At 63.7% G+C, this 54554-nt stretch carries 58 protein-coding genes and 1 pseudogene (2 of these 59 cut by a window edge); 24 read left to right on the top strand and 35 right to left on the bottom strand.

Annotated elements, in window-relative coordinates:
• From DN388_RS16960 to DN388_RS16915, 10 genes are all read right to left on the bottom strand, one after another.
• On the bottom strand, positions 1–480 hold the 5' portion of the coding sequence (locus DN388_RS16960; RefSeq protein ID WP_255001285.1) for a DMT family transporter. 426 nt of this gene lie to the left of the window's left edge; the window shows 480 of its 906 coding nt (coding positions 1–480); the start codon lies at positions 478–480; the stop codon falls past the left edge of the window.
• Positions 481–538: 58 nt separating this feature from the next.
• Entirely contained in the window at positions 539–1768 is a 1230-nt protein-coding gene (locus DN388_RS16955; protein WP_255001283.1) for an MFS transporter, read from the bottom strand.
• Positions 1765–2850 (bottom strand): alcohol dehydrogenase, encoded by a 1086-nt coding sequence (locus tag DN388_RS16950; RefSeq protein WP_255001281.1) that lies wholly within the window; start codon positions 2848–2850, stop codon positions 1765–1767. Before DN388_RS16950 ends, DN388_RS16955 begins: the two co-directional genes overlap by 4 nt.
• Before the next feature lie 79 nt (positions 2851–2929).
• Entirely contained in the window at positions 2930–3682 is a 753-nt protein-coding gene (locus tag DN388_RS16945; RefSeq protein ID WP_255001279.1) for an SDR family oxidoreductase, read from the bottom strand.
• Between the two features lies 1 nt (position 3683).
• Positions 3684–4844, bottom strand: a complete 1161-nt coding sequence (locus DN388_RS16940) for an FAD-dependent oxidoreductase (RefSeq protein ID WP_255001277.1) — start codon at positions 4842–4844, stop codon at positions 3684–3686.
• Entirely contained in the window at positions 4841–5509 is a 669-nt protein-coding gene (locus DN388_RS16935) for a cupin domain-containing protein (protein WP_255001275.1), read from the bottom strand. Before DN388_RS16935 ends, DN388_RS16940 begins: the two co-directional genes overlap by 4 nt.
• Before the next feature lie 72 nt (positions 5510–5581).
• Positions 5582–5926 (bottom strand): carboxymuconolactone decarboxylase family protein, encoded by a 345-nt coding sequence (locus tag DN388_RS16930; protein ID WP_255001323.1) that lies wholly within the window; start codon positions 5924–5926, stop codon positions 5582–5584.
• Between the two features lie 110 nt (positions 5927–6036).
• Entirely contained in the window at positions 6037–6594 is a 558-nt protein-coding gene (locus DN388_RS16925) for an OsmC family protein (RefSeq protein WP_054915417.1), read from the bottom strand.
• A 10-nt stretch (positions 6595–6604) separates the two neighbouring features.
• Entirely contained in the window at positions 6605–6886 is a 282-nt protein-coding gene (locus tag DN388_RS16920; protein WP_255001272.1) for a hypothetical protein, read from the bottom strand.
• Between the two features lie 73 nt (positions 6887–6959).
• Positions 6960–7733 (bottom strand): SDR family NAD(P)-dependent oxidoreductase, encoded by a 774-nt coding sequence (locus DN388_RS16915; protein ID WP_054915415.1) that lies wholly within the window; start codon positions 7731–7733, stop codon positions 6960–6962.
• A 302-nt stretch (positions 7734–8035) separates the two neighbouring features.
• Here DN388_RS16915 and gcvA point away from each other — a divergent pair, with 302 nt between their 5' ends.
• The gene (gcvA, locus tag DN388_RS16910; RefSeq protein WP_054915414.1) at positions 8036–8950 is read left to right on the top strand and encodes a transcriptional regulator GcvA; all 915 of its coding nucleotides are present in this window, start codon (positions 8036–8038) and stop codon (positions 8948–8950) included.
• Positions 8951–9101: 151 nt separating this feature from the next.
• On the opposite strand, the gene DN388_RS16905 is transcribed toward gcvA, so the two are convergent.
• Positions 9102–10106 carry a sensor domain-containing diguanylate cyclase gene (locus tag DN388_RS16905; protein ID WP_255001270.1) on the bottom strand — a complete coding sequence of 335 codons (1005 nt, stop codon included), beginning with the start codon at positions 10104–10106 and terminating at the stop codon, positions 9102–9104.
• 136 nt (positions 10107–10242) lie between these two features.
• Positions 10243–11142, bottom strand: coding sequence for a transcriptional regulator CynR (cynR, locus tag DN388_RS16900; protein ID WP_116054324.1), 900 nt, complete (start codon positions 11140–11142; stop codon positions 10243–10245).
• A 111-nt stretch (positions 11143–11253) separates the two neighbouring features.
• Between cynR and DN388_RS16895 the strand changes: the two genes are divergently transcribed.
• The 4 genes from DN388_RS16895 (at position 11254) to DN388_RS16880 (ending at position 13997) form a co-directional block, all read left to right on the top strand.
• Entirely contained in the window at positions 11254–11895 is a 642-nt protein-coding gene (locus tag DN388_RS16895; protein ID WP_054914637.1) for a carbonic anhydrase, read from the top strand.
• Positions 11896–11924: 29 nt separating this feature from the next.
• A complete protein-coding gene (gene cynS / locus DN388_RS16890; protein ID WP_255001266.1) occupies positions 11925–12395 on the top strand; it encodes a cyanase in 471 nt (156 codons plus the stop codon).
• A 77-nt stretch (positions 12396–12472) separates the two neighbouring features.
• Positions 12473–12712, top strand: a complete 240-nt coding sequence (locus DN388_RS16885; RefSeq protein WP_116054323.1) for a DUF2790 domain-containing protein — start codon at positions 12473–12475, stop codon at positions 12710–12712.
• Positions 12713–12773: 61 nt separating this feature from the next.
• Entirely contained in the window at positions 12774–13997 is a 1224-nt protein-coding gene (locus tag DN388_RS16880; protein WP_054914635.1) for an amidohydrolase family protein, read from the top strand.
• A 173-nt stretch (positions 13998–14170) separates the two neighbouring features.
• Here DN388_RS16880 and DN388_RS16875 read toward each other — a convergent pair whose 3' ends face one another.
• Complete coding sequence (locus DN388_RS16875) at positions 14171–16618, bottom strand: TonB-dependent receptor (protein WP_255001262.1); 2448 nt, start codon at positions 16616–16618, stop codon at positions 14171–14173.
• 187 nt (positions 16619–16805) lie between these two features.
• Here DN388_RS16875 and DN388_RS16870 point away from each other — a divergent pair, with 187 nt between their 5' ends.
• On the top strand, positions 16806–17321 hold the full coding sequence (locus DN388_RS16870; protein ID WP_054914633.1) for a sigma-70 family RNA polymerase sigma factor: 516 nt from the start codon (positions 16806–16808) through the stop codon (positions 17319–17321).
• Positions 17318–18265, top strand: a complete 948-nt coding sequence (locus tag DN388_RS16865) for a FecR domain-containing protein (RefSeq protein ID WP_116055385.1) — start codon at positions 17318–17320, stop codon at positions 18263–18265. Before DN388_RS16870 ends, DN388_RS16865 begins: the two co-directional genes overlap by 4 nt.
• Before the next feature lie 124 nt (positions 18266–18389).
• Here the strand turns inward: DN388_RS16865 and DN388_RS16860 are convergent, their stop codons facing one another.
• On the bottom strand, positions 18390–19259 hold the full coding sequence (locus DN388_RS16860; RefSeq protein WP_229589495.1) for a GyrI-like domain-containing protein: 870 nt from the start codon (positions 19257–19259) through the stop codon (positions 18390–18392).
• A 95-nt stretch (positions 19260–19354) separates the two neighbouring features.
• Positions 19355–20752, bottom strand: coding sequence for a PLP-dependent aminotransferase family protein (locus tag DN388_RS16855; protein WP_058540087.1), 1398 nt, complete (start codon positions 20750–20752; stop codon positions 19355–19357).
• An 89-nt stretch (positions 20753–20841) separates the two neighbouring features.
• Here DN388_RS16855 and DN388_RS16850 point away from each other — a divergent pair, with 89 nt between their 5' ends.
• The 3 genes from DN388_RS16850 to DN388_RS16840 are packed head-to-tail and all read left to right on the top strand — an operon-like array spanning position 20842 to position 22364.
• A complete protein-coding gene (locus DN388_RS16850; protein WP_255001257.1) occupies positions 20842–21288 on the top strand; it encodes a GNAT family N-acetyltransferase in 447 nt (148 codons plus the stop codon).
• Positions 21285–21905 carry an FMN-dependent NADH-azoreductase gene (locus DN388_RS16845; RefSeq protein ID WP_255001255.1) on the top strand — a complete coding sequence of 207 codons (621 nt, stop codon included), beginning with the start codon at positions 21285–21287 and terminating at the stop codon, positions 21903–21905. Before DN388_RS16850 ends, DN388_RS16845 begins: the two co-directional genes overlap by 4 nt.
• Before the next feature lie 27 nt (positions 21906–21932).
• Positions 21933–22364 (top strand): carboxymuconolactone decarboxylase family protein, encoded by a 432-nt coding sequence (locus tag DN388_RS16840; protein WP_043861401.1) that lies wholly within the window; start codon positions 21933–21935, stop codon positions 22362–22364.
• A 54-nt stretch (positions 22365–22418) separates the two neighbouring features.
• Here the strand turns inward: DN388_RS16840 and DN388_RS16835 are convergent, their stop codons facing one another.
• Positions 22419–23930, bottom strand: coding sequence for an MFS transporter (locus tag DN388_RS16835; RefSeq protein ID WP_255001253.1), 1512 nt, complete (start codon positions 23928–23930; stop codon positions 22419–22421).
• Between the two features lie 116 nt (positions 23931–24046).
• On the opposite strand from DN388_RS16835, the gene DN388_RS16830 reads away from it, so the two are divergent.
• Entirely contained in the window at positions 24047–24685 is a 639-nt protein-coding gene (locus DN388_RS16830) for a TetR/AcrR family transcriptional regulator (protein ID WP_255001251.1), read from the top strand.
• 2 nt (positions 24686–24687) lie between these two features.
• Here DN388_RS16830 and DN388_RS16825 read toward each other — a convergent pair whose 3' ends face one another.
• The 5 genes from DN388_RS16825 to DN388_RS16805 are packed head-to-tail and all read right to left on the bottom strand — an operon-like array spanning position 24688 to position 31297.
• Positions 24688–26016, bottom strand: a complete 1329-nt coding sequence (locus DN388_RS16825; RefSeq protein ID WP_255001249.1) for an LLM class flavin-dependent oxidoreductase — start codon at positions 26014–26016, stop codon at positions 24688–24690.
• The gene (locus DN388_RS16820; protein ID WP_255001247.1) at positions 26009–26815 is read right to left on the bottom strand and encodes an ABC transporter ATP-binding protein; all 807 of its coding nucleotides are present in this window, start codon (positions 26813–26815) and stop codon (positions 26009–26011) included. Before DN388_RS16820 ends, DN388_RS16825 begins: the two co-directional genes overlap by 8 nt.
• The gene (locus DN388_RS16815) at positions 26812–27882 is read right to left on the bottom strand and encodes an iron ABC transporter permease (protein ID WP_255001245.1); all 1071 of its coding nucleotides are present in this window, start codon (positions 27880–27882) and stop codon (positions 26812–26814) included. Before DN388_RS16815 ends, DN388_RS16820 begins: the two co-directional genes overlap by 4 nt.
• Complete coding sequence (locus DN388_RS16810) at positions 27879–29036, bottom strand: ABC transporter substrate-binding protein (protein ID WP_255001243.1); 1158 nt, start codon at positions 29034–29036, stop codon at positions 27879–27881. Before DN388_RS16810 ends, DN388_RS16815 begins: the two co-directional genes overlap by 4 nt.
• A gap of 5 nt (positions 29037–29041) precedes the next feature.
• Positions 29042–31297 (bottom strand): TonB-dependent siderophore receptor, encoded by a 2256-nt coding sequence (locus DN388_RS16805; RefSeq protein ID WP_255001241.1) that lies wholly within the window; start codon positions 31295–31297, stop codon positions 29042–29044.
• A 282-nt stretch (positions 31298–31579) separates the two neighbouring features.
• On the opposite strand from DN388_RS16805, the gene DN388_RS16800 reads away from it, so the two are divergent.
• The 6 genes from DN388_RS16800 to DN388_RS16775 all read left to right on the top strand — a co-directional run bounded on the left by DN388_RS16800 (position 31580) and on the right by DN388_RS16775 (position 35947).
• A complete protein-coding gene (locus tag DN388_RS16800; RefSeq protein ID WP_043861398.1) occupies positions 31580–32194 on the top strand; it encodes a hypothetical protein in 615 nt (204 codons plus the stop codon).
• The gene (locus DN388_RS16795; RefSeq protein WP_255001238.1) at positions 32187–32987 is read left to right on the top strand and encodes an aminoglycoside phosphotransferase family protein; all 801 of its coding nucleotides are present in this window, start codon (positions 32187–32189) and stop codon (positions 32985–32987) included. The genes DN388_RS16800 and DN388_RS16795 overlap by 8 nt, the downstream gene beginning before the upstream one ends.
• A 108-nt stretch (positions 32988–33095) precedes the next feature.
• Positions 33096–33713 (top strand): helix-turn-helix domain-containing protein, encoded by a 618-nt coding sequence (locus DN388_RS16790; RefSeq protein ID WP_043861396.1) that lies wholly within the window; start codon positions 33096–33098, stop codon positions 33711–33713.
• Between the two features lie 25 nt (positions 33714–33738).
• Positions 33739–34557 carry a zinc-ribbon domain-containing protein gene (locus tag DN388_RS16785; RefSeq protein ID WP_255001236.1) on the top strand — a complete coding sequence of 273 codons (819 nt, stop codon included), beginning with the start codon at positions 33739–33741 and terminating at the stop codon, positions 34555–34557.
• Positions 34554–34697: a hypothetical protein gene (locus tag DN388_RS16780; RefSeq protein ID WP_167400193.1), complete on the top strand. Its 144-nt coding sequence runs from the start codon at positions 34554–34556 to the stop codon at positions 34695–34697. The genes DN388_RS16785 and DN388_RS16780 overlap by 4 nt, the downstream gene beginning before the upstream one ends.
• A 29-nt stretch (positions 34698–34726) precedes the next feature.
• A complete protein-coding gene (locus DN388_RS16775; RefSeq protein WP_255001235.1) occupies positions 34727–35947 on the top strand; it encodes a hypothetical protein in 1221 nt (406 codons plus the stop codon).
• On the opposite strand, the gene DN388_RS16770 is transcribed toward DN388_RS16775, so the two are convergent.
• Both DN388_RS16770 and soxR read right to left on the bottom strand, forming a co-directional pair.
• Complete coding sequence (locus tag DN388_RS16770; RefSeq protein ID WP_255001234.1) at positions 35931–36080, bottom strand: hypothetical protein; 150 nt, start codon at positions 36078–36080, stop codon at positions 35931–35933. The genes DN388_RS16775 and DN388_RS16770 overlap by 17 nt on opposite strands.
• Before the next feature lie 287 nt (positions 36081–36367).
• Positions 36368–36820: a redox-sensitive transcriptional activator SoxR gene (gene soxR / locus DN388_RS16765; protein WP_054914623.1), complete on the bottom strand. Its 453-nt coding sequence runs from the start codon at positions 36818–36820 to the stop codon at positions 36368–36370.
• A gap of 215 nt (positions 36821–37035) precedes the next feature.
• On the opposite strand from soxR, the gene DN388_RS16760 reads away from it, so the two are divergent.
• The 4 genes from DN388_RS16760 to DN388_RS16745 are packed head-to-tail and all read left to right on the top strand — an operon-like array spanning position 37036 to position 43103.
• Positions 37036–38073, top strand: coding sequence for an efflux RND transporter periplasmic adaptor subunit (locus DN388_RS16760; RefSeq protein ID WP_303627140.1), 1038 nt, complete (start codon positions 37036–37038; stop codon positions 38071–38073).
• Positions 38070–41171: a MexW/MexI family multidrug efflux RND transporter permease subunit gene (locus DN388_RS16755; protein ID WP_255001232.1), complete on the top strand. Its 3102-nt coding sequence runs from the start codon at positions 38070–38072 to the stop codon at positions 41169–41171. Before DN388_RS16760 ends, DN388_RS16755 begins: the two co-directional genes overlap by 4 nt.
• Positions 41168–42604 carry an efflux transporter outer membrane subunit gene (locus DN388_RS16750; RefSeq protein ID WP_123752551.1) on the top strand — a complete coding sequence of 479 codons (1437 nt, stop codon included), beginning with the start codon at positions 41168–41170 and terminating at the stop codon, positions 42602–42604. The genes DN388_RS16755 and DN388_RS16750 overlap by 4 nt, the downstream gene beginning before the upstream one ends.
• Before the next feature lie 13 nt (positions 42605–42617).
• On the top strand, positions 42618–43103 hold the full coding sequence (locus DN388_RS16745; protein WP_123752552.1) for a DUF2165 family protein: 486 nt from the start codon (positions 42618–42620) through the stop codon (positions 43101–43103).
• 48 nt (positions 43104–43151) lie between these two features.
• Here DN388_RS16745 and DN388_RS16740 read toward each other — a convergent pair whose 3' ends face one another.
• Positions 43152–43739 (bottom strand): TetR/AcrR family transcriptional regulator, encoded by a 588-nt coding sequence (locus tag DN388_RS16740; RefSeq protein WP_054914619.1) that lies wholly within the window; start codon positions 43737–43739, stop codon positions 43152–43154.
• Between the two features lie 137 nt (positions 43740–43876).
• Here DN388_RS16740 and DN388_RS16735 point away from each other — a divergent pair, with 137 nt between their 5' ends.
• A complete protein-coding gene (locus DN388_RS16735) occupies positions 43877–45082 on the top strand; it encodes an MFS transporter (RefSeq protein WP_255001231.1) in 1206 nt (401 codons plus the stop codon).
• A 1-nt stretch (position 45083) separates the two neighbouring features.
• Here DN388_RS16735 and DN388_RS16730 read toward each other — a convergent pair whose 3' ends face one another.
• The 7 genes and pseudogenes from DN388_RS16730 to DN388_RS16700 all read right to left on the bottom strand — a co-directional run.
• A complete protein-coding gene (locus DN388_RS16730) occupies positions 45084–45608 on the bottom strand; it encodes a D-alanyl-D-alanine carboxypeptidase family protein (RefSeq protein WP_255001229.1) in 525 nt (174 codons plus the stop codon).
• Between the two features lie 97 nt (positions 45609–45705).
• Positions 45706–46002 carry a hypothetical protein gene (locus tag DN388_RS16725; RefSeq protein ID WP_088514983.1) on the bottom strand — a complete coding sequence of 99 codons (297 nt, stop codon included), beginning with the start codon at positions 46000–46002 and terminating at the stop codon, positions 45706–45708.
• A 174-nt stretch (positions 46003–46176) separates the two neighbouring features.
• Positions 46177–46758, bottom strand: a complete 582-nt coding sequence (locus tag DN388_RS16720; protein WP_255001226.1) for a hypothetical protein — start codon at positions 46756–46758, stop codon at positions 46177–46179.
• Between the two features lie 100 nt (positions 46759–46858).
• Positions 46859–47377 (bottom strand): GrpB family protein, encoded by a 519-nt coding sequence (locus DN388_RS16715; protein ID WP_255001224.1) that lies wholly within the window; start codon positions 47375–47377, stop codon positions 46859–46861.
• Between the two features lie 19 nt (positions 47378–47396).
• Entirely contained in the window at positions 47397–48020 is a 624-nt protein-coding gene (locus tag DN388_RS16710; protein WP_054914615.1) for an SMI1/KNR4 family protein, read from the bottom strand.
• Positions 48021–48110: 90 nt separating this feature from the next.
• A complete protein-coding gene (locus DN388_RS16705) occupies positions 48111–48410 on the bottom strand; it encodes a DUF4440 domain-containing protein (protein WP_255001320.1) in 300 nt (99 codons plus the stop codon).
• An 81-nt stretch (positions 48411–48491) separates the two neighbouring features.
• Positions 48492–49022: pseudogene (locus tag DN388_RS16700) on the bottom strand (GNAT family N-acetyltransferase); the annotation flags it as partial.
• A 184-nt stretch (positions 49023–49206) separates the two neighbouring features.
• Between DN388_RS16700 and DN388_RS16695 the strand changes: the two are divergent.
• Positions 49207–49806, top strand: a complete 600-nt coding sequence (locus DN388_RS16695) for a DMP19 family protein (protein WP_255001222.1) — start codon at positions 49207–49209, stop codon at positions 49804–49806.
• A gap of 35 nt (positions 49807–49841) precedes the next feature.
• On the opposite strand, the gene DN388_RS16690 is transcribed toward DN388_RS16695, so the two are convergent.
• The 3 genes from DN388_RS16690 to DN388_RS16680 form a co-directional block, all read right to left on the bottom strand.
• A complete protein-coding gene (locus DN388_RS16690) occupies positions 49842–50363 on the bottom strand; it encodes a GNAT family N-acetyltransferase (protein ID WP_255001221.1) in 522 nt (173 codons plus the stop codon).
• Between the two features lie 31 nt (positions 50364–50394).
• Positions 50395–51573: a GGDEF domain-containing protein gene (locus DN388_RS16685; protein WP_255001219.1), complete on the bottom strand. Its 1179-nt coding sequence runs from the start codon at positions 51571–51573 to the stop codon at positions 50395–50397.
• Between the two features lie 137 nt (positions 51574–51710).
• On the bottom strand, positions 51711–52112 hold the full coding sequence (locus DN388_RS16680) for a GFA family protein (RefSeq protein ID WP_255001217.1): 402 nt from the start codon (positions 52110–52112) through the stop codon (positions 51711–51713).
• A gap of 106 nt (positions 52113–52218) precedes the next feature.
• Here DN388_RS16680 and DN388_RS16675 point away from each other — a divergent pair, with 106 nt between their 5' ends.
• Positions 52219–53451: a M20/M25/M40 family metallo-hydrolase gene (locus DN388_RS16675; protein WP_255001216.1), complete on the top strand. Its 1233-nt coding sequence runs from the start codon at positions 52219–52221 to the stop codon at positions 53449–53451.
• Positions 53452–53491: 40 nt separating this feature from the next.
• Here the strand turns inward: DN388_RS16675 and DN388_RS16670 are convergent, their stop codons facing one another.
• On the bottom strand, positions 53492–54554 hold the 3' portion of the coding sequence (locus DN388_RS16670; RefSeq protein ID WP_054914613.1) for an MFS transporter. Its footprint extends 614 nt past the window's final position; only the last 1063 of its 1677 coding nucleotides appear in the window; its start codon lies off the right edge, out of view — the gene reads right to left on this strand; the stop codon is at positions 53492–53494.

The raw sequence follows: 54554 nt of genomic DNA, 5'->3' as shown, positions 1-54554 counted from the left end.
TCCAGCCACGGCCATCAGCGCAGCGGCTGATAACGATGGCGCCGAGGCGGTGGGTGCAAGAAAGGCTGCAATCCCGCCTAGAGCAATCAGGACACCCAATAAACTTGTTCGCTCCCCTTTGCAGTATCCGTAGGAGATCATCAGCAACTGAGCCGAGGCGAACAGCACCAACGCGCCTGCGCCGGTGCTGATATCACGGTAAGCGAAGGAGAACGCTGCTACGTAGGTAAATAGCAAGACAGCTGACCACCAGCCTGTTCGACTGGGCTTCAGCTTTGCGCCCTGCAGCATCGCTATGACCAACAGGGTCAGCGCACCAGAAATCACCCGGATGGCTGTGAACGATGTAGCGTCGATAGCGGTGGTCTGGAATGCCGCTCGCGTCAGCAGTGAGTTGGCTGAAAACGCCACCATGGCCAAGCTAGTCATGGCGACAACAAGCATTAGCCCTTCATCATGACTGCTCTTCTTCGCATCCATACACCTACCTCTTCTTATTGATGAATTCGTCAATGTGTTCAAGCTGGTGACGCTGTCTCTAAATGACTTTCTCGGGCTTACGCACCGTCGCAGCGAGTGCCACCGATGCCAGTGCAAGCGGCACCAATGAGAACCAGAGAACAACGGCCCAACCGAACGACGCCAGCAGGCCCCCAGAGGCAAACGATCCAATCGCCATAGATCCGAACACGATGAAGTCATTGAGCGATTGCACACGCGTTTTCTCTTCCGGGCGGTGGCACTCCATGACGAGTGAGGACGCTCCCAGGAATCCGAAATTCCAGCCCAGTCCGAGCAGGATCAGAGACCAATGGAAGTGCATGACCTCGATGCCGCTCAAACCAACGGCGGCAGACAGCCCCGTCAACGCCAAGCCGAACGTCGCGACCCGTATGGCACCGAAGCGAGTAATCAGCTGGCCAGTGAAGAAGCTGGGGGCATACATGGCGATGACGTGCCACTGCAGCCCCAGGTTGGCCGAGGCCTGGGAGAGCCCGCAGTGATGCATCGCCAATGGCGCTGCCGTCATCAGGAAGTTCATCAAAAAGTACGAGACAGAGCCGCAAATGACCGCCGCGATGAAGCGTGGCTGCCGAGCAATCGCGCTGAGTGAACGGCCTCCCTCAAGCTCGGCAGCGGTCGGCATGGGCAACTTCACTCCGAGCAGTATCAAGGCTGATAGTGCAGCGACAACGGCCTGTATCAGGAAGGTGGCAGCGAATAGATGAGGCGACCAGAAATCCATTGTCCAAATCACCAACTGCGGGCCAACCACGCCAGCGGCCACACCTCCTGCCATCACCAGAGAGAGCGCGCGAGCCCGTCGCTCTGGTGCCACACCGTCAGCTGCAGCGAAGCGAAATGACAGAACTACTGCCGCGTAGCTGCCACCCAGGAATGTCGCCAGGCAGAACAGCCAGAACGATCCGAGGATGACCGCGAGCATGGCCGCCAGCCCAGTGAGCACTCCAGCTCCCGTACCTGTCAGGAACCCAGCACGCCGGCCATAGCGGCGAGCCAAGGCGCCCATCGGGAAAATGCAGGCAGCCATACCCACCACGAAAATCGAAATTGGCAGCGTCGCGAGTGCAGGCGACGGAGCAAGTATGTCGCCCACGATGGCTCCGGTGGCATAGATCACCACCGCATTGGCACCGGCCAGCGCCTGGGCGATGGATAGCCGCCAGATGTTCCCGCTTTGCTCGCTGTCAGAAAGCAGCAAGGAGTCGTTGTGTTGCAGGGCGATATTGGAACTGGTGTTGGTCATGGGTGCAGTGTGCTCTTCTCTTGCTCACTGCCTGCATCCGGGATGGATGAGCTGTTGTATTTCCGGTCGACGGTCAAGACCATGCGGAATTTGACGTCACCTGACTTCATCCGCTGATAGGCCTTATTGGCTCGCTCGAAAGGCATCACCTCAATCCTTGGACGCACGCCAGCCAGCACACTGAAATCCAGCGTTTTCTCGTTCTCGTAAGGCGTGCCGGTGATCGAGCCCAGCAAGCTGCGCTCGCCGACGACCAGATGGCCGGTGGATACAGGCAGCGGATCTTTGCCGGCACCCAGGAGTACCAAACGGCCTTGCGGTGCCAGGCCTGGCATGAGCGCAGAGACGGCTGCAGGGACACCGATGGTCGTGACGATGGCATGGGCTCCGCCCATGTTCTTCAGCGTCTCGACTGCATCCTCTTTGCTGGAGTCGATGTAGACATGAGCGCCGAGATCCATCGCATCCTGCGCGATATCGCTGCCGTGGCCAACGGCGACCACACGAAAGCCCATACGACGTGCGTACTGCAGCGCCATGTGACCCAGACCACCGATACCAAGAATGGCGACGGTATCGCCGGCCTGAGCCCCGGACTTCTTCAGCGCGTTGAACGTGGCAATACCCGCGCAAAGAATTGGCGCGGCTTCCTCTGCATTCAACTCATCTGGAATCGACACGAGCCCTGAGGCACGGGCAATCATCATTTCGGCATAGCCACCATCGCAGGAGGCACCAACGAAGGACTGGTTCTGGCAGAGCTGAAAGTTTCCCTGCCGGCATTGGCTGCACTCATTGCAATGCCCGCCCAGGCGCCCGATGCCCACCCGTTGACCGACCCGCCAGATCGAAGGGACGTGTTCACCCAGCGCAGCAATTCGACCAACTACCTCGTGGCCAGGTACACGCGGAGGCTGCAGCGTTGGATCGGCGCCCTCGATGTCGCCGGCATCAGCGCCACAAATGCCACAGGCCTCGACCTCGATTAGTACCTGCCCAATGCCGGGAGTTGGCGTTACACGTTCTACCAGCTCGAGAACCCCTGGACGGCTAACTTGCATGGCGCGGTAGGTGGTTGTCATGGTCATCGCTCCTTCAGTGGATAACGGGGAAGACATCCAACTAAGACGCATGCGTCTTAGCTGGCACAGGGCAGGGTGGTCAGAGCTGTGCGAAGCCACCATCCACAGCAATTTCGGCGCCCAATATGTAGTGCGACTCGTCGCTGGCCAGGAACAGAACGGCTTGAGCAACTTCGAGCGGCTCCCCCATGCGGCGCGCAGGGATCCGTAACGACATTTGTCGCTTGGTCTCGGCCAGTTGCTCAGGGGTGGCGCCTTCCAACTCGAAAATCGGGGTATCGATAGCGTCGGGGCTGACGGCGTTAACGCGGATCTTGCGATCCATCAGCTCGCACGACCATGAGCGTGCGAAGGAGCGCACCGCAGACTTGCTGGCTGCCAGCGCTGAGAAGCCACCCATGCCAACGGCGTTGAGCCAGGCCGAGTTCAAAATCACCGAGGCCCCTTCACGAAGCACGGAGGTGATTGCCTGCATGGAGAAGAACAGGCCTTTCACATTGACGGCCATCAGCTCGTCAAAGCGAGCCTCGTCGGTGCTTAGCAGCGGCGTCGAATATGCCACACCGGCATTGCCGAAAAAGATGTCCAGGCCGCCGTTGCCAAATGCATCGGACACCTCTTGAGCCATGCGCTGCATGTCCTCGCAAACTCGGACATCGGCCTGGATGGTGATGACATCGCCACCCAGGGAGGCGCGAGCTTGGGCAAGCTTCGCGGCGTCACGCCCGGTGATGGCGACACGCGCACCTTCACGTAGAAAGAGTTCGGCGGTTACCAGGCCGATGCCACTGGCGCCGCCGGTGATCAATGCGTTTTTACCTTGCAATCTCATATCAGCTCCTCGATGGATTTAGCGTGGTTGCAGTGGTAAGGGCATTCAGCGCCTGAACACCAAGGCGGGCCGCTTCTACGGCGCCGGCGAGATATCCAGGAAACTGTAACGACCACTCACTGGCGATACCCGTCAGGCATCCATGCCAGGGCCCGGAAGAGGTACTGGTGGAGGGAGCAGCTGCATGCTGGGAAATCGCATGGACATCTGCACTGGTGGCTGTGTAAGGGTCATGTGCCCAGTCTTTTATGAATTCGGCCTTCGGCGTCGCAGCTGCGGGGCCGAACATTCTTGCCAGCTGTTCACGGCAGAGCTCTCGCAGCACCTCGCCAGGGATCTTGCTGCGTGTGCTTGCTGGCACGCCGATGAAGCCGAACAGGGCTGGGCTACCTCCAGGCATGGAGGCATCGTGGATTTCTCCAAGAGGGCGTCGCATGCTGCGTGCCTCGCCGGAAAGTCCCTGGTCTCGCCAGAAAGGCGTGTCATAGGTCGCGATGTACTTGGCGTGAGGGGCCATCCATGTCGCGGTCGCTTTCCACTGCCTGGCAAGTTCGGCTGGCAGGGCAGGCTCAAAGTCGATGGTGCTTTCGAGCAGGCGTGGCGGTAATGCCAGCATCACGTGCTCGGCCCGCCAACTCGTCACCACGCCGTTAGCGGCATGGCTTTCAACTTCGACATGAGCGCCATGCTTGCGAAGCCAGCGCACGGCATGGCCGTAAACTATTTTCTGTGGATTCACCCTGCGAAGCAGAGCCTCGACCAACGCCCCCATGCCACCGACCAGGCGCATGGATGGAGGCGAGTTGACGTAACCACGCGTGCGCACAGCTGGGCCTTCGTACGAACGCTCGACAACCATGTCGCCGGCTTCAAACTGTACGAATCGCTCAAGCCCCAACGCATCGACAAGTTGATCAAGCTCTTCCTGGTAGCCAGGCCAGAACCATGTAGGCCCGAGGTCGAAGCGATCAAAGGTGCTGTTCGTTGACGAATGCGGGACAGCCTGGCCCTCGGCATTGATGGAAGCAATGCGCCCACCAGGCTCATCTCTAGCCTCCAGAACAACGAAGTCACTGATGCCCTGGCGCTGCAGGAGATAGGCCGCATACAGCCCGCTCAATCCGGCGCCAACAATAGCAATGCGGGTGGTGTGCACGGTCATGCCTCTACCTCTGGATGAACCAGATGGCCGGTTTTTAGGTAAACGGTGGTTCCCTGTTTGCCGGCAACGATATCCAGGTGTTGTCCCGCAGGCAGTCGTAGCCAGGAGCCGCTCTCATAGGTCTGTCCGTCCGCTGTTACGCTGCCTTCCAGTACCAGTAGCTCGAAGCCTTGTAGCAGCTTGTTGTAGAGCAGGGTGTTCGCGCCGAAACGATTCAGGCTCACCTGTTCCGAGTCGCCAGCGAACAACGGGCACACTTCACGCGAGCCTTGTCGATGCCATTTGGATGGGTCTCGGGTATTGATGCGTACATGGTGGTACTCGCTGTCAGGCATCTGCTGCAGCTTTACGAAGATGGTGGTTCCCTCGGCACTGGACGGTTGGTGGCTGGAACCTGGTGGATTGCGCAGATACCAACCCGCTGGATAGTCCGCCCCCTCGTCAGAGAAAGTGCCTGACAACACAAGTATCTCCTCCCCACCAGGGTGCTGGTGGCTAGGGAAGAAGGAGTTCGGGGCATAGCGCACGATGCTGGTGGCACGTGCTTTCTCTGCACCAACACGATCCAGCATCACGCGGTCGACACCAGCTTGGGGTGAAGCAACCCACTGGTATTCGTGTGGCGCAACAACAGCTGGAAGAGTGAAGTCGGCGTTGATCAACATACGGATAATCCAAACGGGGATGCGAGGTCGCCGGTCACCTCTACAGAGGCGACCGACCCTCGGCGATACGACTTATTGCTTGGCGGGCAACTGCTGGTAGGCCTCGACGACACGCGCCGAGTAGGTCAGTGCTGCGCCTGCATTCAGCGCGATGGCTACGCCCAGCGCCTCGGTGATTTCCTCGATGGAAGCACCGTGCTCAACAGCCTTCTTGGTGTGGACGGAAATGCAGCCGTCGCAACGAGTGGTGATAGCCACAGCCAATGCAATCAGCTCATGGATCTTCGGGTCCAGATGACCAGTTTTGACGGCTGCATTGTCGATGGCCATCAGGCCTCGCATAACGTCAGGGCTCTGTTTGGCATAGTCGCCTACGCGTTCCAGCAGGGATTCGCGGTAGGCATTCCAGTCTTGCATCATGGTTATTCTCCAAGGATTGGTTGAGACCGGAAGTGAGGTCACGACAGGCCGGGTGTTGGTCATTCCAGCAATGGGGCTGCCAATTGCTGGAGATGCCACAGGGTTATTCAGTCGACGAGAGTGGTGACGACATCGACCGGGCACACCAAGGTGCCGCGTATCGGTGATGACCGTTCAACAGCAGAGATCAGAGCTTGCAGTTGTTCGTGGGTGGCATTTGGCGACCTGGCGTGCACTTTCACACGCACCTGGTTGATCCCAGGCGCCACGCTTGGGTCTACCCCGAAAAACGCAGCCAGATCCACGTCGCCCTCTAGCTCCAATCGCACACTCTCCAGCTCCATCCCACGCTGCGCTGCAGTCATCGCGATGGTGACCGTGTAGCAGGAGGCGAGTGCTTGCAGCACGTACTCGACAGGGCTGGCGCCGGTATCTGTACCCAGTGGAACAGGCTCGTCGCTGACGAGCCTGAAGCGGCCGGCGCGAGTCTCATCACGCTGCCCGCCCATGACTGCAGCTCCAGTAGTTGCAGTCATCTTGCTGCCGCCGTCCCACGTCCCGTTCAAGGACAGAGTGAACTTGGTGGTTTCCCGGTTGGCTCGGCCAGCGTTGCCAGCCTCCACCAAGGCGTTCAGATCAACGCCGTTGAGCAAAGCAGTTGTCATCACGAGCTCCTTAGATGGCGGTGTAGATACGCACGTCGGGTTCGGCAGCGAGCATGGGCTTGAGACTTCCGACTACGTCTGCATTGAACAACTCGCTTTGCAGGTAGGCATTGGCGTTTTCCAGCGTGTCGAAGCCATGTAGCACCTGTACGTCTTCGTCACGGACCAGCAGTGTCTTGGACTTCGCACCCTGGATCTGCTCCAGGAACGGCGCCCTGAACTTTTGGTAGATGCAGGCAGCTGCAGCACGATTGGTATGCTCGATCATGAGCGTGATCTGCAGATAGACCATGTGGGTTACTCCAGATTTACGAGGTGGGTGGTTCGTGCGTCCTGTGCCGATCCTTGGTAACTGGGCACAGGTCTTAGTTGCGACCAGCCATGACACCGCCATCGACATCCCAGATGGCGCCGGTAACCCAGCTGGCTTGCTCGGAGAGGAGGAAGGTAACTACGCCGGCCACGTCCTGCGGAGTGCCAACACGGCCAATCGGGTGGAAGCTGTTGAAGCCCTGCAGAGCGCTATGCACTTCCGCTTTCGGGATGAAGCCTTCGTAGATCGGGGTCTGCACAACTGCTGGGGAAACGGCATTGACGCGGATATTCTTAGAAGCGAGCTCCATCGCCAGGTGCTGAGTCAGGGAATGCAGGCCGGCCTTAGCCATGGAGTAGGCAGAGGACGGAGTGGCGGCGATCGCTTGCTTGGCCCACATCGAGCCGATGTTCACGATGGCGCCTGGACGGTTTTGCTCAACCAGATTGGCAGCAATCTTTTGGGTGATGAAGAAGAACGCCTTGTTCAGCTTCATGTACTGATCGTAGTCCGCATCCTGGTGCTCCAGGAAAGGTTTCGGGAAGAACACACCGGCAGCGTTCACCAGCATGTCGATATCAGAGTGCTGCTCGCCAATGGTCTTGATCAGTTTGGCCAGGCCTTCGTCGCTGGTCAGATCTGCAGTAAGAGCAGCCACGTTGCCCAGAGCCAAGAGGTCTTTACGAGCCTCGTCGGTTTTTTCCGGGCGGTTACCGACGATGACTACGCTGCCACCTTCGGAGAGAAACTGGCGTGCAGCTTCCAGACCCATCCCACTGGTGCCACCGACGACCAGCAGTTTCTTACCGTTGAATTGATTGCTCATTGGAAACCTCTTTGCACCTGCCCACGGCAGGAACCTTGCTAACGGGATTGGGCGAGTCACTTGTCGAAGACGCCGTCTCCGGCAGGCAGCTCGTGCCCTCTATGAGCCAGTGCAGCGTTGGGCATCTGGAAGTTGAGGATCAGGAAGAAAAACTTTCCATCTCAGCTAAACTTCAAAAACTTTCCGCTGAAGTGGGGTGGCTAAACCGCAGCACCCTTGGCCTTGGAGAGAATCTTCCTCGCTTCCAAATCCGCCAACAAACGAGATAAAGTATCTCGACACTAAAGAAATTCTTTATCGATATGAAGGCTCCAGTACATCTCAACGCGCTACGCGCATTCGAAGCCAGTGCCCGACATCACAGTTTTTCTGCAGCAGCAGCCGAGCTTAATGTCACGCCGGCAGCGGTTGGCCAGCTCGTGCGCACACTCGAGGATTGGCTCGGCACCCCTCTGTTTGTCCGCAGTACCAGCGGCAAAGCGCGGCTTATAGCAACGGAGGCAGCCGAACGTGCTCTGCCGGATATCCGAGCAGGCTTCGACAGACTGACCCTGGGAATGGAGCGGCTTCAGGAGGGATCGATCAGTGGGGTGCTTACCGTGGCTGTGAGCCCGGCTTTCGCTGCGAAGTGGCTGCTGCCACGCATCGACCGCTTCCAAGTGATCTGCCCTGATACGGATGTGCGGCTAGACACCAACCTCAAGCCGGTGGATTTCGTTGCTCAGCAAGTCGACATCGGCGTGCGCTATGGCACAGGCAAGTGGCCAGGGCTAGCCGCCGAGAAGATGATGGATGAAGAGATTTACCCTGTGTGCTCGCCGCAATTGCTGCGAGAGCACTGGCGTTTACAGAGGCCCAGCGACCTGATCCAAGAGATGTTGATCCACGATCTCTCAATGGATAACCACTCGGGCTTCCCGACCTGGGAGACCTGGATGCAAAAAGTTGGCGTGACGGATACGACCACCCTTCGCGGCATGAAAATCAACAACTCTGCCGCTGTATTGCAGGCTGCTGCCGAAGGGCACGGGGTCGCTCTTGCACGGAGTGTCATGGCGCGTGATGACTTGGCGAGCGGCCGCCTGGTTCGGCTGTTCCCAGAGATCAGTGTTACATCAGAGCTGGCTTACTACGTCGTCTACCGACCGGAGTGCGCCAGCTTGCCAAGGCTGACGACCTTCCGAGATTGGCTGCTGGCAGAGGCAGCGCAAAACTAGATCCTCACCGTCCGCTTATGGCCAATTGCTGCCGTTAACCACCGGCAGCCTTGGGTCCGTTAGCGACGGCCGAAACCGTGTTTGCCCAGTAATCTCGAATCGCACTCGCCGCTGCGTTTTCTCCAGCATCACCGTGGCTGTTGATGACCCTCTATGAAGGACGGGCAGTTGTTTGTTCTTCTGCACCTTCAACTGCTGAACAGCCCGACAACCCCTCCAACTGCACATACTCAATGCGGTGCCGTCCGTTGTTTTTAGCCGCATAGAGCTGCTGGTCCACGGCTTTGATGAAGTCTGTAGGCCTGTCCCGCTCGCCTGGTACCACCGAACCCGCGCCTATGCTGACCGTCAGGCGGTGGTCATGTGGCGATAGCGCATGCACGATGGACTGCTTGTGGATCAACCGCTGGCAGCGCTCAGCCACTTTACGCGCCACCTCGGCATCGGCTTCGGGCAGCAGCACGATAAATTCTTCGCCGCCATAGCGAGCCACAAGGTCGTGTGGGCCATCCAACGCCAAACTCAGGGTCTGGGAAATCGCTATCAAACATTTGTCGCCTTGAATATGGCCGTACAAATCGTTGTACTGCTTGAAAAAATCGACGTCCAACAACAGCAGCGACAATGGCCGGCGCTCGCGGCGCGCACGTTCCCACTCCAACTCGAAACAGCTGTCGAAGCGACGACGGTTGGCGATATTCGTCAGGCCGTCCTTGAACGAGAGCACCTCCAGTTCCTTCTGCAAACTCAGCAACTGGTCTTCGGTCTTCTTGCGTTCGCTGATGTCGAACATGAAGCCGATCAGTGCTTCGACTTCGCCCCTGTCATTGCGCACCACGTGCACAACGTCGCGGATCCACACATAGCCGTTGTCCTTGGTCAGCGCTCGGTAGTCCGCCTCGTGGTCCACACCAGCCTTGGATTGCGTCACGCAGAAGTTCACCACATGCTCGCGATCTTCTGCATGCATGCGCATTGCCCAGTCTTCCACGCTCACCCAGCTTTCAGGGCTCCAGCCCAGCAACGCCTCGATCTGAGGGCCGATGTAGGTGAACTTCATCGAGGCCCAGTCAATCTTCCAGGGAATCGCCTTGGTCGACTCCAGAAGGGTTCTGTACACCTCATTGTCATTGACAAGCTCGCTTGCATCGGACATACACGATAGCCCTCGGAACCCTATGGATAAGCCACTTTAGCAGCCCTGGCAGGGCAAGTACTGCGTACCGAGCCATGGGTCGGTACATGGCGACATGGAAGAGGTTGCGGGCACGCTGAAAGCCCTTCGTATTCTGCTACTCATCTGTCTTGGTCGTCAGATCACCCGCCACTTCCTTGGCCAGCGCCATAAACGCCCGGGCAGCCGCGGATTGATAGACATTCTTGCGCTGCATCAAGACCGCTGTACGCTCTAGCCGATGCGGCCCCAACTCGACAGACACCAACTCTGGGTGCTCCTGCGCTAGGGCGGCGGGCAGCAAGGTCGACAGCGTGGTTCTGCGCACCACCTCAATCAACGCACCTATCACATTGGCCTCCATCACCACGCGCGGGCGAATGCCGTGCTGGTTGCAATAGCGGTCGATCTGTTCGCGGGTGGCGAACGCTTTGCTGAGCAGAATCAGCGACTGCGCATTCAGCGTCTCCAGGCCGACAGCCCGCGCCCCGGCCAGCGGGTGTCGGCTACCAACGACCAGGGCAAGCGTTTCAACCAGCAGCGGATAGGCTTCGATGTCTGGCGCATGCACCTCATCAAACGCAATCCCCACATCCAGTTCGTCCCTCAGCAGCAGGTTCTCCATCTGCTCCTGGGCCAGTTCATGCACGTTCAGCGTGATGTTCGGGTAACGGCTGTGAAAGGCTTCCACCAACGGCCCGACCAGGTAGGTCGTGAAGGTTGGCGTCACCGCTATGCGCAGTGTTCCTCGACTGAGATCGCCCACATCATGGATCGCCCGCTTGCCTTCGCGCAGCTCCTGCGCCGCCCGCAATGCATAACGCAGGTACACCTGCCCGGCATCGGTCAGGCGTGTTTTGCGCCCTGAGCGATCGAACAACTGCGCCCCGAGGCTTTCCTCCAGCTGGCGCACTTGCTGCGACAGCGCGGGCTGCGAAACATGCAGTGCCGCCGCGGCACTGGTAAAGCCCTGATGTTCGGCGACCGCAAGAAAATACTGAATATGGCGCGCCAGCATGCCTGTACCTATAAGTTTATATGATGCAGATAATCATATATGAGACTTTTACCTTATTGCACGGCCTCCGTAACCTTTGCCTCATCGCATCGCGAACCAACGGAGTCAACCATGCAAGACATCATCGACGGTTTCCTTAAATTCCAGCGCAATGCCTTTCCTGAACGTGCCGGTCTGTTCAAAGACCTGGCCAACCAGCAGAGCCCACGGGCGCTGTTCATCTCCTGCTCCGACAGCCGGCTGGTGCCGGAGCTGGTCACACAGCGTGAGCCGGGCGACCTGTTCGTCATCCGCAATGCGGGCAACATCGTGCCGTCCTACGGCCCTGAGCCAGGCGGTGTGTCCGCCTCGGTGGAGTACGCGGTCGCAGCCTTGAAAGTCAGCGACATCGTGATCTGCGGGCATTCCGACTGCGGCGCCATGACCGCCATCGCCACCTGCAAATGCCTGGACAACATGCCCGCCGTGGCCGGCTGGTTGCGCTACGCCGATTCCGGTCGGGTGGTCAACGAGGCCCGCCAGCATGTCGACCAGCATGCCAAGGTCGCCTCGATGGTGCGCGAAAACGTCATCGCGCAGTTGGCCAATATCCAGACACACCCCTCGGTACGCCTCGCGCTGGAAGAAAAGCGCGTGACGTTGCATGGCTGGGTCTACGACATCGAAAGCGGCTGCATCCAGGCCTTCGACAGCCGCACCGGCAAGTTCGTGTCGCTGGCCGAAAGCCCTACCGCTTGCGTTGCTACCCACTAACCCTCGTTTCTACCCACGGAGATATCACCATGATCCAATCACAAATCAACCAAGACACTCGCCTTGCCCTGACCGACGTCATCCTGTTGGCCAAGGCCCGCAAAGACCTGTCGTTCGCTCAGATTGCCGAAGGCACCGGCCTGCACGAAGCTTTTGTCACCGCCGCCTTGCTTGGTCAGCACCCGCTGCCGGCCAACGCAGCCCAGGTGGTTGCCGACACCCTGGGCCTCGACGCCGATGCCGTGCTTCTGCTGCAAAGCATTCCGCTGCGCGGCAGCATCGGCAACGGCATTCCTACCGACCCAACCATCTACCGCTTCTACGAAATGATTCAGGTCTACGGCACCACGCTCAAGGCGCTGGTTCACGAGAAGTTCGGCGACGGCATTATCAGCGCCATCAACTTCAAACTGGACGTCAAGAAGGTCGATGACCCAGACGGCGGCTCCCGCGCGGTGATCACCCTGGATGGCAAGTACCTGCCGACCAAACCGTTCTGATCACCCCACCCAGGGGCCCGGCGCTGCATGGCTGCCGGGCTCCATGTTCTTGAAAATGTGGAGGAGGGCCTCTGAACATGAAGGCGTTACCTGTACTGATAGCGGGCTTTTTCTGTGCTGCGGCGATGGCCGACGAACCGATACCGGTTGAGCAATACAGCTACGCCCAGCACCTGGACATCGCCCGCGTCATTTCCATCAGCGAAGTCGCGCACGTCTGCGCCGTGGTACCTGTGCTCATGACGTATGAAGACTCCAAGGGCCAGAAACACATTCTTGAATACCGAGTGATGGGTAACGGCTGTTCCAACGGTTGAGCTGCCCATGGTTCGTTTTTTACCGATGCGCCTTGGGGCAGCATCATAGAGGGCCAACGTCATGGATCTGATCTTTCGCAATGTGCGCATCGACGATACAAAACCGCTGATGGACGTAGCGGTGCACCACGGCAAGATTGTCGAGATCGCGCCGACAATTTCAGTGCAGGCCGTGCAGGAAATCCAGGGCCACGGCCACGTGCTGATCCCGGGCTTTGTCGAAGGGCACCTGCACCTGGAAAAAGCCAACATCATGCACCGCAAGGCCAATCGCTCCGGCACGTTGAAGGAGGCGATAGCGGTTACCGCCGAGCTCAAACCCACGTTGACTCGCGACGACATTCTCGCGCGCTCCACTCAAGCACTACGTGCGTTGGTGCAGTCCGGCACTACCCACGTACGCGCCCACGCCGAATTCGACCCGGTGCAAGGCTTCACCGGCTTTGATGTGGTGCTGGAACTGCGCGACAAGCTGCGCGACGCCATCGACATCCAGGTGGTGGCCTTCCCGCAGGAGGGAATACTGAAACTGCCGGGCATGCAGGCAATGATGGTTGAGGCCATGGAGAAGGGCGCAGATGTAGTGGGCGGCATTCCCTACAACGACGACTCGGCCCATGACCACATCGACTATGTATTCAACCTGGCCAGGCGCTACGGCAAGGACATCGACTTCCATCAGGACTTCGCCGACAACGCCGAACACATGACCATTGAGTACCTGGCGCGCAAGACCATCGAGCAAGGCTATCAAGGGCGCGTATGCGTCGGTCACCTGACCAGCCTGGGTGCCGTGGCGCCGCACAAACAGCGGGAGATCATTGCCTTGATTCGCGAGGCTGGCATCAGCGTCATGTGCCTGCCCGCCACCGACTTGCACCTCGGTGCGCGCGGCGACAGCCATGACGTGCGCCGTACCCTGACGCCGGTGCGGGCCCTGCGTGATGGCGGCGTGAATGTGTGCCTTGCCACCAACAATATTCGCAACGCATTCACCCCGTTTGGCACCGGCGACTTGCTCAACATCGCGCAATTGGCGATTCCGGCCTGTCACCTGGGCGGGGCGGATGACCAGGCCACGGTACTGTCGATGCTCACTACCCATCCGGCGAAAGCGCTGGGGTTGAAGGATTATGGGTTGGTGCCGGGTGCGCCTGCTGACGTGGTGTTGCTGGAGACGCATTCGGTGGGTGACGTGATTCTCGACCTGCCCACACGGTTGATGGTGCTAAAGCGCGGGAAGATCGTGGCGACGTCGGCCTGTCAGCGTTCGGTGGCTTTCTGATCCAGTTCGATGCAAGCGACTGGTCGTGGGGAGCTGTTACTTCGCTCGCCCACCACCCGGCTCACCCCGCACGAACTGCCTGGCCGTTCAACATGAAGATACTGGTGAGCATAGGGTCCGTCCAAGCGGCCGTTACAGCCGCTTGAAATCGCCCTATCGACCACTGCTCACGGCTAGTTCTCGTAGCGCAGCGTGACGGCAAAGTTGCGGGGTTCGCCGTAATAGTTTCCGGTGTCCTGGCTGAAAATCGCGGTGTAGTACTTCTCGTCGAAAACGTTGTTGAGGTTCAACTGAACGCTCAGGTTCTGGTCGATCCGGAAGTTGGCATTCAAGTCCACAAGGTTGTAGGCACTCTGCGAAATACTGTTCAGGTACAGCTTGCTCTGATGGTACACGCTGGTTCCGACTCGCCATTGGTCCAGGCTACCTGGCAACTGGTAGGTGGTGGCGGCCTTGAACAGTCGCTGTGGCGAGTTCTCTGTGCCATAGGTGTCACCCTTCCTGCTACCCGCCACGTATTTTGGATGGCTGTAGGTGTAGCCCATGGAGGCATTCCACCCGGGCATCAACTCGCCCGAGACCTCGGCATCGAACCCGCGGTTTCGTACTTTGGCGCCCTCGGTGTAGCACCGCGAATCGCGCGTGGGCCCACACACGCGCCCAGCCTCGGGCACGACCTGCGCAAGGCCTGTCTGATCCACCTGGAACAGCGCCAGGGAGGTATTGAGCCTGCCATCGAACAGTTCGTTTTTTACGCCCACTTCGTAGTTGCTGCCCGTTGTGGGTTCGAGCAGTTTGTTGTCGACGCTGTAGTTGCTCTGCATCTTGTAGATCTCGGTATAGCTGGCATACACCGAGGTAGTGTCATTGACGTCGTAGACGATGCCGCCGTAGGGGATGATCTTGCGGTTTTCCCTGAAGCGGTCCGTCTCCCACGGGCCCTGGGTGTCGTAGTCGACCCAACTCAAGCGGCTGCCCAGAATCACGTGCAGATCATCGAATGGGTTCAGGCGAGTGGCTGCATAGATCCCCTTGTCCTTGCGCACATGTCGACTGGGCGTCAGGCTGCCGACTATCTGCGGTTTCGGGAATGTGGAGGTATCGAAGTCCAGAATGTCGACGATAGGGTTCACGCTGGACGAGCCTGTGACGTATTGCAGCCTGTCACGCCGCAAGTTGGTACCGATCACCACCTCATGCTTGCGCCCCAGCAGGTTGAACGCACCGTTGAGCGCCGCGTCGAGATTGATCTGTTCATCATCGTAGCGGGCGCTGTTCGGCCAGTACTGCATCGTCGAGTCGGTGTCCTTGGTGTGGTACCCAACCTGAGCGAGAAAATCCGAATTGGACCAAATCAGGTTGGTGGCGACGGTGAGGTTCCAGTCCTCATTGAAGCTGTGCTTGATATCGGCAAAGACGTTGCGGTTGATCTTGTCCAGGTACGCCCACTTTCCAGCGAACGACTTCGACCGCGAGAAGTTGTATGAGCTGCCATCCAGGTGGGTAGGCAAACCGCCCCAATCGTAGCCGCCACTGTTGTCCTGCTGGAAGGACGCCCCCACTGCAACCGTGGTCGAGTCATTCAGGTCGACTTCGCCGATGGCGTAGAACAGTTGGTTGTCCTTGTCAGCGTAGTCCTGATAGCTGTTTCGACTGTTGTACATCAGGACCGTACGGCCACGCACGGTGCCCTCTGCGTTCAAGGGGCCGCCAACGTCGAGTTGCGTGCGGTAGTTGTCCCACGAGCCAGCACCGATCTCTGCCTTGAGCCGGTATTCACGCGTCGGTCGCTTGCGAACCATGTTGATGGCCGCTGACGGATTACCTGCCCCTTGCATCAGGCCGTTTGCGCCTCGGACAATCTCCACCCGGTCATACATGGCCATGTTGTTCACCGACATGACGTCCATCGAGAAGCTTTCCGTGACGCTGCTCGGCAGGCCGTCGAATTGCAGGTCGTCGACCTGGAACCCTCGCGAGTAGTAAAGCGGACGCTCAGTGCCGAACCCCTTGACCGTGCTGATGCCCGTGGCTGCCCTTGCAACGTCTTCCAGGGACTGCATGTTCTGGTCGTCCATCTGCTGACGCGTGACGACGCTGATCGACTGCGGCGTTTCGCGCAGCGAGAGATTCATCCGCGTCGCTGTGGTGGTGTTACCTGTGGTGTACGACCCCGAATCCTCGGTGATGGCGCCCAGCCCCGAGCCTGTCACGTTGGTCGCGTCCAGTTGCAATGAACCCGACGGTGCAGCCGGCAGCAGCACATAGCTGTTGTCCCCACCTGCAACCGCCTGCAACCCGGACCCGCTCAGCAACACGGCAAAGCCCTGGTCGATGCTGTAGCGGCCATTGATGCCCCGGCTCTGCTTGCCTTCGGTCAGCCCGTTGTCGAACGACAGCACCACGCCTGCTTCGGTGGCAAAGCTGTTCAGCACAGTGGCCAGCGCCCCGGCTTCAATGGCAAATTCCTGCTGATGCAGCGTACGGGCTGTTACCTGGCCTTCAGCCGCGTGGCCAAGTGCTGGAGTGGCCATCAACAACGATGCGCCAAGTAGGGCAAGGCATAGCGCGCTTGGGGTGTTCAACGTGGCGGTGCAGAAGCCTGGAAGGGGATGCTGCATGCTTACTCCTGATGCGGTTGTTGGCATTTTGTGAGGTGTCTGCAAAAGGAGTCGCGTAGCCGAGAGGAAAGTGACAACGCGTTTCGAAATTTTTTCCTGGCCTGATTTTCACGGCCAGAAGTCGATTGCTCTCAGGCCATCATTTCACTATATTGCGATTAATTCTTATTCACTGTTTGGCCTGGATATGCCGTCTGGCAACCTTATCGCGACCCTCTACAACGACCATCAACCCTGGCTCATCAGTTGGCTGCGCAAGCGCACCGGGTGTTCGCAGGCGGCGGCAGACTTCGCCCAGGACACCTTTGTTCGCGTGCTGCTCGCCGAGCGCCGTGAACCCCGGGCGGCCATGCTCAATGAGCCTCGGCATTTTCTGGTAACCATCGCCAAGCGGGTAATGATCGACAGTTTTCGCCGTCAGTCGGTGGAGCGTGCCTATCTGGAAGTGCTCGCCGCGCAGCCCGAGTCGTTCGAGATTTCTGCCGAAGAACAGCTTTCGTTGCTCCAGACACTTCTGGAGCTGGATCGCATGCTTGACGGCCTGGGCGTGAAGGCCAAAACGGCGTTCCTGATGTCGCAAGTGCAAGGGCTGACCTACCCTCAAATCGCCGAGCACCTGCAGGTGTCCGCCAGCTCGGTAACCAAGTACATGGCCCGGGCCACCGAACGCTGCCTCCTGTACCTGGTGGACAATCCGTGGTGACCACCGACGCCCAGCGCCAAGCACTTCGCCATGCGGCGCAGTGGTTCGCGCAGCTGTGCGCGAACCCCGAAGACGCGGCGCTGCGCGCGCAGTGGCAACGCTGGCACTGCCGGAGGGCGGAGCATGAATGGGCATGGCAGCAGTTGACCGAATTGCAGGCGCGCCTGGGCGGCATGCCGCAGCAGTTGGCCTGGAACGTCATGGAAAAGTCCACGCTGCGCGAAAGCGGCCCGAATCGCCGCACGCTACTCAAGGGGCTGTTGCTGGGCGCCGGTGCCAGTTCATTGGCATGGCAGGGATATGACGTTGCGCCCAGATGGATGGCCGACCTCAGAACACGCACCGGAGAACAGCGCCAAGCGGCTCTTGCCGACGGCACCCTGCTGGTATTGGATACCGATACCGCGCTGGATGTACTGTTCAATGCCAGCACGCGCTTGCTGGTGCTTCGGGCGGGGGAGGTTCATGTAACCACCGGCAAGGACTCACGTCCGTTGCTGGTGCGCAGTGCACAGGGTGATCTGCGCGCATTGGGCACTCGCTTCGCCGTGCGCCAACTCGACGGGCTGACACGCCTCAGCGTCTACCAGCATGCCGTTGCGGTCCGTCCGGAGCAGGCTGAAGGCGAGGTCGTGATCGAGCAAGGGCAATCGGTGACATTTGATCGTCAGCGACTGTTTGCCACGCAGCCATTGAAAAAAGGCGAAGAGGCCTGGGCTCAGGGGCGGCTGGTAGTGGAGGGCTGGAGGCTGGATACACTCATCAACGAGTTGCAGCGCTATTGCCCCGGCTATCTAGGCTGCGCCTCGGAGGTCAGCCACTTGCGGGTGTCGGGCTCGTATTCGCTTGGCAACATCGAGCTGACATTGAACACTATCGCCCGTTCGTTACCCATCCGAATCCAGCAGATTACCCGTTACTGGACGCGCATCCTGCCGGTTTGATGATTTACGACTTTCGAAGGCCGGTGGCTCAGACATCGGCTCGCACGGTCCGCTTTTGGCACCACTGCCGCTCGGCCAGCAACTCACCCACCGAGCGGCAACCCGTTTCACACGCCAGCTTCGCCTATTTCAACGGAACGTAGATATCCGTCTGCCATTGATCCTGCGGTGTTTCGGGAAACACGCTCAGGTAATGGAAGAACAACGGGTGATCCCGAAGCTCTTCGTTACTGGAGGGTAGCCAGTCGCGGTAAAGCGGGTAGATGGATTCTCCGATGTAGTCAGGCGACCCCGTATGGCGAATCACGGCGCAACGCCCTGCCGGGATGACCCGTTCATGCACGCCGAATTCGTTGGGCAGCACGGCCTCGTCTATCTCGCCGCAAATCGCGAACCTGAAGGCCTCTGCGGGCGTGGTATCGGGATTGTCATAGGGGATGCCAAACGAGCGGCTCACGGCCACTGGCGACTGACCGCTCTGCATGCGCCACTGACGAAAACGACTGACGCTTTGACTGACGAGGCCGGGCGCCCCGCAATGTTCAAGCGCCGCCACGCGGGTTTCGGCGAACGTCACGATACGGATCTGCATGGTGATACTCCTGGAAAAGTGAGGGACAACGAAGACCGCATTCCAGACCTGCCAGCTCGGTGCCTTGGCGAACGCACTCGGCGCCATGCCAAAGGCGCGCCTGAACGCCCTTGAAAAGGCCTCGGGGCTTTCGAAGCCAGCACCCAGTGCTGTCTCCAGCACGGACTGACCCGGTGAACCGACCAGTTGATGCGCAGCGCGCCGAAGCCTCATCAACTGCACATACTGTGCAACCGGCACGCCTACATACGCCGTGAATTGCCGGTGAAAATGAAACACCGAGAAGTTGGCGACGCGGCTCAGTGCATTCACCGAGAGATCGCCCTCGAGGCAGGTATCGATATAGGCGAGTACGGCGTCGAACCGTTTTGCGTAGGCATGGCTGTTGCTTGAGTCGGTCACCGAACAAAACCTCCTGAAGATACGGTGAGCAATAGCATCCGCCTTTGCCCCCTCGTCGTGCCTAGCCGGGTTTGCTCTGATAGGGGTTGCTGCCCCTATGCAAGCCGAGCCAGTTCCCGCGCCACCATCGCCGCCTGCTGCGCACTGGCAACATTGGTAAACCCCATTACCAGCCCGTGCCTGGGCGCACCTGCCAGGTACCACTGCGATAGCGGCTCCACCGCCAGCCCGGCGGCCCGTGCGCGCTTGGCCAGTTTTACATCGTCCACGCCGGGCAAACCGGCTACCAGGTGCATGCCGCCTGCCTGGGTATCGATCAGCAAACGCTCGCCCAACTGCTGCTGCAATGCCTCGATCAGCCATTGCCGGCGCCGGGCGTACAGATTGCGCATCTTGTTCAGGTGCCGCGCAAAGTGGCCTTCGTTGATAAACGCCGCCACGGTGGCCTGCAGCAGGTGAGGGCAGTGGTTGTGCAGCCGGTCGGCCTGGCGGGCGAAGGCCTCGCATTGCTGCGCCGGCACCACCAGGTAGGCCAGACGCAATCCGGGGAACAGCACCTTGCTGAAGGTGCCGGTGTAGAGCACGCGGCCCTGCTGGTCGAGGCTCTTGAGGGCGGGCAGGGGCTTGCCGCGATAACGGTATTCGCTGTCGTAGTCGTCCTCGATGATCCAGCTGCCTTGCCGGTTGGCCCACGCCAGCAGCGCCAGCCGGCGCGGCAGCGACAGCGACACGCCCAGCGGGCTCTGGTGGGTGGGGGTGACCACGGCAAAGCGCGCATCCACCGCGCGGGCGATGCCCTGTTCCACATCCAGGCCCTGGTCGTCCACGCTGACGGGCACCAGCTGCGCGCCGGCTTCCTGCAGGGCGTTGCGGGCCATGAAGTAGCCGGGTTCCTCGAGCCAGCAGCGGTCGCCCGGCTGCATCAGCGTATGGCAAATCAGGTCGAGGCAGGCGCGATAGCCGGCGCACACGAACACCTGCTCGGGGCGGCAGGTGATGCCCCGCGAGATGCCCAGGTAAGTGGCAATCGCCGCCCGTAGCGGTGCGTGGCCGCGTGGGTCCGGGTACACCAGGCTTTCCAGGCCGCCTTGACGCAGTTGCCGGCCGGCCAGCCGCGTCCACAGCTTGCGCGGGAAGGCGTCCAGGGCCGGCAGGCCCATCTGCAAGGGCAGTGGCAGCTCGCCGGAATGGGTGGTCGGGTAGGTGCTGGCGGATACGCCAGGGCCTAGCTGGGGTGGGGCAACCGGGGTCAGTTGCGGGGTGACCACCGTGCCGGCGGCGCCGCGCGCCATCAGGTAGCCTTCGCCGATCAACAACTGGTAGGCCGCCTCCACGGTGCCCCGCGCCAGGTTCAGCTCGGCGGCCAGGGCACGAACGGCCGGTACGCGATCACCTGGGCGCAGGCGGCCGTCGGCGATGGATTCGCGAAAGCGCTGGTAGAGCTGGCGATAGATCGGCGCCTGCTGGCTGCGGTCCAGTTCGAAGGAAAGCATCTTGGCCTAGTCGTTTATTCATTTTTCGGCCCTGTAGCTTAAGCCATTGCTTGCTTAAAGTGGGCGCTCTTGAAAAGCGGACGACGACCATGGCCTACACCCTTCAACACCTCGAAAGCCACGCAGCCTTTGAAGCCAGCTTTGAACTGATGCGTGTACTGCGCCCGCACCTCACTGACCTGGCCGCCTATGTGGCGCAACTGCAGCGCCAGGCCGCCCAAGGCTATCGCTTGCTGGCAGCATGGGAGGGTGAACAGGTGGTGGGCCTGGCAGGCTACCGTCCGCTGGAAAACCTGCTGTACGGGCGCTTCATCTATGTCGATGACCTGGTGGTAAGCCCCGACCTGCAACGCGGCGGCCTGGGCGCGCAGTTGCTGAACGCCGTGCGTGAAGAGGCGCTGCAGCGCGGTTGCGATCACTTCGTGCTGGATACCGGCCTGCACATGCCGCTGGCCCAGCGCTTCTATTTTCGCCAGGGGCTGCTGGCCCGTGGCATGCACTTCACCCAGAGCCTTAAGCCGGGGAGCCCGCAATGAACAACGTACTGCTGCTCAACGCCAGCCCGCAGGGGGCGGTGTCCCATGCCAATCAACTGGCGCTGGAGCTGGTCGCCACCTTGCGCCGGCGCCACCCCGAGCTGCAACTGATCGAGCGTGATCTGGGCGCGAGCCCGCTGCCCCCGCTCGATACCGATTACGCCCGCGCCCTGACCACCCGCACGCCATTCGACGCACCCACTTTCGCGGTGTCCGAGGCGTTGATCCAGGAACTGGAGCGCAGCGATGTGCTGCTGATTGCAACGCCCATGCACAACTTCATGCTGCCGGCCGCGCTCAAGCTGTGGATCGACTACGTGCTGCGCATTCACCGCACCTTCAGTGCCGGCCCGCAGGGCAAGGTCGGCTTGCTGCGTGACCGCCCGGTGTACGTGCTGGTGGGCTCCGGTGGCATTCACCTGGGCGAGGCGGCGCGCCAACCGGACTTTCTCACGCCGTACCTGCGCCATGTACTCAACACCCTCGGGCTGTTCGACCTGCACTTCACCTACCTGCAGGGCCTGGTAGGCGGCGAGCAGGCGGTGCGTAGCGCAATCGACGCCGGCCGCGCGCGCCTGGCGCTGGAGCCCTTGTTCAACCCACAGGTTTGCGCCTGATCCCTTTCACTTCACTGGAGTTTCACCATGAGCCAACTCAGACTGCCGTTCGCTTCCCTGTCGCCTGAGGCCTACCAAGGCCTGCTCGCCACCAACAACGCACTGGCCGCCAGTTCCCTGGGCCTGCCATTGATCGAACTGGTGTACTTGCGCATTTCGCAGATCAACGGCTGCGCCTTCTGCCTGGGCAAGCATTCGCAAACCCTGCGTGACAGCGAGGTGGCGCAAGCCAAGCTCGATTGCCTGGCCGGCTGGCGCATCAGTGGGCTGTTCAACGAGCGCGAGCGCGCCGCACTGGCCTGGGCCGAGACGCTGACCCATGTCAGCGAAAAGGGCGCACCCGATGCGTTGTACGAGCCCTTGAAAGCCCATTTTTCCGACGTCGAGATTTCCGACCTGACCTTGGCGGTGGCGTTGATGAATGCGTTCAACCGGCTGGCCATCGGCATGAACCTCTGACCGCACCCGGTAAGGGCGCTGCGTCGGCGACACCTCGTGTGGCGTACGCGCCCTTCAGCGTTCCCTGCGAATCGTCGTCAGCAGCACCACGGCAATCGCGCAGGCGAGCCCTGCACCGGCCATCGCCACGTGAAACCCATGCTCCATCGCCGGCCCATACAGCACCTCGATAACGGGCGAACCACTGGAGGCCACCCCGTGGGTGATCGCTTGCCGTGCCGCGTGTGTGGCACCGCTGATGCCTTGAGCGTCCGCCAGGCTGACCAGCTTGCGCATGGCCTCACTGCTCATCAGCGCGCCAAGAAAGGCGACGCCCAGGGTCATGCCCATCTGGCGCAGGGCGTTCATGGTGGCAGACGCGGTACCGGCCAGGCCCGGCGGCGCAGCCGCCATCACGGCCATGCTGGTGGCGGGCAACGCCAGCCCCGCACCCAACCCCAGCAGGCCGAACAGCGTGCCGACGACCCAATAGGGGGTATGCGCGGTGAAACCTGTCATGGCGCCCATTGCCACGGCGCTAATGCCGTAACCGGCTACCATCAGCCAGCGCACGGAGAGGGCGGTGCTCAGGCGCCCATACAGGATCGACACGCACCCCGTGACCGCAAACAGCGGCATCATTCGCCAGCCGGTTTCAATCGCCGACCAGCCCTGGATGTTCTGCAGGTAGAGCGAGAAGAAGAACAGGCTGCTGTAGTACGAAAAACCCAGGGCAAACGAGGCGAAGTTGACGATGGCAAAGGCCCGTTGGCGAAACAGCGGCAGGGGCAGCAAGGGGCGTTTGACCCGCAGTTCCACCCGCATGAACAACCCAAACCCAAGCAGCGAAAGCGGCAGTGCTATCAGTGATGCGTTGCTGGCGAACCCCTGTTCGCCGGCCTCTATCAGCCCATAGGTCAACGCGGCCAGGCACAGCACGCTGAGGGCTTGCCCGGCCGGGTCCAGGGCTGCGTGCTCCGGGTATTTGCGTTCACTGATGCCCCAGACGCCCAGGCCTATGGCAATGATGCCCAGGGGCAGGTTGATCATAAAAATGCTCTGCCAGCCCAGGGTGTGCAGCATCAGCCCACCAAGCAACGGGCCCAGAATCAACGCCAGCGCACTGAAGGCCGACCAGCCGCCAATCACGTGCGCGCGCTCCTTCGGGTCGGGGAAGGCGTTGCACAGGATAGGCATCGCGCCGGGTATCAGCAGCGCGCCGGCCAGCCCCTGTACCGCGCGCCCGGCCAGCAGCAGGTCAAGCGAGCTGGCCAGGGCACACAGCGCTGAGCCCGCGGTAAACAGCACCACACCCGCCAGCCATGCCCGCTTGTGCCCGTAGCGATCCGCCAGCGGGCCGGACGACAGCATGAACGCCGAGAGGCAGAGGGTGTAGGCATTGACCACCCATTGAAGGCCCGCGATATCGGTCTGCAGTGCCTCCTGCAAGGTCGGCAGCGCGACATTCACGATGCTGATGTCGAGCGAGGCCAGGAAGGTGCCCAGGTAGGCAGCACACAAGGCTGCGAAACGGCGCGAGTGCCTGTCGGCTGAAGCGTGGGGTGAGTTGACGCGATCAATGTTCATGCCCCGATAGTATTAATCGACTGACCGTCGGTCAATGACGATTCGGGTATTTTGGATGCCTCCGCAGGATCAGTCCTTTAGACTGGGTTCATTTGCCCGAATTTGCGAATCAGCCGATGAAAGTTAAAACACCCGCAAAAGCATTGCCGGCCAAGGTGAATGCCCAGCCCAGGACCAAGCCTGCCGAGGTACGGCTTGACGAGTTGATGGCTGCGGCCGAGCAGCTGTTTCTTGCGCAGGGGGTAGAGGCCACCACGATCAACCAGATCGTCGAGTTGGCGCAGGTTGCCAAGGGCACGTTCTACCACTACTTCGCGTCCAAGAACGAGATGCTCGATGCGCTGGGCAAGCGCTACACCGAGCAGTTCATGCTCAGCCTGGAGAAGGCCATGGCGCACTGCGCCGCAGATGACTGGGCCGACCGGCTGCGCGTATGGATTCACGCCAATGTCGAAACCTACGTGGCCACCTTCCGTACCCACGACATCGTGTACACCAACCACCACCATCACGACCGCGCCAACCCGGCCAAGAACGCCATCCTCGACCAGTTGCTGGATATCATCGAAGGTGGCACTGCGGCCGGTGTGTGGGCGCCGCAGCAGCCCAGGGTCGTGGCACTGCTGATCTATTCGGGCGTGCACGGCGCCACCGACGACATCATCGCCACCCAGGCGAAGGACTGCGCCCCCTTCGCCCAGGCCGTTTCGGATGCGTGCCTGCGCATGCTGTCACCGGCCGCGGGCGCCCGCTGAGTTCAGCCCACGGTGCGGCGTGAGTAACCCGGCTGGGGCACTTGCAAACCCAAGTGCTCGCGCAGCGTGGCGCCGCTGTAGGCGGTTCTGAGCAGCGTGCGCCGCTGCAGTTCGGGCACTACCTGCTCGACAAACTCGGTAACGCCGCCAGGCAGGTGCGAGAACATCACGTTGAAACCGTCTGCTGCGCCGTTGTCCAGCCACACCTGCATCTGGTCGGCCACCATCGATGGCGTGCCGACCATTTCAAGCCCCTGGTAGCCGCACGCACGCCGGGCCAACGCCAGGATGCTCAACTGCTCGCGTTGGGCCAGTGCCACCAGCCGGTCGCGACCGCTCTTGCTGGCATTGCTCGCTGGCATCGGTGGCAGCGGGCCGTTGCTGTCGCAGTCGGTGATGTCGTGCCCCAGGGCAATGGACAACGTCGCCAGGCTGCTCTGGTCATCCACCAGCTCATCCAGGCGCTGGCGTTTGGCCTGGGCTTGCGCAAGGGTGTTGCCCAGCACCACGAACACCGCCGGGATGACCTTCACGCCCGCCGCACGCTTTGCCTGGCGGGCGCGGGCCTGCAGGTCGGCGTAGAACGCCTGCGCCGAGGCCAGGTCGGTCTGGTAGGTGAACACCACCTCGGCCGTTTCGGCGGCGATCTGCCGGCCGGCTTCGGAGGCCCCGGCCTGCACGATCACCGGCCGGCCCTGCACCGGGCGCGGCACATTGAGTGGGCCCCGCACCAAGAAGCACGCGCCCTGATGGTCAAGTACATGCATTTTGTGCGGGTCGAAGTAGACGCCGCGTTCGGCGTCCCGGCAAAACGCATCCTCGTCCCAGCTTTCCCACAGCCCGTTCATCACATCGCAGAACTCGCGGGCCCGCTGATAACGGTCGGCGTGGGCCATGTGCTCGGCCTCGCCGAAATTGGCGGCCTCGTTGGGGTTGCTGGAGGTGACCAGGTTCCAGCCGCAGCGGCCTGCGCTGATCAGGTCGAGCGAAGCCAGCCGGCGCGCCAGCATGTAGGGCTCGTTGTAGGTGGTGCTGGCGGTGCCGATCAGGCCCAGATGCCGGGTTGCCGCCGCCAGCGCGGGCAGCAGGGTCAGCGGGTCGAGCGTGGCCACGCTGTGGCTGCGCACCAGCGACACCAACGGCGCGGCCCGCAGTGCCAGCGAGTCGGGCAGGAACAGGCCGTCGAAGCAACCTTGCTCCAGGGTCTGCGCGAACCACTTCATGTGCTCGAAGCTGGCCTGGAAGCCCGGCTGTGCGCCAGGGTAACGCCAGGCGCCGGCATGAATACTGGGCATGGCCAGCAGGATGAGTTGACGGTGCGCTTCAGTCATCGGGCAGCCCTGTGTTCAGTGATTGTCGGGTCGAGTGGTCCACCACCAGAAACGGGTGGCCCTGCGTGCAACGTTCCAGTCGCGCCTGCACGCCATACACCTGCTTGAGCAGGGCGGGGGTCAATATGTCGAGGGGCGATCCGCTCGCATGCACCTTGCCGGCGTGGATCACCACCACATGGTCGGTAAAGCGCAGCGCATGGTTGAGGTCGTGAATGGCCATCACCACACACATGCGGTGCTGCACCGCCAGGCGGCGCAGCAGGTCGAGCACCTCGAACTGGTTCTGCAGGTCCAGGGCGCTGGTGGGTTCATCCAGCAGCAGCACACGCGGTTGGCGTATCAGTGCCTGGGCAATCGACACCAGCTGGCGCTGCCCGCCACTGAGTGCGGCCAGTTCCCGGTCTGCCAGCGCATTGATCTCCAGGGCCTGCAGCATCTGCGTCACGGCGTCCATCTCGGCGCCGGCAACCGACCATCCGCCGCCTTGCTTGCTGGCCAGCAGCACCGCTTCGAACACCTTCAGCGAAGAGCCGGTGGAAAGGTCCTGGGGCACATGCGCAGGCCGATTGGGGTGATGTAATGGCCAGGCCTGTACTGCCTGGCCTTCGATCTCCACCGTACCGCCGCCGTGCAGTTCGCCGGCAATGCGGCGTAGCAAGGTGGACTTGCCCGCGGCATTGGAGCCCAGCAAGGCGGTGACGCTGCCGGTGCGCAACGGGCCGAAACTCACCCCCTGCAGCACCGTTCGCGTACCGAACACGGCCGATACGTCGCGCACATTCAATAGCTCGGTCATCGTTGGCGGGTCCGTAGTATCAGGGTGAAGAACAGCGGCACGCCCGCCAGCGAGGTGACGATGCCGATGGGCAGAGTCTGCCCGGCCACCAGCGACTTGCTCAGCACCGAGGCCGCCGACAGCATCAATGCTCCGCACAGTGCAGAGGCCGGCAGCAAAAAGCGCTGGTCTTCCCCCACCAGCATGCGTGCGATGTGCGGGCCCACCAGGCCCACGAAGCCGATGGTGCCGACAAACGACACACACACCGAGGCCAGCAGGCTTGCCAGCAGGATGCCGCGCAAGCGCAGCCGCGCTACCGGCACGCCCAGGCTGGTGGCGCGCGCTTCGCCAAGGCGCAGGGCGGTGAGTGCCCAGGCCTGGCGGGCGAAGGCCAGCGACACCAGCACCAGCACCCCACTCATGATGCCCAGCTTTGGCCAGTTGCTGCGCGACAGGCTGCCCATGGTCCAGAACACCACGGCCGACAGCGCCTGATCGGGGGCCACGTATTGCAGTGCTTCAAGCAGGGCGGTGAAGGTGAACACCAGGGTGGTGCCCAGCAGCACGATCATCTCGGTGGTGATGCCGCGCTTGCGGCTCAAATGGTGAATGAACAGGGCCGCGGCCATCGAGACCAGAAACGCATTGACCGGGATCGCGAACGCCACCGCCGATGCGGGCAGCACGCTGACCCCCAGGATCAGCCCGAGCGCCGCGCCGAAGCTCGCCGCGGCCGACAGGCCCAGGGTGAAGGGGCTGGCCAGCGGGTTGCCGAGCACCGTCTGCATGTGCGCGCCGGCGACCGAAAGGCTGGCCCCGACCACCAGCGCCGTGAGCGCCACCGGCAGCCGGATGTCCCACAGAATCACGCGGATCGCCAGTGATGCGTCGCTGTTCCACACACCGGACAGCACCTGCAATGCGCTGTAGCGTGCCTGGCCGATGGACAGGTCGAGCACAAAGCAGGCGACGGTCAGTGCAGCGATACCCGCCAGCAGCACCAGGCGTCGCCTGGTCAGGCGTTGATACACAAGGCGGCCCTGGGCAAGCGAGGCGGGCGGCCCGAGGGTGATGGGTTCAGTCATGCGGGGGCTCCACCCAGGCTTATCCAGTAGCCGGGCTGATAGGGGACGGGCAGGAATCGCGCATGCAGCTCGCGAAAGGTGGCGCCCGGGTCCAGGTCGGCAAACAGCTCGGGGTGCAGCCACTTGGCGACCCGCTGCAGTGCGATGAAGTAATAGGGGTTGTCGTAGAACGGGTGCCAGATCGCGTGAACCTTGCCTGCCTGCACCGCGCGCAAGGTTCGGTAGGCTGGTCGCTGCATCAGCCGGCCCAGGCGCGCCTTGCCCTCTGCCGGGTCAGCCCCCGGCCCCAGATTCACCCAGTCGCCGGCGGGCGAATACAGCGACCAGTTGGCGCCGGTGACGATCACCACATCCGGGTCCGAAGCGATCACCTGTTCCGGGTGCAGGGTGCCGAAGGTGCCGTGCACGAAGGCGCTGCCCAGGTTGGCGCCCCCGGCCGCCGTCACCAGCTCGCCGAAGTTGCCGTCGCCGTAGGTCAGGCAGCAATCCTCGTACAGGCCCGCCGCGCGTTCGATCATCACACTGGGCTTTGTGCGCAGCGACTCCAGCGGTACCGTCACCCGGGCTATCTGCTGCTGGCGAAATTGCAGGAACGCACGGGCACGCTCAGGCCGCCCCAGCAGGTTCCCGAGTATCTCGATACTGCGGGCAGTGTTGGCGAACATCCGGGTGCGAAAGTCCACGAACACCACCGGGACGCCCACCTGAGCCAGGCGCGTCATCAGACCTGACGATTCGGCAGCCTGCCTGGAACTCAGGTTCATCACCACCACGTCCGGCTCCAGCGAGATCGCCAGCTCGCTGCCGATCGAGTCCAGCGTGGCGCTGGGGAAGGAGGGGATGCCGGCAATCTGCGGGAACGCGCGCAGATAAGCCTGATAGCCGTCCAGGTCGGCGGCGCGAAAGTTGTCGCCCCAGCCCACGACCTCGGCAAACGGCTCGTGCGGGCGCAGCAATGCCACCACGTAGGCCAGCGGCCCGTCACCCAGCAGGATGCGTCGGGCCGGTGCGTCGATGCGCACCGTGCGCCCGGCAACATCCTCGATCACCTGCGAGGCTCGGCTGGCCGTCGCCAGGCCGCTGCCTGCAACCATCAAGCCGGCGGCCAGCAGGCCGCGCAGCACCTCGCGCCTTGAGCGCGCAGCCGTGTGCATGACGCTCACCAGCGGTAATTCAGGCTGGCGCTGACCGTGCGGTCCTGGCCGATGAAGCAGTACATCTGCGAGCTGCAACTGGCCACGTACTGCTTGTTGGCCAGGTTGCTCACGTTGAGCGCGAGCGCCGAACCCTTCAAATCGCTCAGCACGCGCCCCAGGTCGTAGTTCAGCGCCACGTCCACCAGCGTGACGCCAGGTACCTTGAACGTGTTGGATGGGTCGCCCCAGGTGTCACCCAGGTAGCGCACCCCGCTGCCCAGTTGCAGCCCGGCCAACGGGCCGCGGTCGATCAGGTGGTCCAGCCACAGGGCAGCGCTGTGCTGCGGCGTTTGTACCAGGCTCTTGCCCTGGTAGCGGGTGTCCTTGGTCAACGTGTTGTCGAGGTAGGTGTAACTGGCGATCAGGTGGGTGTGTTCGGCGATTTCTCCGGTGGCCTGCAGGTCCAGGCCGCGGGTGCGAACTTCCCCCGCCTGATTGCTGAAGCCCAGGTGCTCGGCATCGCTGGTTTTGACGTTGGCCTGGTTGAGCTGGAAAACCGCCGCACTGAGCAGGGTTTTTGCGTCTTGCGGTTGGTACTTGATGCCGACTTCGGTTTGCTTCGACTCCACAGGCACGAACGCAGAGCCGCTGTAGTCGGTGCCCAGCAGCGGGTCGAACGAGGTGGAATAGCTGATGTAAGGCGCAACCCCTGCATCGAACTGATAGCTCAAGCCCGCGCGGCCGCTCCACTTCTTGTCGTACTGGCGGGTGGTACGCGCGATGGGCGAATAGCTGTTGGTTTCGTCGTCGGTTTTCGACCAGTCGTGCCGCGCGCTGAGCGTCAGGCGCCAGCGGTCGTAGGCGATCTGGTCCTGCAGGTAGACGCCCTCACGGGCCAGTTCCTGCTTGACGCGCCAGGGGGCAGCCCGGCTTGCGCTGAAGTCGGGCACGATGTTGGGTCGATAGCGGGAGCCGTAAGGGTCGAACAGGACAGGGCCGACGCTGTACAGATTGTTGCGCAGCGTGCCCTTCGAATAGTCGACGCCTGCCAGCAGCGTGTGCGTGGTAGGGCCGAGCTCGACGTCGCCGCGCAGGTTGTTGTCCATCGACAACGTGTTCACTTTTGCCGACGTCTGCTCGTAGGTGCCCTTGAGCTGCGGGCGGCCGTTCACCTCCTGATAACCGTAGACAATGCCGCGCTGCAGGTCGGAGTCGATGTACATGTAGCGGGCATTGCTGGTGAAGGTCCAGCCGTTGGCAAGCTCATGCTCGAACAGCGAGCTCACTGAGTTCTGCCGGCGCGACGAGTCTTCGAAATTCATGTCGGTGAAGTTTCTTCGACGGTTGATTTTCGGGTACGGGCTGTTGTTCAACCCCAGCACGGCGGCCGGCAGGCTGTTGTAGTTGGGCAATTGCGGTTCGCGGGAGTGGGTCGCCATCAGCGTCCATGAGGTGTGCTCGTCAGGCAGCCAGGTCAGCGAGGGTGCCAGGTACGCGCGCTCGTGGTGCATGTCTTCAACCTGGCCGTTGCTGTCCAGGCCGCTTGCGGTAAAGCGGTAGAGCAGGGTCTGCGCCTGGTTGAGCGCCCCGGTACTGTCGAAACCGATGTGTTTGCGTTGGAAGCTGCCGTATTGAACGCTCAGCTCATGGGCCGCCTCGGCCTGGGGTTTACGGCTGACCTGGTTGACGATGCCGCCACCGGTGCCTTGCCCATAGATCGAGGCCGACGGGCCGCGCAGCACTTCGACGCGCTCCAGGGTGTAGGGGGCGATTTGCGGCAGCCAGCTGCCGGCGTTGCTGATGATGCGCAGGCCGTCGAGGTAATAGTCGGCATCGACCCCGCGAATGCGCGTCAGGTCGATGTAGTCGCCGAACCCGCCAAATTTCTCGCTGGTGGCACCTGCGGTGTAACGCAGCGCCGCACTGGTGCTGGCCGGCTGCTGCAGGTCCATCTGCTGGCGCGTTACCACCGAGACCGATTGCGGGGTTTCCAGGATCGAGGTGTTGGTCTTGGTACCCACGCTCGACGCCTCGGCCACATAACCGTGCACCGTTTCGTTGTGCCCGCTGGCGGGGCTGGCCCCGGTGACGTTGAGGGCCGGCAGCGTGTAGGCGCCGTCGGCTTCGCTCGAGCCCGAGGGCTGATCATCTGCTGCCTGGGCGGCGGCCGTGCCGAACACCATCAATGCGGTAGCGACAACGGTGCAGCGCTGCACCGCAAAACGCAGTGCGCACGGTGTCGCCGAGGGGGGTGAGGCGGGGGAGAGGATGCAGTTCATTGCGGCCTTCAAACCTGACAGGGGAGGAAAATCAGGGCGCAACTATAAGTGCCGACCGACCGTCGGTCAACGTGAATGATTGTTATTTGCTCCATTGCGCCGGGCGGTTTGCCTGTTTGCGGCAATGGCCGACAAGGCCCACTGCTAACCGAATGGGTGGCGGGACTGCTGGCGCTGATCACCAATACTGTTCGAGAGGGGCGGCTTGTATGATGTCGGCCGTTGGTTTCGAGCAGGTGCGTGACGCGCCAGCCCCCCTCATTCAACAGAGCAGCGGTCGCAATGATTGTGGTAGTCGAAGGTATCAGCGCCAGTGGCAAGACCACCTGGTGCACAAGTCACGCCGAGCAACAGTTGATTGCCGAAAACGGGCGTTTTGAGAACGAGCCCGATCGCGCGACAGATCCGCTCGGGGCGGCTGCGTTCTGGGCCGAACGCAACGTCGATCGCTGGCAGGCGGCGCTGGCCATGGAGCAGCGCCGTTCGCGGGCCGTATGCGACAGCGACCCGCTCAAGCTGCATTACATCTGGAGCCTGTGGCAGATCGGCGAGGCCAGTGAGCGCGACTGGCAGGTGGAACTGGACGCTACCCGCCAGACCTTCGCGCAAGGGCGCATCGGCTTTGCCGACGCCTACCTGGTTGCGCGCATCGACCCACAGCTGGCACGGGAGCGGGCCCGGGCCGACAGCACGCGTCGGCGCAGCAGGTTCGAGCTGCACGTGCGCCTGCAGGAAGCAGTGCTGAACTGGTACGGCGCCATCGAGCAGGTGCTGCCCGGCAGGGTGCAATTCGGTTTGCCCGCGCAGTTGCCCACGTTGCAGCGCCTGGAAGGGCGCTATGCGCTGGAGGCCTTTGACCAGATGATCGCCTCGCTACCCAGGCCACGGCATGTTTGACGACTATCTCAAGCGCTGGCAACTGACTGTCGATGGCGAGCCGTTCGACTCGCTGAACGGCACCCTGCTGCCGGTGCGCCAGCAGGGCAGGCCAGCCATGCTGAAGATTTCGCACGTTGCCGAAGAACAGGCGGGGAGCCCGCTCATGGCGTGGTGGCAGGGCGAGGGGGCAGCGCCGGTACTGGCTCACGACGGCCAAGCCCTTCTTATGGTGCGCGCGCAAGGTACGGATGCACTGACACAGATGGTCAAGGACGGGCACGACGAGCAGGCCACGCGCATTCTTTGCGCGGTTGCCGCCCGCCTGCACGCACCGCGCGCCACGCCCATGCCCGCTCTGGTGCCACTGGAGCAGTGGTTCGAGGGGTTGTGGCACGGGGCCGACAGGCACGGCGGTCTTCTGCTGCACTGCGCCAGCACCGCCCGCGAACTGCTGGCCGCGCCGCGCGATGTGGGGGTACTGCATGGCGACATCCACCACGGCAACGTGCTCGATTTCGGCGCAGCCGGCTGGCTCGCCATCGACCCCAAGGGGCTGTATGGCGAGCGGGGCTTCGATTACGCGAACATTTTCTGCAATCCCGATGGTGAGCAGGCGCTGGTACCGGGGCGCTTCGCGCACCGGGTCGAGATCGTCGCCAAGGCCAGCGGCATGGAACCTCGTCGGTTGTTGCAGTGGGTGCTCGCGTGGACGGGCCTGTCGGTCAGCTGGCTGCTCGAAGACCATCAACCGCCGGGCGGCACCCTTGAGGTGGCGAAACTGGCCGCAGCGGGGCTTGGTTACATGGAGTGACTGCGCTCCATATGGATCGATTGATGGAGCGCTGTCGCTCCGTTTGCGGTTGATATGGCACATTGCCATGGATAGTCTTGCCGTCATCGCCACACGCAAGAGGCCCCCATGAACAGTCCTGTCTCCGTACCACCGAAAAGTTTGGGAGCGCACTTCAGTGACAACCTCAGCGCGGTACTTGCCATCGGTGGCAAGCAACGCGAGGACGGCCGGCCAGGCCCTGTCACTGCCGCCTGCATTCAACGCGAAACCGGCATCGCTCGCAGCACGCTGAGGGCATTGAAGTCACCCCGCGAACAGCTCGACCCCAACCCGGACCTGCACACGCTCAGCCGCATTGCCGATGCACTGGGGGTACCCCCTGCGTTCCTGCTGATGCGCCCGCAAGACTGGCTGGCGCTGGGGCAGGCGGTGGGTGGCAGCCGCGATTACCTGGCAGCAGCAGTCAAGCTGCAGAGCGAAGGCAAGCTCGAGCAGGGCAACCCGGTCGAGAAGGTGCTGCGCGAATGCAAGGTGCATCCCGACGTGCGTCCCATCGGCGTGGGTGCGTCGCCCGAAGTCAGCCGTGTCAATGCCCGTGACGAATGGCGCCGGCGCAGTTGCCTGAAACTGGACGCACTGATGCTGCGCCAGGTGCGCTCCGACCAGCCCCGGGCCTGGCTGACAGCCATTGCGGGGGCCTTCGTCAGCCGCAGCACCCCGCATGCCCCGACCATCATCGACTGACCCCTGGTCATCAAAGGAACCCCCCATGTCAATGATTCAAGATGCCGACCTGGCAGACGTAATGATGAGCGCGAGCAGCGACGATATCGGGCTGCTCATCGATGTGATCACCGACAGCGGCAAAGGACGCATCTCGTTGTCGTCCTCGGTCTGCCGCCAGTTGAGCGCTGCCAAGGAGCGTGAGATCAGCGACCTTGATCGCGGCCTGGTGGTCGAGGAACTCACGCGCTTTGGCGGCAACTCGCTGATGAACGTGTTTCGCGGCGGCAGCGGCGTGCCCTACAAGGAACTGCTCACCGACGTGGCCTCTCACGTCGGGGTTGCCAAGAGCGGCCTCGGAGACTGCGCCAGTATGGAGATGGCGATCATCGCCAAGGTGGTCGAGCAGTCGGTGGGGCGCATGAGCGAGGACGACAAGAAGACCTTCTTCGAATCGGTCGGGGCGGGTTACCGGCCGGGCATGGGGCCCACTGCACTGGCAAGCTTGATCGCCAGCCTGAGCGCCTCCGGGCTGACTTCCTACCGCCTGGCTGCGGTAGTGGCCAGCGCGACCATGAGCAGCCTGGTGGGACGTGGCGTGATGCTGGCAGGTAGTGCGGGCCTGGGCAGGGGGCTGGCCGTGCTCGCAGGCCCGGTCGGCTGGGCCATCACGGGTCTGTGGACCGCGTTCGACCTGGCCAGCCCGGCCTACCGGGTAACCGTGCCCTGCGTTATCCAGATCGGCCATATGCGCCAGAAAATGCTGGTTGCCAAGGTGTGCCCCGCCTGCGGTACAGCGGTTGAGGCATCGAGCCGGTTCTGCGGCCACTGCGGCGTACGCCTGGGTGAAAGGGGGCTGGCATGAACACCACGATCTCGCCGCTCGAATTTCTGCTGACCAATGCCATCTGCGTTGCTGCCGGTGCCGTTACCGTACTGGCATTGCAATGGGCGGGCAGGGCGGCCTACCGCAGCGGGCAGCGCAATGCGCAAGACCCCGTGTAACCCTGGCCTGTCGATTACAAGGAACGATCATGTATAGGAATGAACACGCGGCCCGGGTGGTCGCCCTGACCCAGAAGACCGCATCGATCAACCTGGATATCCAGAAGTTGACCCTCGACATGCAGTGGTACGACGCATTCGACTGCGAGCACGCCAGCGCTCAACTGGCCCAGCGCAACCGCATCACCCTGGATATCAAGCAACGGCTCAATCAGCTCAGCGCCACTCTGCAGAGCACCAGCCAGAGCAAGCAGGCCTGCCAGGGCGTGGCCGGTGGCTGGCTGTCGGGCCTGTGGCGCTCCACCGAGCAGAAGGTGGCGCAGCACCAGGCCAGTGAACTGGACAAGCGCCTTGCGATGCTTGAGCTGTCGCGCAAGGAGGCCCAGGCCGAGCTGGCCAGCCATGAGCCTGAAGAGCGCCGGCTGGCGGCGAACTTGCGCCGGTATCGCCAGTTCAATCCGCTGGAAGCAACGGCCACCATCACCGGCTTGAACGAGGAACTGGCGCACCTGCACCAGTTGATCGAGCATACCCGCAGTGCCAGCGAAAAATGGGAAGCCATGGCCGGCGACGTGTCGCGCCAATGGGAACGCCAGCAGCGCCAACTGCAGCAGATCGACAACGACATCGCCAAGGCGCAAGGGTTTGAGTGGGCGCTCTCGAATGCGTCGAGCGGCAGGGAAAAAGCGCTCATACATCAAGAGTGCGAGAGCTTCTTCGAAAACAGCAAGCCGGGCATGGTACTGGGCGGGTTGAATGCCAAGCGGCGCAAGCTCGAGCGGGATATCGAGAAAATCCAGGAACGCCTGCGCGACATCACACGGCTGATGGAAAACCACATCGAAACGCTCATCCTCGATGGCAACAACCTGTGCTACCTGCCTTCGGAGAACGGCAAGGGCACCTTCATCGGGCTTGGCGCACTGATTGCCTTGGTGCCGGTCCTGTGCCAGGGGTACAAGGTGACGGTGATCTTCGACCCGGGCATCTATGCACGGGTGTCGAGCAACCATGCCGGGCTTCAGGCGCTGTTCCCCGGGGCCAAGGTGGTGGTGATGCCCCGCGATGTGAAAGCGGACGAGGCCCTGCTGGCCGCTGCCGAGTTCGACCAGGCCGCCTATATCGTCAGCAATGACCGGTTCGCCGACTACGCGGAAAAATCCGCGGTCAAGGAGCGACGCGTGTTGACCCACCTGATCCACCCGCATTCGGTACAGATCCAGCAGTTGCAGGTCAACGTGCCTTACTGACCTGGCTGGGCTCAAGCGGGAGCTCAACCACAGGCGTGCTGGTGGGCTGCTGCTGGCCGACGATCGTGCGCGGTGCATCAGCCAGATCGCGTTCGCAGGTTTTGCTGGCGCTGCGCGCCAGTTCGCGGGGCAAGGCCCGCTCCTACGCCCTTCGGGCAGAAGCCCCAGCGCTGTAGGAGCCAGCATTGCTGGCGAACGAGCGCGAAGCGGTCGCAGAACCTGCGTGTGCAGTGCATCAGCCAGATCGCGTTCGCAGGTTTGCTGGCGCTGCGCGCCAGTTCGCGGGGCAAGGCCCGCTCCTACGCCCTTCGGGCAGAAGCCACAGGGTTGTAGGAGCCAGCATTGCTGGCGAACGAGCGCGAAGCGGTCGCAGAACCTGCGTGCACGGTGCATCAGCCAGACCACCCGCAACCCTCGCGCCTAACCCTCGGCAGCCCCTTCCAGAATCCTCGGCCCCGGTCCATCCTGCCCCAGCGCATCCCCCGGGTTGCGCAACGGGCAATCATCCAGCGACAGGCAGCCACAACCGATGCAGTTGTCCAGGCTATCCCTCAATGCCTCCAGCGTCCGGATGCGCGCATTCAGGTTCTCGCGCCAGGCCGATGACATCTCACCCCACTGCGCCGCCGTCAATTTGCTGTTGGGCGGGTAGCGGCTCATCGCGTGCTTGATCTCTTCCAGCGGAATACCGGTGCGCTGCGCCACCTTGATGATCGCGATGCTGCGCAGCACCAACGCCGGAAATCGCCGCTGGTTGCCGGCATTGCGCGTGCTGGCGATCAACCCCTTGGACTCGTAGAAGTGCAAGGTGGAAATCGGCACCCCACTGCGCCTGGCCACCTCGCCGATGGTGAGCGAGCGCGCACCATCCATCGTCTTTTCTGCCGCCACGTGTGTTGACCTCAAGTTAAGTTGAGGTTTTATAGTCCGGCCCGATCTTTCCTGCAACCGCTTTGCCGTGCCGATGCCAGCCGTCGGCACGGGATGCGCTGTGCAGCGAACACACCACACCGATGAGCGGAGCAAAGATGGGCAAGAGGATGCTGTTGGGAGGGGGCGCCGCTGTTGTGTGCGTGCTGGCCGTCGTCATGCTGCTGACCAGAAAGGACTCGGCGGCGCACGCCACTGCGGCGTGGCCGGTGACCAAGGTCGCGCTGGCCACCGTCACTTCGCGTGAGGCGCCCCGCCAGACCTTCGCCGCCGGCGAGCTGGAAGCCGCCCACCAGGTGCAGGTGGCCGCGGAAACCACCGGGCGCATCACGCGCATCGCCTTCGAGTCGGGGCAAAGGGTCAAGGCCGGGCAACTGCTGGTGCAGCTCAACGATGCCCCCGAGCAGGCCGACCGGGTGCGCCTGAGCGCACAGCTGCGCAATGCCCGCACCCTGCATCAGCGCATCGGCAAGCTGCGCACCGCCAATGTCACCACCCAGGAGCAACTCGACAACGCTACCGCCGCCGTGCAGATGGCCGAGGGCGAACTGCAGCAGGTCGATGCACGGATTGCGCAGAAGGCGATCCGGGCCCCCTTTGCCGGCAAGCTGGGCATCCGCCGCGTGCATCAAGGCCAGTACCTGAATGCCGGTGACGCCGTGGCCAGCCTGGTGGACGCCACGCAACTGCGGGTGAACTTCTCGCTGGCCGAGCATGCCGCCCCGGGCTTGCAGGTGGGGCAGACCGCAGCCCTGGCGGTGGATGCACTGCCGCAAAAGACCTTTGCGGCGCGCATCAACGCCATCGACCCGATGGTGGGCAAGGCGCGCGCAGTATGGGTGCAGGCCACCCTGGCCAACCCGGACGGGCAGTTGCAGGCCGGCATGTACGCCAGCGTGCAGCTCGCGGCGGCGCAGCCGACCCGGGTGATGGCCGTGCCGGAAACCGCCATCACCTACACCGCCTACGGCCAGACCGTGTTCATTGCCAACCACGACCCGGAACGCGGCCTGAGCGTGCACCGCGTGCAGGTGACCACCGGCGAGCGCTGGAAGGGCCAGGTGGAAGTCACCTCCGGGCTCAAGGCGGGCGACCGCGTGGTGGTCTCGGGCCAGCTCAAGCTCAGTGACGGCATGCAGGTGGAGCAGGTGGCCAATGACACGCTGCACAACGCCGACGGGGGCGACGCCTCATGAGGTTCACCGACAGTTTTGTGCGTCGCCCGGTGCTGGCCCTGGTGGTCAGCAGCCTGATCGTGCTGGCCGGCCTGTTCGCCCTGGGCAAGCTGCCCATCCGCCAGTATCCGTTACTGGAAACCGCCACCATTACCGTCAGCACCGAATACCCGGGTGCATCGGCCGAACTGATGCAGGGCTTCGTGACCCAGCCGATCACCCAGGCGGTGTCGTCGGTGGAAGGCATCGACTACCTGTCTTCGTCGTCGGTGCAGGGCCGCAGCCTGGTGACCCTGCGCATGGAGCTGAACCGCGACTCGACCCAGGCGCTGAGCGAGACCATGGCCAAGGTCAACCAGGTGCGCTACCGCCTGCCGGACAAGGCCTACGACCCGGTGGTCGAGCTGTCGGCCGGGGATTCCACCGCCGTGGCCTATGTGGGCTTTGCCAGCGACACGCTGTCGATTCCCGAACTCAGCGACTACCTGTCGCGGGTGGTCGAGCCGCAGCTTTCCGGCATCGACGGCGTGGCCAAGATCCAGACCTTCGGTGGCCAGACCCTGGCCATGCGCCTGTGGCTGGACAGCGAACGCATGGCCGGGCGCGGCGTGACCGCCGCCGAGGTGGCCGATGCCGTGCGCAGCAACAACTACCAGGCCACGCCCGGGCAGGTACGCGGCCAGTTCGTGCTGGCCGACATACGCATCGATACCGACCTGACCAGTGTCGAGGCCTTTCGCGACCTGGTGATTCGCAATGACGGCACGGCGCTGGTGCGCCTGCGCGATGTGGGCACGGTCGAACTGGGCGCCGCGGCCACCCAGACCAGCGCCACCATGGATGGCCGCCCGGCGGTGCACCTGGGCCTGTTCCCGACGCCTGCGGGCAACCCGCTGGTGATCGTCGACGGCATTCGCAAGCTGCTGCCGCAGATCCAGCAGACCCTGCCGCCAGGGGTCAACGTGGCGCTGGCCTACGAGACTGCACGCTTTATCGAGGCCTCGATCCAGGAAGTGCTGCACACGCTGGTCGAGGCGATCGTGATCGTGGTGCTGGTGATCTGGCTGTGCCTGGGCTCGTTGCGCAGCGTAGCCATCCCGGTGCTGGCGATCCCGCTGTCGATGCTCGGCGCGGCCGGGCTGATGCTGGCGTTCGGCTTCAGCCTCAACCTGCTGACCCTGCTGGCGATGGTGCTGGCCATCGGGCTGGTGGTGGACGACGCGATCGTGGTGGTGGAGAACGTGCACCGCCATATCGAGGAGGGCCAGACGCCGGTGGCCGCCGCGCTGGTCGGTGCCCGCGAGATCGCCGGGCCGGTGATCGCCATGACCCTCACGCTGGCCGCCGTGTATGCCCCTATCGGCCTGATCGGCGGGCTCACCGGCACGCTGTTTCGCGAGTTCGCCCTGACCCTGGCCGGGGCGGTGATCGTCTCGGGGGTGGTGGCCCTGACCCTGTCGCCGGTGATGAGCTCGCTGCTGCTCAAGCCCGGCCAGCAGGAGGGGCGCATGGCCAGGCTTGCCGAGAAGGTGTTCGGCGGGCTGGCCAGCGCCTACGGGCGGGCACTGGCGCACTCGCTGTCGCGTCGCTGGGTCAGCGGCGGCGTCGCCTTGCTGGTGTGCCTGAGCCTACCGTGGCTGTACCTGCAGCCGCAACGCGAGCTGGCGCCACCCGAGGACCAGGCCGCCGTGCTCACCGCCATCAAGTCGCCGCAGTACGCCAGCCTCGACTATGCCGAGCGCTTCGCCAGCAAGCTCGACCAGGTGATGCACAGCCTGCCGGAAACCACCGACACCTGGATCATCAACGGCACCGACGGGCCGGCCAGCAGCTTCGGCGGCATCAACCTCAGCCTGTGGCAGGCCCGCGAGCGCTCGGCCGATCAGGTCCAGGCCGACCTGCAGCAGGCCGTGAGCGAAGTGGAGGGCAGCAGCATCTTTGCCTTCCAGGTGGCCTCGCTGCCAGGCTCCAGCGGTGGCTTGCCGGTGCAGATGGTGCTGCGCAGCGCGCAGGACTACCCGGTGCTGTACCAGACCATGGAAACCCTCAAGCAGCGTGCCCGCGACAGCGGCCTGTTCGCGGTGGTGGACAGCGACCTGGACTACAACAACCCGGTGGTCAAGGTGACGGTCGACCGCGCCAAGGCCGCCAGCCTGGGCATCGGCATGCAGGCCCTCGGCGACTCCCTGGCCGTGCTGGTGGGCGAGCAGTACATCAACCGCTTCGCGCTGTATGGCCGCTCGTATGACGTGATCCCGCAGAGCACCCAGGATCAGCGCCTGACGCCCCAGGCGCTAGAGCGCCAGTATGTGCGCAGCGAAGCGGGGCAACTGGTGCCGTTGTCTGCCGTGGTGCGGCTGCAGATGACGGTCGAGCCCAACCGGCTGCTGCAGTTCGACCAGCAGAATGCGAGCACGCTGCAGGCCATCCCGGCACCGGGGGTTTCCCAGGGGCAGGCGGTGGCGTTTCTGCAGCAACTGGCCAGCGAACTGCCGCCGGAGTTCAGCCATGACTGGCAGTCCGAGTCGCGCCAGTACGTGCAGGAAGGCAATGCGCTGGTGCTGGCGTTTCTCGCCGCGATGGTGGTCATCTACCTGGTGCTCGCGGCCCAGTACGAAAGCCTGGTGGACCCGCTGATCATCCTGGTCACCGTGCCGCTGTCGATCTGCGGCGCACTGTTGCCGCTCGCACTGGGCTGGGCCACCCTCAACATCTACACGCAGATCGGGCTGGTGACCCTGATCGGGCTGATCAGCAAGCACGGCATTCTGATGGTGGAGTTCGCCAACGAGATCCAGCTGCGCGAGAACCTCGACCGTGCCGGGGCGATCATCCGCGCCGCGCAGATTCGCCTGCGCCCGGTACTGATGACCACCGCCGCGATGACCTTCGGCGTGATGCCGCTGCTGTTCGCCAGCGGCGCCGGTGCCAACAGCCGTTTCGGCCTGGGTGTGGTCATTGTCTGCGGCATGTTGATAGGCACGCTGTTCACCTTGTTCGTGCTGCCCACGGTGTATGCCTGGCTGGCCCGTGACCATCGCGTGCACAGCCCGCGCAAGCAGCAACTGGAGGAGGCCGAGCAGGGCCTTGCGCTTGGGCGCAGGGAGGCAAGGCCATGAAGGGGTTCAGCCGTTATCCGCTGTTGCTGGGCGCCGTGGCGTTGCAGGCCGCCTGCAGCGTCGGGCCGCAATATCACGCCCCCGAGGTGGCGCCCATTCATGTGGTCAGCCCGCAGGCGCAGGCCTTCGCTGCGACGCCGGTGCAGCCGACGTCAGCCTGGTGGACCTTCTTCGACGACCCGCAGTTGGAACGCCTGATCGCCGACGCCCTGGCCCACAACCACGCCATCGAGCAGGCGCATGCCAGCCTGCTGCTGGCCCGTGCCCATGTGGATGAACAGGCGCTGGAGCGCCTGCCGACGGTGACCAGCAGCGCGAGCTACCAGCGCAGCCTGGCGCAGCAGGCCAGGCAGGGGCAGCCGCCGGCCCGCAGCCTGTCCGAATCGTGGCGGGCGGGGCTGGACCTGCAGTGGGAGCTTGACCTGTTCGGCCGCCTCGATCACCTGGAGCGCGCCGCCCAATCCCGTGCGCAGGCCTCCGCGGCCGACCTGGAGCAGGTGCAGTTGAGCATCGCGGCCCAGGTGGCCCAGGCCTACTTCGAGGCCCAGGGGCTACGCCAGCAAGGGCTGCTGGCCGAAGAGGCGGTGCGCAGCTGGCAGGAGACCGTGCAGTTGACCCAGGCGCAGTTGCACGCCGGCGCCGGCCTGCCCGAAGCGCTGGAGAGCGCGCAGAGCAACCTGCTGCTGGCGCAATCGACTGTGGCGCCACTGCGCAGCCAGCTGCAGCGGCGCCTGTACCGGCTGCAAGTGCTCACAGGCCAGCGCCCCGGCAGCTTCGCCATCGCGCTGGGTGACATGCCGCCGATGCCATTGGCGCGCCAGCTGCCACTGGGGGATGTGGATCAGCTGATCCGCAACCGGCCCGATGTGGTCCAGGCCGAACGGCTGCTGGCTGCCCGTGTGCAGGATGTGGGCGCTGCCACTGCCGACCTGTACCCACGTTTGAACCTGGGTGGGTTCATCGGCTTCTTTGCCTTGCGTGACGGCGACCTGGGCAGTGCGGCGCGGGCGTTCGAGCTGACGCCCGGCCTGACCTGGCCAGCGTTCGACCTGGGCTCGGTGCGGGCGCGCCTGCGCGGTACCCAGGCGCTGGCCCAGGGCGAGGCGGCGCACTTCGAACAGGTGCTGCTGGTGGCGGTGGAAGAGGTGGAGGGCGCAGTCACGCAGTTGGCCGAGCACCAGCGCCACCTGCTCGGCCTGGTGCAGGCGGCGCGGCATGGCGAGGCGGCGTTCGCCATCGCCCAGCAGCGCTATGGCGCAGGTTCGGGCAGCTACCTGGCGGTCAAGGACAGCCAGCGCGACCTGTTGCGTCTGCGCCAGGACATCGCGCGGGCACAGGCCGCCTCCTATGGCAACGCCGTGGACCTGTACAAGGCCCTGGCCTGGCGCGCGCCTGCCGGCAGGACGCTTAGCGCAAACACCCTGAACAACTGATGAGGACCGCTTCGTGGATACTGCAACTTCACTGCTGATGTTTCAGATGGTACTGGCCGCAGGGTTCACCCTGTGGTTGAGCATCGCCCTGGTCAACAACCTGCAGGCCTTTGCCAGTTCGGCGGCGGCCGTCGGGGGCACGCTGTCGATGGCGCCCCTGCGCCAGGCACCGGCGATCGACCTGCCCCTGTGCTCGCGGGCCATCCACTCGCCCGCCGTGCACCGGGCGGCATTGATGGTCGTCGTGCTGCTGCAGGCGGGGGCGGTGCTGGCCGCCTGGGCGGGCTGCTACCACCTGCTGCTGGGCAGCGGCCTGGACGCAGCCCGGCCCTGGTTGAACCTGGCGCTTAGCGCAGCCCTGGGCTTTCTTTTCGCCATGCTGCTCGGTGGGCTGTGGTTCGGCTACTGGATACGCCAGGAGGGCCTGCAGCTCACTCATCTGGCGCTGGTGGTGTGGGTGGTGCTTAACTTCATGGTGTTCAACCTGCAGTGGGGCTAGTGCGCCGCTGTCACCCCAATCGGGCCACCCTCGCGTGGCCTTGATGCCCTATGGTTTGGCCAGCAGCCCGCGCAGCAGCAGTTCCAGTGCGCCGGTGCTGCGCGCCAGTCGCGCATCGCCGTCATCACCCTGGGCGATCCACACCGCAGCCTCGGCCAGGCTGCCGTAGACCAGCGAGGCCAGGGCCTGCGGGTCGGCCTCGGCCACCACGCCTTGTTCGATCAACCGTTCCAGCAGTGCCTGGATCGACGCGATGCAATGGCGTTGCGCGTCCGTCGAGGTGCCCCCCAGCACGGCTGGGGCATCGCGCAGCACGATGCGCTGGTAATCCGGCTCCAGCGCCATTTCCAGATAGGCCCGGCACCGCTGGCGAAAGCCTTCCCAGGGCGTCTGGGCAGTGTCGGAGAGCGCCTGCAGGCGTGCATCCATCTCGGCGTCGATCGACGCCACCACGGCCGCCAGCAGCCCCTGCTTGTCGCCGAAGTGGTGATACAACGCGCCGCGGGTCAGCCCGGCCTGTGCGGTCAGGTCATCCATCGAGGTATCGGCATAGCCGCGTTCGCTGAACACGCTGCGGGCGGTGGCGAGCAAGGTGGCGCGGGTTTCTTCCATTTCGGCACGGGTGCGGCGAGCCATGGGCGTGTCTCCTTACATACGGTGCGTATGATTATTTACATTCGGTGCGTATGAATATACGCTTTTTATACATACATACCGTATGTAACTTGTCGCGCCGCCGTGTCAGCGGCCAATTCACCGCCCTGGAGCAACAGATGGCCAACCCTTATCGAGACCTTTTTGCCGCGCCGGGCGCCCTGGGCTTTGCCTTGGCCGGGCTGCTGGCGCGTACCGCACTGCCGATGACAGGCATCGGCATCATCACCTTGCTGTCGCAATTGCGTGGCAGCTACGCACTGGCCGGGGCAGTGGCGGCGGTCTTCGTGCTGAGCTATGCGCTGTTGTCGCCACAGGTATCGCGCCTGGTGGATCGCCTCGGGCAACGCCGCGTGTTGCCTGCGGCCACCGCCATCAGCCTCCTCGGCCTGCTGCTGGTGCTGGCCAGCACCTGGCAACGGGCTGGCGACTGGGCGCTGTTCATCGGGGCGGTGCTGGCAGGGTGCATGCCGAGCGTGTCGGCGATGGTGCGTGCGCGCTGGACGGCCCTGTACCGTGGCCAGCCGCAGTTGCAAGCGGCGTATTCGCTGGAGACGGTGTTCGATGAGGTCAGCTTCATTGCCGGGCCGCCGCTGTCGGTGGGCCTGGCGGTGGTGGTACTGCCCCAGGCGGGCCTGCTTGCGGCCGCACTGTTGCTGGTGCTGGGTGTGTTCGCACTGGTCGTCCAGCGCAGTACCGAGCCGCCGATCCAGCCCCGGGAAGCTGCCGGGGATCGTTCGGGCTCGGTGATCCGCCTGGCCAACGTGCGCCTGCTGACCCTGCTGATGGTGGCGATGGGCATGATCGTCGGCACCGTGGATATCGTCAGCGTGGCCTTTGCCGAGCAATGCGGCCAGCCGGCGGCGGCCAGCCTGGTGCTGTCGGCCTATGCCGTGGGGTCGTGCGTGGCGGGGCTGCTGTTCGGTGCGCTCAAGCTGCAGGTGCCCTTGCCGCGCCTGCTGTTGCTGGGTGGGCTGGCAACCGCTGCCACGACCCTGCCGCTGTTGCTGGTCGCCAGCCTGCCGGGCCTGGGTGTGGCGGTGCTGGTGGCGGGGCTGTTCTTTGCGCCGACCTTGATCGTGGCCATGACCCTGGTCGAGCGGCTGGTGCCCGAACATCGACTGACCGAGGGCATGACCTGGCTGCTGGCCGGCTTGAACATCGGTGTGGCCGTGGGGGCGGCGGTATCGGGGCAGGTGGTGGATGGCAGCGGTGCACGGGCCGGCTTCGGTGTGGCGCTGGTGGCCGGTGCCCTGGTGCTGCTGGTGGCTGTGTGGGCCCACCGGCGCCTAGTTGCGCGGGCGGCGGCGTCTCAGCCCGCCTGAATCAGCTGGCTACATGGCGCCAGTGCCAGGGCTCATACACGTAGCCTGCGCCATTGTCGGGCGGGTACGACAGCTCGAAGCCATAGGTCGCTGCGTTGCGGGTCAACCATCTGAATGCCGGTGTCGCTTCGAATTCGGGCTCCAGGTCGGTGCAGCCGGGGGTGCCTATGTCGACGGCACGCCCGGTGTGATGCTCGCTGAAGAACGGCGGGGCCGAGACCGCAAGGATCTGCTCGATGCTCTGCCCCTTGTCCAGCTTGCGCTGGATGATGCTCTTCTGCCGTTCGACGCTTCTGAAGGCCGACACCAGGTAAAGCGTTACGCCCTCGGCACCGGCAGCCGCTTTCAACTGGCGCCAGGCCTGAGCGGCCACGGCGACCAGTTCGTGCCTTCGGTTGTCCTGGCCGGTCTCGGCCCACTGCAGCAGGCTGGCTTCGACGAACTCCTGCAGATGGCGCTCGATCACCGCGTTCAACGGTATGCCGAGCTGTTCGAGCATCTGCAATGCGGCGGGGGAGTAGGGCATGGGGCTGACCTGGGCAGTGGGTATCAATCCAGCCTAGCAGTGAAGACGTGGTGCGATGGGGCGTCGTCCGTTCAAACAGGTTCGCCTTGCCGATGCGTTACTGGCCCTTGCACTGGGCCAGTACCACCTGGCAGGTCCTGGGCGTGCCACCGGAGCGGCTGGCGTAGCGCATGCAGTTGTCCATGGATTTCTTGCGGGCCTGGCCCAGGGTCGAGCCCCAGGCCAGGCCGCCTTCGCCAGTGCTGGGCACCGCCTTTGCGTAGCAGTTGGAACCCTGGGCGGCATAGCGATTGGCGGCCGTCTTGCCGGCGCAGCCGCCGGTCAGCAGCAGGGCGAATGCAAGCAGGCAGGGCAGGCCCCATGACAAGCGGCCAGGCACTGTTTTTGCGTTCATCCCGGTTCCCCTGTGCAACGGTCAAGCGACGTGAAAAAGGGGGGTGTTCCAATGGAATACCCGTGGCAGGCGCGGCTGGCCATCGGGTGGTGGGCGGTGCGTTCCTGGCCGGGGAAATCCGGCCGGGAACGGCGCGCCAGAGCCGTTCGAGTCAGTCGACTCGGCGAGCATACCTCACGGGCGCGAGGTTTTCACGGTCAGCACTTCGGTGTACACCACGTCGACCGTCTGGCCGACCTTGAGGTTCTTCATGCGCGCCTGGAGTTCGGGGTCCTCGACCTTCACCACCTTCACCTTGCCCTGGGGCGGCAGCAGGGTCACTTCATGGGCGTCGAGGTCGATGGCGGTGATCTTGGAGGTGACGCGCACCTGGCGGAAAGCTTCGCCGCCCGGGTTGGGGTTGTCCATGGTGGCGCGCACGGTGCCGGTCTCGTCGGTGACCTTCGGCGCGCCGCCCTCACTGGTGTTGAGCACATAGGCCACGGCACGGGTCACCGTGATGTCGACCTTGTCGCCCACCTTCAGGTTGTGCAGGTCCTTGGCCTGTTTGGTCAGCTGGATAGGCACCTGGCTGTTGTTCGGGCCTTCGATCGTGACCCGGAAGTTGCCCGGGTCCACGGCCAGCACCTGGGTGCTGATGTGGTCTTGCAGCGCTTCGCTGCCCAGCGGCAGTTCGGCGGCGTGGGCCGCAAAGCTGGCAGTGGTCATGAGTGAGGCGAGGGCAACGGCGTGGGCGAGGGAGCGAATCGATTTCATAAGCCTGCATTCCATGTAATGGCTGAATGAGCGGAACAACGCATGACGCAACGTGCGTGGATCACGCGCAAAGCATAGCCACTGATTGCGGATATGCCCGTTAGACGCCGCCCTGCGACTGCACCTGGCCACGCATCGCGGCCTCGATGAATGGCGCCTTGCCGGCCAGGTACTCGCCGATACCGTCACGATTGGTTGCTTCAAGCTCAAGCTTCAACGCCTGGTAGCGCTGGCGAAGGTCGTCATCGCTGCGCAGCAGGTCGCGAAAGCGCAGCATCCAGGCAATCTGTGGGTGGCCCTGGGCACACACGTGCACCTTGTGGGTACGGATACCGTCGACATCACGACGGTAGAAGTGGTGGCCCGGCGACAGGTCGGAGCCGCGCACGTACCCCAGAGCCTGCATGTGGGCGTGGCGTGCTGCGGTTTCCCGATGCGCCTGGACCACCACCAGCACGTCGATCTCCGGCTTGGCGGCAAGGCCGGGTACGCCCGTGCTGCCCACATGATGGATGTCGATCAGTTCACTGCCAAAAGCCTGGGCGATGCCTGCCCTGGCGGCCAGGTAGCGCTCGGGCCATTGGTTGTCGTAGGGGCGGATCTGACTGGTCAGCTTCATTGCGGTGTTTCCCTGGGAGTCATATTGGCCAGTCGCTTACCCGTGCGTTCCAGCGCTCACGGTGGCGTTCGCGCCAGCCGCGGCTGCCGGAATCGAGCCAGGCGAGGGTGGCCTGCACACTGTCCTGGCTGATGATGAAGCTGTCGATATGGTTGACGATGGTCTCTTCGGCCACATGCAGCAGGGCCAGGTAGTCGTTGAAGCTTTCGGCCAGCACCACGTATTCGTCGCCTTGCTGGCGGCGGCCGGTCCAGGCGGGCAGGGCGGCGACCATCGCGGCCACCTGCTGGCGCCCCTCGCGCAGGTCCAGCAGCAACAGGCTGGCGCCGCCGTCACGCCCGATCGGCAGCAGGCCGTGGGCAGGGTAGCCAGGGCGCTGGCGTGCGCGTTCCAGCTCGTAGGGGTTCGACTCCCATTCGCCGTCCAGGTCCAGCCCGTACAGCGAGAAGCTCATCAACTCGCGTTCGCCGCTGGCCAGGGTGACCGCCACGTCGTACTCGAGGTAGGCGCCGTTGCAGGTCGTGAGAAATTCACGGTAGTCAGCCGGCAGGGGCGCGCCAAGGCTGGCCTCCAGCTGTGCAAGCGCAGCGTCGCTGGCGCCTTGCCGGGTGTCTTCGAGCATCAGCCCGCGGTAATCGGTCATCGAGGTGGCTCGCTGTACAGGGGCGGCAGATGATGCCGCGCATGGGCGCCGCAGGCAAACGGCGCGGGTGGGGCCGCACCGTCTGCGGCATTACGCGGCCGGGGTGCCTTGATGAAAGGTCATCTGCCAATGGCCATCGAGCCTGCGCCATACCGAGCTGCGCAGCGACGCGGTGTCGCTGTGGCAGGTATAGGTCACCAGCGCAACGTCCGGCGCCAGGGGGCGTACCTGAAAATCGCTGATCGTGCGCACCCTGAATGCCTGGACGGGCAGGCTGGAGAGCACATCCGCCTTGTGCCAGGCCTTGCCGCTGGCGCCAATCTCCATGAAGTCATCAGCCAGCAGCGTCGACAGCAAGGCCGTGTTGCTGCGTACGTCCTGCTGCAGCAGGCGTTGCTCCAGGTAGTGCAGGGTGGCTTCCAGCTCGCCAGCGGGTTGCGTTGCGGGGCTGGCGTCGCCGCGGCGCTTGCGCCATTCATCCTGCGTCAGCTCCCAGGTTTCCTGGGGCATCGGGCCACTGACGAAATTGCCGGGCTGCACGTGCAGCAGGTGCATGCCCTCGCGCAGCGATATGCGCCGTGACGCCAGGTTGCTCACGGCCTTGGGCACCTGCAGGGTCGGGCGATTCAAGGTGTCGAACCAGAAGCGGTTGATCACCTCGCACACCTCGCGCATGTAGCCCTTGCCTTGCCACTGCGGCGCCAGCCAGAAACCGCGGTGGTTACCGGGGGTATCGTGCAGCGACACGCTGCCGATGCACTGCAGCGGGTTCTGCACCAGGCGGATCATCCAGTGCCATTCCTCGCCACGCGCCATGGCGGGCAGCGCCAGGTCGCGCACATACGTCAGTGCGCCGTCGTCCGGGTACGGCCAAGGCACGCGGCTGTCGAGATAACGCACCACCTCCCACTGCGGGAATAGTTGCTGGATCGCCGCAGCGTCGCTCAATTGCAGGGGCGTGAGCTGCAGGCGCGCGGTGGTGAAGGTAGGGATGCGGTTCATCTTGGCCTCGAAGCGGTAATGCATGGGGTGGGCGAGGGTGGGCAAGGTGTCGGCACCGAGGGTAAACCAAACCCATGCGCCAAGGCGATTGGATCGCGCAGGCCGGCACGCTGTAGCATGTGCGCCACGTTGGGCGCGACGCGCAAGGGGCGCGCCCTCACCACGCAATGACCATGGGGTGCGCATGAGCGACAACCAACCCTGCCGCGCCTGCGGCAACGTGATCCTGGCAAGCACCGCAGCGCGCACCGGCGGGTTGTGCATGCCCTGCAAGGGCGGCTACCGGGAGAACATCGAGAACGGCAAGCGCTACGCCCAGGAGCGCAAGCAGTACCTGGCCAGCCCGCAGGCGCTGTACTGGTCTGCGCTGGTCGACCGGGTGTTCCGCACGCCCCAGGGCTTTGCCGGGCTGGCACTGGCCGAGCAGCACTATTACGCGGTCAACGTGCTGCAGGGCGAGGTGTACAACGGCGGTTTCGACCAGTACTTCGGCAACTCCTCGGGCGATCACTATGCCAGCGCGTGCGCGGGGCTGCGCGAACTCGGCGCGTTGCAGACCCTCGCGCTGCTGGAGGAGGCCAAGGGCCTGTTGTTCGGCGCCCAGGCAGTGCCTGCCGAGCAGGGCGAGCGTCAGTTGTGCATGCCCACCTATGCCGATGAGCCCGACCTGGCCTGCGAGGCCGCGCTGGATGCACTGGACAGTCGCTTCTACCTCGACCCCGACCAGCTGGAGGAGCGCCTGGTGGCGTATGCGCGGCAACAGCAGCTGTTTGCCGCCGATTAGGTTTCGGGATCCTGTTCTGCCAGGGGCGCGCGGTGTCAGTCGTTGCGGGTCTGCACGGTATCCAGTACCAGCTCCATGCCCTGGGACATCAGCGCGCTGCCCGCGCACAGCGGTTCGGGTGGCCCAATCGGCTTGAAGCCCAGCGCGGTGTACAGGTGCATGGCAGGGCTGTCCTGAATCGTGACCCCCAGCCGTACCCGCTGCATGTCGTGGCGGCGGGCCCAGTCCAGCGCTGCCTGCAGCAGTGCCCGTCCGGCGCCGCGCCCGCGGCAGGCCGGGTCGACCCACATCTGGAAGATCTCGGCAACGCCGGGCCCTGCACCGGCCAGCTTGCACCACACCAGCCCACAGGGCGCTTCGCCCTCCAGCGCAACAAACGCACGGCCCTGGCCGGAGCTTGCCGCCGCCTGCAAGCGCGCCGACCAGTCTTCATCGGTGCGCGTGGCCTCCGAGCCGTAGGTGCTGCCGAACGCATCCGGCGAGTCCTGCAGTGACTGCAGGCGCAGGTCGCGGTACAGCGGCCAGTGCGAGGGTTCGAGTGCTGTTGTGGCGATCATGCTGCTGTTCACCTTATCCATTGGTTCGGCCTCAAGGCGTGTGCAGGGATTCGCCAGCGGCTGCGGTGCGGTCCACCACGCGAATACTGTCACGTCCACCGCGCTTGGAGGCGTAGAGCGCGCTGTCGCTTTGTTCGATCAGGGCAGTGAGGCTGCCCGGCGGCTGGTCGAACAGGTTGGCGCCGATGCTCAGGGTCACCGGCGCAGGCGTGGGGAACAGCTGCGCGGCGGCCTGCCGGAACTGCTCGCGCAAGGCGCCGCCCAGCGCCAGGATACGTTCGGTGGGGGCGTTGTTGAGCAGAATCACGAACTCATCGCCACCCAGTCGCGCCGCCAGGGCGCCGGTGGGCAGCACCGCGCGGATCATCTCGCTCAGGTCGACCAGCAGGCGGTCACCGGCGCTATGCCCGAACAGGTCGTTGACCAGCTTGAAGTTGTCGATATCAATCAGCAGCAACGCTCCGGGCCGCGTGGCCGACACGTCTTCGAGCAGACGCGGCGCACGGACTTCCAGGGCGCGGCGGTTGTACAGGGCCGTCAGCGGGTCACGGGCGGCCAGGCGGGCGATGCGTTTTTCTCGCCGGTAGCGCTCGGTGCCGGTCATCGACAGCGCAATCAGCATGATTGCCATGGCGCCTTCCACCAGCGAGATCTGGATGATCTGGCCGCGGAACGCCGCCAGGTCGATCAGCGTGCCGGGCACCACCGCCGTGATCGCCTTGGCCACGTAGAACAGGCCGTGCATCAGCAGCACGTAGCGCAGTTGCACCGCCCCCACGCTCAGCGACTTGCCATGCGGGCGCAGCAGTGCACTGGCCTTGAGCGCCAGCAGCGCCACCAGCAGCGAGTTGACCAGCAGCATCAGCTTGGACCATTGCGGCTCCTCGGGTACCACCAGCAGCGCGAGCCATACCACGAAGACCAGGTACCAGCCCCGCGACAGCTGGGTTTGCGTGAAACGCCCGACACCCAGCAGGAACAGCCAGTGCGCCGTCACCAGCAGGCCATTGGCGAACCAGATACCGATCAGCAGCAGGCCGCTGCTGCGCAGCAGCGCGAGGGTACAGCCCACGGTGATGGTGGCGAACCCGGCGCTCCAGAACAGCAGCGAGGGTTCACGCACGCTGCGCCACTCGATCGCCAGGTACAGCGCGGCGGCCGCGGCGAGGGCGATCGTGATGGTGAGCATCGTGGGTGGGTCTAGCGCCATGGCGAGCGGGCCTGCATGAAGTGCACGGAAAGCGGCGATTGTAAGCGTTTGAATCGGTTTTTCGCAGTGCTTGCGCGAAGCGTTTCAGCCGGCTGTCGCAAACCTGGGCCAGCCTGTCGCGGGCAGTGCAAAAGACCCTATCGACCCTGTGGCCAATGGTCCTCGATTGCGTACCACGGCGCCTTCGAAGCCACCTCCACATGGCGCTGCCTGTCGAACGTCATGGGTGAGTCCAGGGTGCCCAGCGCAATCGAGATCCAGTCGGCATGGTCCCCCTGTGAGCGCGACCAGAACAGCGATGAACCGCAGTCGCCACAGAACTGGCGCGTCACCGACTCGGACGATGCGTACGACTTGAGCCGCTCGCCTCCCTGCAGCAGTTGCAGGTCGTCGCGCCTGACGCTGGCGTAGCTGGCGAACGCCGCCCCGTGGCCCTTGCGGCACTGGCTGCAATGGCAGTGCGAAACCGCCTTGAGGGGCGCGCTGAGCTGATAACGGATGGCGCCGCACAGGCAGCTGCCCTGGTACTGGTGTGTCATGGAAGGTCCAACCCGGTTGCTCGCAATACAGGGCCGACAGTCTAAGCTGATCCCTTGCCCGTCATGCAACACACCCTTTTGCCACCCTGCACCGAGGCCCCGCCCTATGCCGTTGTTTCGCCCTCCCTGCGCCAGCGCCCTGGCGCTCTGCCTGTCCTTCGCCTGTACCGGCGCCATCGCTTCCCCCGCCCAGGACCTGCTGGAAAAAGCCAAGGCCGAGCAGTCGAGCTACCTGGATACCCTCAAAACCCTGGTATCGGTGGACACCGGTACCGGCACCCAGCAAGGCCTCACCGACGTCGGTGCACTGCTGGTCAAGCGCCTGGAGGCCCTGGGCGCCACGGTGCAGACCAGCGCCGCCACGCCCTCGGTGGGCAACAACATCGTCGGCACCTTCAAGGGCAGCGGCAGCAAGCGCTTCATGCTGATGGTGCATTACGACACCGTGTTCGGCCCCGGCACCGCCGCCAGGCGCCCGTTTCGCATCGAGGGCGAGCGTGCCTATGGCCCCGGGGTGGCCGACGCGAAGGGCGGGGTGGCGATGATCCTGCATGCGATCAAGCTGCTGAAGGATGTGCGCTTCAACGACTACGCCACCCTGACCGTGCTGTTCAACCCCGATGAAGAAATGGGCTCGCTCGGCTCCCGGCAGATCATTGCCGAGCTTGCGCGCAAGCATGACTACGTCTTCTCCTACGAGCCCCCGAACAAGGACGCGGTGACGGTGGCCACCAACGGCATCAACCAGCTGCTGCTGGAAGTGCGCGGTCGCTCGGCACACGCCGGCTCCGCCCCTGAAGACGGGCGCAACGCCTTGACCGAGCTGGCGCACCAGGTGGTTCAGCTCAAGGACCTGGGCGACCCGGCCAAAGGCACCACGGTCAACTGGACCCTGGCCAAGGCCGGCGAGAAAGCCAACATCATCCCGGCGCTGGCCACCGCCGAAGCCGACATGCGCTATGCCGACCTGTCCGAAAGCGACCGCGTGCTGGCCGACGCGCAACGTATCAGCCAGGCCCGGCTCATCACCGACACGCAGGTCACGCTGACCCTGCGCAAGGGGCGCCCGCCGCTGGCCAGAAATGAAGGCTCCGCCGCCCTGGCCAGCACTGCCCAGCAGCTGTATGGCCAGATCGATCGCACCCTGGAACCCATCGCCATGCGTTTTGGCACCGACGCCGGCTATGCCTATGTGCCCGGCAGCGCCACGCCGGCGGTGCTCGAAACCATGGGCGTGGTCGGGGCCGGGTTGCACGCCGACGATGAATACATCGAACTGTCCAGCATCGCGCCGCGCCTGTACCTGACGGTGGCGATGATCCGGCACCTCTCGCAGTAGGCTGCACCGCGCCCTCCCGGCACCCGGGAGGGCGGGCGGCTCAGCTGTGGTTGATGTCGCGGTCCTTGGTCTCGGGCAGGAAGAAGGTACCCAGGATGGCGGTCATCACCGCGATCACGATCGGGTACCACAGCCCGTAGTAGATATCCCCCGTGGCCGCGACCATGGCGAACGCCACCGTGGGCAGGAAGCCGCCGAACCAGCCGTTGCCGATATGGTAGGGCAGCGACATCGAGGTGTAGCGGATACGCGCCGGGAACAGCTCCACCAGCCACGCGGCGATCGGCCCGTAGACCATGGTCACGTAGATCACCAGGATGGTCAGCAGCAACAGCACCATGGGGTAGTTGGTCTTGTTCGGGTCGGCCTTTTCCGGGTAGCCGGCGTCCTTCAGGGCCGCGCCCAGGGTGGCGGCGAAGGCATCGTTCTGCGTCTTGAAGTCGGCGGCCGGCAGGCGGCTGCCGTCGAAGCTGGGCACCACCGTGCTGCCGATGCGCACCTGCGCCACGCTGCCGGGCTCGGCCTTTTCGTTCACGTAGGGGATCGCGCGCTTGGCCAGCACGCTCTTGGCCACGTCGCACGAACTGGTGAAGCGCGCCTTGCCCACCGGGTCGAACTGGAACGAACACTGCGCCGGGTCGGCGACCACCGTCACCGGGTTGCGTGCCTGGGCACTGAACACGTCGGGGTTGCCGTACTGGGTCAGCGCATGAAAGATCGGGAAGTAGGTCAGCGCCGCCAGGATGCAGCCGGCCATGATGATGCCCTTGCGCCCGATGCGGTCGGACAGGCTGCCGAAGATGACGAAGAACGGCGTGCCGATCAGCAGCGAACCGGCAATCAGCAGGTTGGCGGTCTGCGGGTCGATCTTGAGCGTCTGCAACAGAAAGAACAGCGCATAGAACTGCCCGGTGTACCACACCACCGCCTGGCCGGCGGTACCGCCGAGCAGCGACATGATCACCACCTTGAGGTTGTCCCAGCGGGCGAACGACTCGGTCAGCGGCGCCCTGGATGCCTTGCCTTCGGCCTTCATCCGGTTGAATACCGGCGACTCGCTCAGTTGCAGGCGGATGTACACCGACACGATCAGCAGCAGAATC

The sequence above is a fragment of the Pseudomonas sp. S12(2018) genome (genome assembly GCF_024355235.1).
Classification (GTDB): domain Bacteria; phylum Pseudomonadota; class Gammaproteobacteria; order Pseudomonadales; family Pseudomonadaceae; genus Aquipseudomonas; species Aquipseudomonas palmensis.
This window is presented reverse-complemented; position numbering and strand designations above follow the sequence as displayed.

What these genes read in the sequence shown, in the direction of transcription:
- DN388_RS16955 (WP_255001283.1), bottom strand. Translation starts at nt 1,768, where the DNA reads ATGACCAACACCAGTTCCAATATCGCCCTGCAACACAACGACTCCTTG.
- DN388_RS16685 (WP_255001219.1), bottom strand. Translation starts at nt 51,573, where the DNA reads ATGGCGCTAGACCCACCCACGATGCTCACCATCACGATCGCCCTCGCC.
- DN388_RS16740 (WP_054914619.1), bottom strand. Translation starts at nt 43,739, where the DNA reads ATGGCTCGCCGCACCCGTGCCGAAATGGAAGAAACCCGCGCCACCTTG.
- DN388_RS16785 (WP_255001236.1), top strand. Translation starts at nt 33,739, where the DNA reads ATGTCAATGATTCAAGATGCCGACCTGGCAGACGTAATGATGAGCGCG.
- DN388_RS16695 (WP_255001222.1), top strand. Translation starts at nt 49,207, where the DNA reads ATGAGCGACAACCAACCCTGCCGCGCCTGCGGCAACGTGATCCTGGCA.
- DN388_RS16790 (WP_043861396.1), top strand. Translation starts at nt 33,096, where the DNA reads ATGAACAGTCCTGTCTCCGTACCACCGAAAAGTTTGGGAGCGCACTTC.
- DN388_RS16775 (WP_255001235.1), top strand. Translation starts at nt 34,727, where the DNA reads ATGTATAGGAATGAACACGCGGCCCGGGTGGTCGCCCTGACCCAGAAG.
- DN388_RS16730 (WP_255001229.1), bottom strand. Translation starts at nt 45,608, where the DNA reads ATGCCCTACTCCCCCGCCGCATTGCAGATGCTCGAACAGCTCGGCATA.
- DN388_RS16715 (WP_255001224.1), bottom strand. Translation starts at nt 47,377, where the DNA reads ATGAAGCTGACCAGTCAGATCCGCCCCTACGACAACCAATGGCCCGAG.
- gcvA (WP_054915414.1), top strand. Translation starts at nt 8,036, where the DNA reads ATGAAGGCTCCAGTACATCTCAACGCGCTACGCGCATTCGAAGCCAGT.
- DN388_RS16935 (WP_255001275.1), bottom strand. Translation starts at nt 5,509, where the DNA reads ATGTTGATCAACGCCGACTTCACTCTTCCAGCTGTTGTTGCGCCACAC.
- DN388_RS16875 (WP_255001262.1), bottom strand. Translation starts at nt 16,618, where the DNA reads ATGCAGCATCCCCTTCCAGGCTTCTGCACCGCCACGTTGAACACCCCA.
- DN388_RS16845 (WP_255001255.1), top strand. Translation starts at nt 21,285, where the DNA reads ATGAACAACGTACTGCTGCTCAACGCCAGCCCGCAGGGGGCGGTGTCC.
- DN388_RS16820 (WP_255001247.1), bottom strand. Translation starts at nt 26,815, where the DNA reads ATGACCGAGCTATTGAATGTGCGCGACGTATCGGCCGTGTTCGGTACG.
- DN388_RS16795 (WP_255001238.1), top strand. Translation starts at nt 32,187, where the DNA reads ATGTTTGACGACTATCTCAAGCGCTGGCAACTGACTGTCGATGGCGAG.
- soxR (WP_054914623.1), bottom strand. Translation starts at nt 36,820, where the DNA reads ATGGATGGTGCGCGCTCGCTCACCATCGGCGAGGTGGCCAGGCGCAGT.
- DN388_RS16950 (WP_255001281.1), bottom strand. Translation starts at nt 2,850, where the DNA reads ATGACAACCACCTACCGCGCCATGCAAGTTAGCCGTCCAGGGGTTCTC.
- DN388_RS16835 (WP_255001253.1), bottom strand. Translation starts at nt 23,930, where the DNA reads ATGAACATTGATCGCGTCAACTCACCCCACGCTTCAGCCGACAGGCAC.
- DN388_RS16810 (WP_255001243.1), bottom strand. Translation starts at nt 29,036, where the DNA reads ATGCACACGGCTGCGCGCTCAAGGCGCGAGGTGCTGCGCGGCCTGCTG.
- DN388_RS16755 (WP_255001232.1), top strand. Translation starts at nt 38,070, where the DNA reads ATGAGGTTCACCGACAGTTTTGTGCGTCGCCCGGTGCTGGCCCTGGTG.
- DN388_RS16855 (WP_058540087.1), bottom strand. Translation starts at nt 20,752, where the DNA reads ATGCTTTCCTTCGAACTGGACCGCAGCCAGCAGGCGCCGATCTATCGC.
- DN388_RS16720 (WP_255001226.1), bottom strand. Translation starts at nt 46,758, where the DNA reads ATGAAATCGATTCGCTCCCTCGCCCACGCCGTTGCCCTCGCCTCACTC.
- DN388_RS16675 (WP_255001216.1), top strand. Translation starts at nt 52,219, where the DNA reads ATGCCGTTGTTTCGCCCTCCCTGCGCCAGCGCCCTGGCGCTCTGCCTG.
- DN388_RS16825 (WP_255001249.1), bottom strand. Translation starts at nt 26,016, where the DNA reads ATGACTGAAGCGCACCGTCAACTCATCCTGCTGGCCATGCCCAGTATT.
- DN388_RS16830 (WP_255001251.1), top strand. Translation starts at nt 24,047, where the DNA reads ATGAAAGTTAAAACACCCGCAAAAGCATTGCCGGCCAAGGTGAATGCC.
- DN388_RS16780 (WP_167400193.1), top strand. Translation starts at nt 34,554, where the DNA reads ATGAACACCACGATCTCGCCGCTCGAATTTCTGCTGACCAATGCCATC.
- DN388_RS16750 (WP_123752551.1), top strand. Translation starts at nt 41,168, where the DNA reads ATGAAGGGGTTCAGCCGTTATCCGCTGTTGCTGGGCGCCGTGGCGTTG.
- DN388_RS16940 (WP_255001277.1), bottom strand. Translation starts at nt 4,844, where the DNA reads ATGACCGTGCACACCACCCGCATTGCTATTGTTGGCGCCGGATTGAGC.
- DN388_RS16725 (WP_088514983.1), bottom strand. Translation starts at nt 46,002, where the DNA reads ATGAACGCAAAAACAGTGCCTGGCCGCTTGTCATGGGGCCTGCCCTGC.
- DN388_RS16760 (WP_303627140.1), top strand. Translation starts at nt 37,036, where the DNA reads ATGCTGCTGACCAGAAAGGACTCGGCGGCGCACGCCACTGCGGCGTGG.
- DN388_RS16880 (WP_054914635.1), top strand. Translation starts at nt 12,774, where the DNA reads ATGGATCTGATCTTTCGCAATGTGCGCATCGACGATACAAAACCGCTG.
- DN388_RS16680 (WP_255001217.1), bottom strand. Translation starts at nt 52,112, where the DNA reads ATGACACACCAGTACCAGGGCAGCTGCCTGTGCGGCGCCATCCGTTAT.
- DN388_RS16905 (WP_255001270.1), bottom strand. Translation starts at nt 10,106, where the DNA reads ATGTCCGATGCAAGCGAGCTTGTCAATGACAATGAGGTGTACAGAACC.
- DN388_RS16925 (WP_054915417.1), bottom strand. Translation starts at nt 6,594, where the DNA reads ATGACAACTGCTTTGCTCAACGGCGTTGATCTGAACGCCTTGGTGGAG.
- DN388_RS16840 (WP_043861401.1), top strand. Translation starts at nt 21,933, where the DNA reads ATGAGCCAACTCAGACTGCCGTTCGCTTCCCTGTCGCCTGAGGCCTAC.
- DN388_RS16805 (WP_255001241.1), bottom strand. Translation starts at nt 31,297, where the DNA reads ATGAACTGCATCCTCTCCCCCGCCTCACCCCCCTCGGCGACACCGTGC.
- DN388_RS16815 (WP_255001245.1), bottom strand. Translation starts at nt 27,882, where the DNA reads ATGACTGAACCCATCACCCTCGGGCCGCCCGCCTCGCTTGCCCAGGGC.
- DN388_RS16930 (WP_255001323.1), bottom strand. Translation starts at nt 5,926, where the DNA reads ATGCAAGACTGGAATGCCTACCGCGAATCCCTGCTGGAACGCGTAGGC.
- DN388_RS16915 (WP_054915415.1), bottom strand. Translation starts at nt 7,733, where the DNA reads ATGAGCAATCAATTCAACGGTAAGAAACTGCTGGTCGTCGGTGGCACC.
- DN388_RS16920 (WP_255001272.1), bottom strand. Translation starts at nt 6,886, where the DNA reads ATGGTCTATCTGCAGATCACGCTCATGATCGAGCATACCAATCGTGCT.
- DN388_RS16800 (WP_043861398.1), top strand. Translation starts at nt 31,580, where the DNA reads ATGATTGTGGTAGTCGAAGGTATCAGCGCCAGTGGCAAGACCACCTGG.
- DN388_RS16885 (WP_116054323.1), top strand. Translation starts at nt 12,473, where the DNA reads ATGAAGGCGTTACCTGTACTGATAGCGGGCTTTTTCTGTGCTGCGGCG.
- DN388_RS16895 (WP_054914637.1), top strand. Translation starts at nt 11,254, where the DNA reads ATGCAAGACATCATCGACGGTTTCCTTAAATTCCAGCGCAATGCCTTT.
- DN388_RS16870 (WP_054914633.1), top strand. Translation starts at nt 16,806, where the DNA reads ATGCCGTCTGGCAACCTTATCGCGACCCTCTACAACGACCATCAACCC.
- cynR (WP_116054324.1), bottom strand. Translation starts at nt 11,142, where the DNA reads ATGCTGGCGCGCCATATTCAGTATTTTCTTGCGGTCGCCGAACATCAG.
- DN388_RS16735 (WP_255001231.1), top strand. Translation starts at nt 43,877, where the DNA reads ATGGCCAACCCTTATCGAGACCTTTTTGCCGCGCCGGGCGCCCTGGGC.
- DN388_RS16710 (WP_054914615.1), bottom strand. Translation starts at nt 48,020, where the DNA reads ATGACCGATTACCGCGGGCTGATGCTCGAAGACACCCGGCAAGGCGCC.
- DN388_RS16850 (WP_255001257.1), top strand. Translation starts at nt 20,842, where the DNA reads ATGGCCTACACCCTTCAACACCTCGAAAGCCACGCAGCCTTTGAAGCC.
- cynS (WP_255001266.1), top strand. Translation starts at nt 11,925, where the DNA reads ATGATCCAATCACAAATCAACCAAGACACTCGCCTTGCCCTGACCGAC.
- DN388_RS16945 (WP_255001279.1), bottom strand. Translation starts at nt 3,682, where the DNA reads ATGAGATTGCAAGGTAAAAACGCATTGATCACCGGCGGCGCCAGTGGC.
- DN388_RS16690 (WP_255001221.1), bottom strand. Translation starts at nt 50,363, where the DNA reads ATGATCGCCACAACAGCACTCGAACCCTCGCACTGGCCGCTGTACCGC.